Source organism: Kitasatospora sp. NPDC038210 (genome assembly GCF_055600605.1).
This window is the reverse complement of sequence record NZ_JBVJYK010000008.1, coordinates 282,632-330,857: the sequence shown is the minus strand read 5'-3', so window position 1 is coordinate 330,857 and position 48,226 is coordinate 282,632. Positions and strand designations below refer to the sequence as shown.

43 protein-coding genes and 1 tRNA gene (1 of these 44 only partly in view) are annotated in these 48,226 nt (G+C 74.2%); 18 read left to right on the top strand and 26 right to left on the bottom strand.

Annotated elements, in window-relative coordinates; genetic code table 11:
* From ACZ7KX_RS19460 to ACZ7KX_RS19450, 3 genes are all read right to left on the bottom strand, one after another.
* Positions 1 to 556 (bottom strand): transposase (locus tag ACZ7KX_RS19460; protein WP_470327472.1); only part of this gene is annotated, 556 nt, incomplete at its 3' end.
* Positions 557 to 743: 187 nt separating this feature from the next.
* A complete protein-coding gene (locus ACZ7KX_RS19455) occupies positions 744 to 3,023 on the bottom strand; it encodes a heavy metal translocating P-type ATPase (RefSeq protein ID WP_470327471.1) in 2,280 nt (759 codons plus the stop codon).
* A gap of 67 nt (positions 3,024 to 3,090) precedes the next feature.
* Positions 3,091 to 3,309: a heavy-metal-associated domain-containing protein gene (locus tag ACZ7KX_RS19450; RefSeq protein ID WP_470327470.1), complete on the bottom strand. Its 219-nt coding sequence runs from the start codon at positions 3,307 to 3,309 to the stop codon at positions 3,091 to 3,093.
* Positions 3,310 to 3,476: 167 nt separating this feature from the next.
* Here ACZ7KX_RS19450 and ACZ7KX_RS19445 point away from each other — a divergent pair, with 167 nt between their 5' ends.
* Positions 3,477 to 4,649: a PP2C family protein-serine/threonine phosphatase gene (locus ACZ7KX_RS19445; RefSeq protein ID WP_470327469.1), complete on the top strand. Its 1,173-nt coding sequence runs from the start codon at positions 3,477 to 3,479 to the stop codon at positions 4,647 to 4,649.
* Positions 4,650 to 4,783: 134 nt separating this feature from the next.
* Here ACZ7KX_RS19445 and dhaL read toward each other — a convergent pair whose 3' ends face one another.
* Positions 4,784 to 5,437 carry a dihydroxyacetone kinase subunit DhaL gene (gene dhaL, locus ACZ7KX_RS19440; RefSeq protein WP_470327468.1) on the bottom strand — a complete coding sequence of 218 codons (654 nt, stop codon included), beginning with the start codon at positions 5,435 to 5,437 and terminating at the stop codon, positions 4,784 to 4,786.
* A gap of 12 nt (positions 5,438 to 5,449) precedes the next feature.
* Positions 5,450 to 6,445, bottom strand: a complete 996-nt coding sequence (gene dhaK / locus ACZ7KX_RS19435; RefSeq protein ID WP_470327467.1) for a dihydroxyacetone kinase subunit DhaK — start codon at positions 6,443 to 6,445, stop codon at positions 5,450 to 5,452.
* Between the two features lie 148 nt (positions 6,446 to 6,593).
* Between dhaK and dhaM the strand changes: the two genes are divergently transcribed.
* The gene (gene dhaM / locus ACZ7KX_RS19430) at positions 6,594 to 6,986 is read left to right on the top strand and encodes a dihydroxyacetone kinase phosphoryl donor subunit DhaM (protein ID WP_470327466.1); all 393 of its coding nucleotides are present in this window, start codon (positions 6,594 to 6,596) and stop codon (positions 6,984 to 6,986) included.
* A gap of 64 nt (positions 6,987 to 7,050) precedes the next feature.
* Here the strand turns inward: dhaM and ACZ7KX_RS19425 are convergent, their stop codons facing one another.
* A complete protein-coding gene (locus ACZ7KX_RS19425; RefSeq protein WP_470327465.1) occupies positions 7,051 to 8,763 on the bottom strand; it encodes a bifunctional 3'-5' exonuclease/DNA polymerase in 1,713 nt (570 codons plus the stop codon).
* A 153-nt stretch (positions 8,764 to 8,916) separates the two neighbouring features.
* On the opposite strand from ACZ7KX_RS19425, the gene ACZ7KX_RS19420 reads away from it, so the two are divergent.
* Complete coding sequence (locus tag ACZ7KX_RS19420; RefSeq protein WP_470327464.1) at positions 8,917 to 10,941, top strand: M3 family metallopeptidase; 2,025 nt, start codon at positions 8,917 to 8,919, stop codon at positions 10,939 to 10,941.
* 19 nt (positions 10,942 to 10,960) lie between these two features.
* Here ACZ7KX_RS19420 and ACZ7KX_RS19415 read toward each other — a convergent pair whose 3' ends face one another.
* The gene (locus ACZ7KX_RS19415) at positions 10,961 to 12,415 is read right to left on the bottom strand and encodes a cellulase family glycosylhydrolase (RefSeq protein ID WP_470327463.1); all 1,455 of its coding nucleotides are present in this window, start codon (positions 12,413 to 12,415) and stop codon (positions 10,961 to 10,963) included.
* A gap of 118 nt (positions 12,416 to 12,533) precedes the next feature.
* The gene (locus tag ACZ7KX_RS19410; RefSeq protein WP_350521503.1) at positions 12,534 to 13,160 is read right to left on the bottom strand and encodes a TetR/AcrR family transcriptional regulator; all 627 of its coding nucleotides are present in this window, start codon (positions 13,158 to 13,160) and stop codon (positions 12,534 to 12,536) included.
* 147 nt (positions 13,161 to 13,307) lie between these two features.
* Between ACZ7KX_RS19410 and ACZ7KX_RS19405 the strand changes: the two genes are divergently transcribed.
* Positions 13,308 to 14,534 (top strand): acyl-CoA dehydrogenase family protein, encoded by a 1,227-nt coding sequence (locus ACZ7KX_RS19405; protein WP_350521502.1) that lies wholly within the window; start codon positions 13,308 to 13,310, stop codon positions 14,532 to 14,534.
* Between the two features lie 78 nt (positions 14,535 to 14,612).
* On the opposite strand, the gene ACZ7KX_RS19400 is transcribed toward ACZ7KX_RS19405, so the two are convergent.
* A complete protein-coding gene (locus tag ACZ7KX_RS19400) occupies positions 14,613 to 15,422 on the bottom strand; it encodes an enoyl-CoA hydratase/isomerase family protein (RefSeq protein WP_470327462.1) in 810 nt (269 codons plus the stop codon).
* Between the two features lie 35 nt (positions 15,423 to 15,457).
* Positions 15,458 to 16,153 (bottom strand): TetR family transcriptional regulator, encoded by a 696-nt coding sequence (locus ACZ7KX_RS19395; protein WP_470327461.1) that lies wholly within the window; start codon positions 16,151 to 16,153, stop codon positions 15,458 to 15,460.
* Between the two features lie 169 nt (positions 16,154 to 16,322).
* Between ACZ7KX_RS19395 and ACZ7KX_RS19390 the strand changes: the two genes are divergently transcribed.
* The gene (locus tag ACZ7KX_RS19390) at positions 16,323 to 17,837 is read left to right on the top strand and encodes an MFS transporter (protein WP_470327460.1); all 1,515 of its coding nucleotides are present in this window, start codon (positions 16,323 to 16,325) and stop codon (positions 17,835 to 17,837) included.
* Between the two features lie 163 nt (positions 17,838 to 18,000).
* On the opposite strand, the gene ACZ7KX_RS19385 is transcribed toward ACZ7KX_RS19390, so the two are convergent.
* Positions 18,001 to 18,549: a GNAT family N-acetyltransferase gene (locus ACZ7KX_RS19385; RefSeq protein ID WP_470327459.1), complete on the bottom strand. Its 549-nt coding sequence runs from the start codon at positions 18,547 to 18,549 to the stop codon at positions 18,001 to 18,003.
* 77 nt (positions 18,550 to 18,626) lie between these two features.
* On the opposite strand from ACZ7KX_RS19385, the gene ACZ7KX_RS19380 reads away from it, so the two are divergent.
* Entirely contained in the window at positions 18,627 to 19,238 is a 612-nt protein-coding gene (locus tag ACZ7KX_RS19380; RefSeq protein ID WP_470327458.1) for a TetR/AcrR family transcriptional regulator, read from the top strand.
* 256 nt (positions 19,239 to 19,494) lie between these two features.
* Here ACZ7KX_RS19380 and ACZ7KX_RS19375 read toward each other — a convergent pair.
* A tRNA-Arg gene (locus ACZ7KX_RS19375) sits at positions 19,495 to 19,570 on the bottom strand.
* Between the two features lie 634 nt (positions 19,571 to 20,204).
* On the opposite strand from ACZ7KX_RS19375, the gene ACZ7KX_RS19370 reads away from it, so the two are divergent.
* The 5 genes from ACZ7KX_RS19370 (at position 20,205) to ACZ7KX_RS19350 (ending at position 25,818) form a co-directional block, all read left to right on the top strand.
* On the top strand, positions 20,205 to 20,783 hold the full coding sequence (locus tag ACZ7KX_RS19370) for a single-stranded DNA-binding protein (RefSeq protein ID WP_470327457.1): 579 nt from the start codon (positions 20,205 to 20,207) through the stop codon (positions 20,781 to 20,783).
* 387 nt (positions 20,784 to 21,170) lie between these two features.
* Positions 21,171 to 22,610: a Cys-Gln thioester bond-forming surface protein gene (locus ACZ7KX_RS19365; protein WP_350521495.1), complete on the top strand. Its 1,440-nt coding sequence runs from the start codon at positions 21,171 to 21,173 to the stop codon at positions 22,608 to 22,610.
* A gap of 230 nt (positions 22,611 to 22,840) precedes the next feature.
* Positions 22,841 to 24,505, top strand: coding sequence for an energy-dependent translational throttle protein EttA (gene ettA, locus ACZ7KX_RS19360; RefSeq protein WP_396551525.1), 1,665 nt, complete (start codon positions 22,841 to 22,843; stop codon positions 24,503 to 24,505).
* A gap of 125 nt (positions 24,506 to 24,630) precedes the next feature.
* Entirely contained in the window at positions 24,631 to 25,095 is a 465-nt protein-coding gene (locus ACZ7KX_RS19355) for an acyl-CoA thioesterase (protein ID WP_470327456.1), read from the top strand.
* Positions 25,096 to 25,125: 30 nt separating this feature from the next.
* Positions 25,126 to 25,818, top strand: a complete 693-nt coding sequence (locus ACZ7KX_RS19350; RefSeq protein WP_470327455.1) for a DUF8185 domain-containing protein — start codon at positions 25,126 to 25,128, stop codon at positions 25,816 to 25,818.
* Between the two features lie 109 nt (positions 25,819 to 25,927).
* On the opposite strand, the gene ACZ7KX_RS19345 is transcribed toward ACZ7KX_RS19350, so the two are convergent.
* The 10 genes from ACZ7KX_RS19345 to ACZ7KX_RS19300 all read right to left on the bottom strand — a co-directional run bounded on the left by ACZ7KX_RS19345 (position 25,928) and on the right by ACZ7KX_RS19300 (position 39,286).
* Entirely contained in the window at positions 25,928 to 26,332 is a 405-nt protein-coding gene (locus tag ACZ7KX_RS19345; protein ID WP_350521491.1) for a globin, read from the bottom strand.
* Between the two features lie 119 nt (positions 26,333 to 26,451).
* On the bottom strand, positions 26,452 to 27,597 hold the full coding sequence (locus tag ACZ7KX_RS19340) for an ABC transporter permease (protein WP_470327454.1): 1,146 nt from the start codon (positions 27,595 to 27,597) through the stop codon (positions 26,452 to 26,454).
* Positions 27,594 to 28,511, bottom strand: a complete 918-nt coding sequence (locus tag ACZ7KX_RS19335; RefSeq protein ID WP_350521489.1) for an ABC transporter ATP-binding protein — start codon at positions 28,509 to 28,511, stop codon at positions 27,594 to 27,596. Before ACZ7KX_RS19335 ends, ACZ7KX_RS19340 begins: the two co-directional genes overlap by 4 nt.
* A gap of 156 nt (positions 28,512 to 28,667) precedes the next feature.
* Positions 28,668 to 29,957 (bottom strand): FHA domain-containing protein, encoded by a 1,290-nt coding sequence (locus tag ACZ7KX_RS19330; protein ID WP_470327453.1) that lies wholly within the window; start codon positions 29,955 to 29,957, stop codon positions 28,668 to 28,670.
* A 73-nt stretch (positions 29,958 to 30,030) separates the two neighbouring features.
* Entirely contained in the window at positions 30,031 to 31,386 is a 1,356-nt protein-coding gene (locus ACZ7KX_RS19325; protein WP_470327452.1) for a vWA domain-containing protein, read from the bottom strand.
* A gap of 116 nt (positions 31,387 to 31,502) precedes the next feature.
* A complete protein-coding gene (locus ACZ7KX_RS19320; protein ID WP_470327451.1) occupies positions 31,503 to 32,828 on the bottom strand; it encodes a protein phosphatase 2C domain-containing protein in 1,326 nt (441 codons plus the stop codon).
* Between the two features lie 3 nt (positions 32,829 to 32,831).
* Positions 32,832 to 35,372: a serine/threonine-protein kinase gene (locus ACZ7KX_RS19315; RefSeq protein ID WP_470327450.1), complete on the bottom strand. Its 2,541-nt coding sequence runs from the start codon at positions 35,370 to 35,372 to the stop codon at positions 32,832 to 32,834.
* Positions 35,373 to 35,377: 5 nt separating this feature from the next.
* Complete coding sequence (locus ACZ7KX_RS19310; protein ID WP_470327449.1) at positions 35,378 to 36,739, bottom strand: hypothetical protein; 1,362 nt, start codon at positions 36,737 to 36,739, stop codon at positions 35,378 to 35,380.
* A 201-nt stretch (positions 36,740 to 36,940) separates the two neighbouring features.
* Positions 36,941 to 37,861 (bottom strand): glutamate ABC transporter substrate-binding protein, encoded by a 921-nt coding sequence (locus ACZ7KX_RS19305; RefSeq protein WP_470327448.1) that lies wholly within the window; start codon positions 37,859 to 37,861, stop codon positions 36,941 to 36,943.
* A 96-nt stretch (positions 37,862 to 37,957) separates the two neighbouring features.
* Entirely contained in the window at positions 37,958 to 39,286 is a 1,329-nt protein-coding gene (locus ACZ7KX_RS19300; protein WP_470327447.1) for a hypothetical protein, read from the bottom strand.
* Between the two features lie 541 nt (positions 39,287 to 39,827).
* Here ACZ7KX_RS19300 and ACZ7KX_RS19295 point away from each other — a divergent pair.
* Positions 39,828 to 40,403, top strand: a complete 576-nt coding sequence (locus ACZ7KX_RS19295) for a nucleosidase (protein WP_470327446.1) — start codon at positions 39,828 to 39,830, stop codon at positions 40,401 to 40,403.
* Between the two features lie 52 nt (positions 40,404 to 40,455).
* Complete coding sequence (locus tag ACZ7KX_RS19290) at positions 40,456 to 41,085, top strand: DinB family protein (RefSeq protein WP_470327445.1); 630 nt, start codon at positions 40,456 to 40,458, stop codon at positions 41,083 to 41,085.
* 78 nt (positions 41,086 to 41,163) lie between these two features.
* On the opposite strand, the gene ACZ7KX_RS19285 is transcribed toward ACZ7KX_RS19290, so the two are convergent.
* Positions 41,164 to 42,138: a sigma-70 family RNA polymerase sigma factor gene (locus ACZ7KX_RS19285; RefSeq protein WP_470327444.1), complete on the bottom strand. Its 975-nt coding sequence runs from the start codon at positions 42,136 to 42,138 to the stop codon at positions 41,164 to 41,166.
* Between the two features lie 115 nt (positions 42,139 to 42,253).
* On the opposite strand from ACZ7KX_RS19285, the gene ACZ7KX_RS19280 reads away from it, so the two are divergent.
* Entirely contained in the window at positions 42,254 to 43,036 is a 783-nt protein-coding gene (locus ACZ7KX_RS19280; protein WP_470327443.1) for an SDR family oxidoreductase, read from the top strand.
* 149 nt (positions 43,037 to 43,185) lie between these two features.
* Positions 43,186 to 43,710 carry a hypothetical protein gene (locus ACZ7KX_RS19275; protein WP_470327442.1) on the top strand — a complete coding sequence of 175 codons (525 nt, stop codon included), beginning with the start codon at positions 43,186 to 43,188 and terminating at the stop codon, positions 43,708 to 43,710.
* A gap of 21 nt (positions 43,711 to 43,731) precedes the next feature.
* Here the strand turns inward: ACZ7KX_RS19275 and ACZ7KX_RS19270 are convergent, their stop codons facing one another.
* Positions 43,732 to 44,328 (bottom strand): cysteine hydrolase family protein, encoded by a 597-nt coding sequence (locus tag ACZ7KX_RS19270; protein ID WP_470327441.1) that lies wholly within the window; start codon positions 44,326 to 44,328, stop codon positions 43,732 to 43,734.
* 85 nt (positions 44,329 to 44,413) lie between these two features.
* Between ACZ7KX_RS19270 and ACZ7KX_RS19265 the strand changes: the two genes are divergently transcribed.
* Positions 44,414 to 45,373 carry a GlxA family transcriptional regulator gene (locus ACZ7KX_RS19265; RefSeq protein ID WP_470327440.1) on the top strand — a complete coding sequence of 320 codons (960 nt, stop codon included), beginning with the start codon at positions 44,414 to 44,416 and terminating at the stop codon, positions 45,371 to 45,373.
* On the opposite strand, the gene ACZ7KX_RS19260 is transcribed toward ACZ7KX_RS19265, so the two are convergent.
* Positions 45,370 to 45,552 carry a hypothetical protein gene (locus tag ACZ7KX_RS19260; RefSeq protein ID WP_470327439.1) on the bottom strand — a complete coding sequence of 61 codons (183 nt, stop codon included), beginning with the start codon at positions 45,550 to 45,552 and terminating at the stop codon, positions 45,370 to 45,372. The two genes, ACZ7KX_RS19265 and ACZ7KX_RS19260, sit on opposite strands and share 4 nt — an antisense overlap.
* Before the next feature lie 195 nt (positions 45,553 to 45,747).
* Entirely contained in the window at positions 45,748 to 47,187 is a 1,440-nt protein-coding gene (locus ACZ7KX_RS19255) for an aldehyde dehydrogenase family protein (protein ID WP_470327438.1), read from the bottom strand.
* Positions 47,188 to 47,245: 58 nt separating this feature from the next.
* Between ACZ7KX_RS19255 and ACZ7KX_RS19250 the strand changes: the two genes are divergently transcribed.
* Complete coding sequence (locus ACZ7KX_RS19250; protein WP_470327437.1) at positions 47,246 to 47,929, top strand: TetR/AcrR family transcriptional regulator; 684 nt, start codon at positions 47,246 to 47,248, stop codon at positions 47,927 to 47,929.
* 107 nt (positions 47,930 to 48,036) lie between these two features.
* Positions 48,037 to 48,226 carry the start of an SRPBCC family protein gene (locus ACZ7KX_RS19245; RefSeq protein WP_470327436.1) on the top strand. Its footprint extends 296 nt past the window's final position, so only the first 190 of its 486 coding nucleotides appear in the window; it begins with the start codon at positions 48,037 to 48,039; its stop codon lies off the right edge, out of view.

Sequence of the window (48,226 nt, the reverse complement as noted above, 5' to 3'; positions counted from 1 at the left end):
CGACATCCGCCAGCCAGTCGGGGACAGTCCGGGCGAGCGCGTTCAGTGCCGTGCGCAGGGTCTCCGAGACCATCTCCAGCCGGCACATCTCCCGGGCGGCGGACAGCACGTGGGTGGAGTCGGTGCGGGCCCGGCCCGCAGTCTTCAGCAGGCCCCTGGCCCGGGCCGCGTCGAGGACGCCGTCCAGCACCCGTCGTCCGGCGTCCGCCTCGACCAGGCGGTCCCTGAACTCCGGGAGCACCGAGAAGTCGAAGCCTGGATCACCGAGTTCCAGACCCAGGGCGTACTTGAAGTCGATCCTCGCCCGCACCGCCTCCGCGGCCTGTCGGTCGGTCAGCCCCTCGACGAACTGCAGCACCAGTACCAGTGCGAGCCGGCCCGGTGACCAGGCAGGCTTGCCCCGCGCCGGATACAGATCGGCGAACTGCCCGTCGCTGAACAGCGCCCCGAGCTCGTCCCGGATCCGGATCGCCAGGCTTCCCTTCGGGAACGCCGCCCGCGCCACCCGCACCGTCTCCGCCGGCACCTCGCCCGGCCCAGCCGCACGCATCGACACCACGCACCCCCCACAACGACGAACGCCGGTCTCCGAGACAAGTCTCGGAGACCGGCGTCACTCAGCGCAGCCGATCAGTCACATTCGCCAACAGCGTCCGGGGGACGGAGCGGGCCCCTCGTGCGTGCCCCGGGGAGCGCGGGAGCCGCCCGGCCCCCGGGGTCACGCGAGAGCTTCCCGGGCCCCCTCAGGCGGGCCGGAAGCGGCGCAGGCGCAGGCTGTTGGTGACCACGAAGACCGAGGAGAAGGCCATTGCCGCACCGGCGATCATCGGGTTGAGCAGCCCGGCCGCGGCCAGCGGCAGGGCGGCGACGTTGTAGCCGAACGCCCAGACCAGATTGCCCCTGATGGTGCCGAGGGTCCGGCGGGCGAGCCGGATGGCGTCGGCCGCCGCGCGCAGGTCGCCGCCGACCAGGGTGAGGTCGGCGGCCTCGATCGCGGCGTCGGTGCCGGTGCCCATCGCGAGGCCGAGGTCGGCCTGGGCGAGGGCCGCGGCGTCGTTGACACCGTCGCCGACCATCGCGACGACCCCGCCCTCGGCCTGCAGCCGCCTGACCGTCGCGACCTTGTCCTCGGGCAGCACTTCGGCGATCACGTCCTGCGCGGGGACGCCGACCTCGGCCGCGACCGCCTCGGCGACCGCCCGGTTGTCTCCGGTCAGCAGCACCGGGCGCAGGCCCAGCGCGCGGAGCCGGGCGACCGCCTCGGCGCTGGTCGGCTTGACCGCGTCGGCGACCTCCAGGACCGCCCGCGCCTCGCCGTCCCAGCCGACCGTGACCGCGGTGCGGCCGGCCGCCTCGGCGGCGGCCCTGGCGCGGGCGAGTGAGGGCGGCAGGTGCAGGGCCCGGTCGGCGAGCAGCGCCTCGTGCCCGGCGACCACCGCGCGACCCGCCACGACGCCCTCCACACCCCGGCCGGGGACGCTGCGGAAGCCCTCGACGGCGGGCAGTTCGCCGGCCTTGGCGGCGGCGTCGGCGATCGCCCCGGCGATCGGGTGCTCGGATGCGTGTTCGACGGCGCCGGCCAGGCGCAGCGCCTCGGTCCGGTCGACGCCCTCGGCGGTGTGCACGGCGACCACGGCCATCCGGCCGGTGGTGACGGTGCCGGTCTTGTCGAGCACGACGGTGTCCACCGCGCGGGTGGTCTCCAGGACCTCCGGGCCCTTGATCAGGATCCCGAGCTGGGCGCCGCGGCCGGTGCCCACCATGAGCGCGGTCGGGGTGGCCAGGCCGAGCGCGCAGGGGCAGGCGATGATCAGGACGGCCACGGCCGCGGTGAAGGCCTCGGTGGGGCTGTCGGTGACCAGCAGCCAGGTGACCAGGGTGGCCAGGGCGATCAGGATCACCACGGGGACGAAGACCGCGGAGATCCGGTCGGCCAGCCGCTGGGCGGCGGCCTTGCCGTTCTGGGCCTCCTCGACCAGCCCGGCCATCCGGGCCAGCCGGGTGTCGGCGCCGACCCGGGTGGCCTCGACCACCAGGCGCCCGCCGGCGTTGACGGTGGCACCGGTGACCGGGTCGCCGACGGTGACCTCGACCGGCGCGGACTCGCCGGTCAGCATCGAGGCGTCCACGGCGGAGCCGCCCTCGACCACCACGCCGTCGGTGGCGATCTTCTCGCCCGGACGGACCACGAAGCGCGTGCCGACGGCCAGCCGGTCCACGGGCAGGCGCACCTCGCGTCCGTCCCGCAGGACCGCGACGTCCTTGGCGCCGAGGTCGAGCAGCGCGTGCAGCGCGGCGCCCGCCCGGCGTTTGGAGCGGGCCTCCAGCAGGCGGCCGAGCAGGATCAGCACGGTGACGGCGGCAGCGGTCTCCAGGTAGAGCGTGGCGGAGGCGTCGGTGTCGCCGACGGAGAGCGAGAAGGCGTGGTGCATCCCGGGCAGGCCGGCGTGGCCCAGGAAGAGCGCCCAGACCGACCAGCCGAAGGCGGCCAGGGTGCCGAGCGAGACCAGGGTGTCCATGGTCGCGGCGCCGTGCTTGAGGTTGGTCCAGGCGGCGCGGTGGAACGGCAGGCCGCCGTACACCACGACCGGGCCGGTGAGCGCGAAGGCCAGCCACTGCCAGTTCGTGAACTGCAGGGCCGGGACCATCGACAGCACGACCACCGGGACGCCGAGGACGGTGCCGATCAGCAGCCGGTCGAGCAGTGGGTCGGTCCGTTCGGGACTGGCCGGCCCGGGCGCCGCGGTGGCGGGACGGGCCGGCTCGGGGACGGCGGGCGCCGGGGGTGGGGGGAGCTCGGCGGTGTAGCCGGTGCGCTCGACCGTGGCGATCAGCTCCGCCACCGTCACCCCGGGGCCGTAGTCGACCCGGGCCTTCTCGGTGGCGAAGTTGACGGTCGCCTCGACGCCGTCCATCCGGTTGAGCTTCTTCTCGATCCGGGCCGCGCAGGAGGCGCAGGTCATCCCGCCGATCGACAGCTCGACCCGGTCCCGGGCCTCGACGTCGGGGGCGGACGTGCTCATGCGGATCAGCTCCTTGCTGGGGGCGTACGGCGGGGCCGCCGGTCGGGCCCCGCCGTACCTCGGTGGTTCAGGCGCTGCGGCCGACCAGCTCGTAGCCGGCCTCGTCGACGGCGGCGCGGACCTGCTCGTCGTCCAACGGGGCGGCGGAGGAGACCGTCACGGTCCCGGCCTTGGCGTCGGCGGCGACCTCGGTGACACCGGTCAGGCTGGAGAGCTCCTCGCTGATCGCCTTCTCGCAGTGACCGCAGCTCATGCCGGACACGGTGTAGGTGATGGTGCTGGACATCGGGGCCTCCGGGAGGTCGGTGCGGGTTCCTGTGCTGACGACTGTCGATGACTGCTGATGACACCATACCCCTGAGGGGTATTGGTCGAGGGGGTGGGGGAGGTGGATCGAATCGTAGGCGACGGGATGGGCGCGTGGGTGCCGTGATCGTCCCTTATGTTCGGTATGTGTTTCCGATCCGCCGCGCCCAGTCACCCTCGGCACCCGGGGCAGCCGGACTGCCGCCGGACCGGCAGCGCGGCGCCCTGCTCGCCGCCGACCTCCAGGACGTGCCGCTGTGGCGGCGCGCCGCTCCGGCGCTGCTCGCCACCCTGCTGGTGGGGCTCGCGGACCTCCTCTCCGGCAAGGACCGCTACCTCGCCCCGCTGATGACCGTCGTGCCGACCATCGCGGCCCTCACCCTGCGGCCCCGCGAACTGCTCGCGGTCTGCACGCTCGGACTGCTCGCGGTGTTCGGGCTCAGCCACTACGACGAGGTCGACAACATCAACGACGCGCGGTTCCTCTACGGCGCGATGGTCAGCTACGTGGTGGTGACGCTGTTCTCGGCCTGGGTCGCCGGGCTCCGGATGCGGCGGGCGGCCGCCTTCGCGGCCGTCAGCTCCGTCGCCGAGGCCGCCCAGCGGGCCCTGCTGCGGCTGCCGGGGCCGGTGGTCGGCCCGCTGCGGCTGGCCGTGCGGTACGTGTCGGCGGCGGACGCCTCGCGGATCGGCGGGGACCTCTACTCCGTCCTGGAGACGCCGCACGGCACCCGGGTCGCGGTCGGGGACGTCCGGGGCAAGGGACTGGCGGCGGTGCAGACCGCGGCGGTGGTGCTGGGCGCGTTCCGCGAGGCCGCGTACGACGAGGCCGGGCTGCGGGGTGCTGCGGCGCGGGTCGAGGTCAGCGTCGAACGGCACGTCCCGGACGGCGAGTTCACCACGGCGCTGTTCGCGGAGTTCCGCGCGCCCGGGGCCGTGGAGCTGCTGCAGTATGGGCACGTGCCGCCCATCCGGGTCGACGGCGAGGGGCGGGCGCTCGTCCTGCACGCGCCGGACCCGTGGGTGCCGCTGGGCCTCGGCCGGCTGGCCGCGGGGGAACCGACCAGCTGGGAGCAGCCGTTCGGGCCGGAGGACGTGCTGGTGCTCTGCACGGACGGGGTGATCGAGGCGCGGCACCGGACGACCGGGGAGTTCTACCCGCTGGCGGAGCGGGTGGGGCCGCTGGTGCGGGGAGCCGCGCGCTCGGCGGGCGAGCTGGAGGCGGCGGTCGGGCGGGTGTACGGGGACCTGCTGGCGCACACCGGCGGGGAGCTGCGGGACGACGCGTTGCTGCTGCTGATCGCGCGGACGGACGGCTGATCGACGCCCGGGGTGCGGCGGGGGTGCGGGGTACGGATGAGCCGTTCCGCGCAGTACCCCGCGCCCCGGTCGGAGCACGGGGAGGAGGGGAGGGGCCGGGGGACTGCGCGGGCAGGGGGCGGGGCGGAGCGGGCTCAGGCGGTGGTGTCGGCGAGGGCGCGGAAGACGAGGGCGGTGGAGGTGGCGCCCGGGTCCTGGTGGCCGATGCTGCGTTCACCGAGGTACGAGGCGCGGCCCTTGCGGGCCCGGAGCGGGACGGTGTCGCGGGCGCCCCGGTCGGCGGCGTCGGCGGCCGCGGCGGCGGCCTCGGCGAGCGTGGCACCGCCGGCGGCCGCGGCGCGGAAGGCGGCGAGGGCCGGGGTCCAGGCGTCCACGATGGTCTTGTCCCCGGGCTCGGCCTTGCCGAGGAGACGCACGGCGTCCAGTCCGGCGGACAGGGCCTCGGCGACGTCGGCCGGGCTGGCCGGCTCGGGCAGGGCGGCGCCGATGGCGCGGAAGGCCTTGCCGTAGAGCGGGCCGGAGGCGCCGCCGACCTTGGAGACGAGCGTGGTGCCGGTCCTGGTGAGGACGGCGCCCGGGCCGGTCGGGTGGAGGCCGTCGAGGGCGGCGACGGCGGCCGTGAAGCCGCGGTGGAGGTTGCTGCCGTGGTCGCCGTCGCCGATCGCCGAGTCCAGCTCGGTGAGCCGGGACTGCTCCTCGTCGACGGCCGCGGCCACGGCGCGGATCCAGGCCTCGGCCCGTGCGGTGTCGAACAGCGGGGAGTCGAACGCCGGGGTGTCGGGGTCCATCGCGAATCCTCCTCAGGCCCGCTTGAGGGCGGGGGTGTCGACCGGGGCGTCCCACAGTTCCAGCAGCTGGGCGTCGGCCTTGGTGAGGGTGAGCGAGAAGCCCGCCATGTCCAGGCTGGTGACGTAGTTGCCGACCAGGCTGCGGGCCACCCCGATGCCGCGCTCGGCCAGCCGGGCGGCGACCTCGCCGTAGACCACGTACAGCTCCAGCAGCGGGGTGGCACCCAGGCCGTTGAGCAGGGCGATCACCTCGTCGCCCGCGGTCAGGTGGTGGTCGGTCAGGATGGTCTCGACGACCTCGGCGGCCAGCTCGCGGGCCGGGCGGAGCTTCTCGCGGCGGCGGCCGGGCTCGCCGTGGATGCCGACGCCGACCTCGATCTCGTCCTCGGGCAGGTCGAAGCCCGGCTTGCCGGCGGCCGGGACGGTGGCGGCGGTGAGCGCGATCGCGAAGGAGCGGGAGGCGGCGTTGACCCGCTCGCCCAGGGCGGCCACCTCGTCCAGCGGGGCGCCGCGCTCGGCCAGCGCGCCGGCCGTCTTCTCGACCAGGACGGTCGCGCCGGTGCCCCGGCGGCCCGCCGTCCAGGTGGAGTCCTCGACCGCGACGTCGTCGTTGACCAGGACGGTGCGGACCTCCAGTCCCTCCTCGGCGGCGAGTTCGGCGGCGAGTTCGAAGTTCATCACGTCGCCGGTGTAGTTCTTCACGACGAAGACGACACCGGCGCCGTTCTCCACGGCCTTGGCGGCTGCCAGCATCTGGTCCGGGACGGGCGAGGTGAACACCTCGCCGGGGCAGGCGGCGTCGAGCATGCCGGGGCCGACGAAGCCGCCGTGCAGCGGCTCGTGGCCGGAGCCGCCGCCGGAGATCAGCGCGACCTTGGGCCCGGCCGGGCGGGCGGCCCGGGTGATCACCCGGTTCGGGATGTCCACCGCCAGCTCCGGATGGGCGGCGGCGAATCCGGCCAGGGCGTCCTCCAGGACCCCCTCCGGGGTGTTGATCAGCTTCTTCAACGCTCTTCGCTCCCTTGGTGAGGACGCTACGGTCGTCAACGCCGTCGACCCGACGCTACGCCAGACGGGGGTGGTGGGCACGGGGTGCGACACGCGCGTTTCCGGTCACCCTCCCGGAGCAGCGGGCGTTGCCCGTAGGGTCGTCGGCATGAGCGGAAACGTGGGCATCGTCCTGGTCTCGCACAGCGCCCGGCTCGCGGAGGGGCTGCGCGAGCTGCTCGGTGAACTCGCCCCGGACGGCGTGCGGGTGGTGGTCGCCGGCGGGACGCAGGACGGCGGGCTCGGCACCAGCTACGACCTGATCGCCGGGGCGGTCGCGCAGGCGGACGGCGGGGCGGGCGTGGTCGTGCTGCCGGACCTCGGCAGCTCGGTGCTCACCGCCGTCACCGTCCTGGAGGACGAGCCGCGGCCGGGCGTGCGGCTGGTGGACGCGCCGTTCGTCGAGGGCGCGGTGGCCGCCGCCGTCACCGCCTCGACGGGCGCGGGGCTGGCCGAGGTGGTCGCGGCGGCCGAGGACGCGCGCTCCTTCCGGAAGCTGTAGGGGCGCCGGCCGGGCGCCTCACTCGGCGCCGGCCGAGGGCGTCACTCGGCGTCGGCCGGGGGCGTCACTTGGCGTCGGCGTAGCAGTCCACCACCGCCGTGGTCAGCGGGAAGCGCACCGGGGTGTCGCCGAAGACCAGCCGGCGGGCCTCCTCGGCGGCCTCGGCGACGGCGGCGGCCACGTCGTCGGCGAGGTTGGCCGGGGTGTGCACCATCACCTCGTCGTGCTGGAAGAACACCAGGTGCGGGCGGTCCGCCGGGCCGGTCGCGGGCAGCTCGCCCAGCCGCCGGCGCAGCGCCGCGAGCAGGGCGAGCGCCCAGTCGGCGGCGCTGGCCTGGATGACGAAGTTGCGGGTGAAGCGGCCCCGGGCGCGGGCCGTGCGGCCGCCGGCCTCGCCCGCGGCGTCGGCCTCGGTCAGGTCGAGGAAGTCGGCGGAGGCCGGCGGGCAGACCCGGCCGAGCCGGGAGGCGACCACGCCGCCGTCCTCGCCGGTGCGGGCGGCGGCCTCGACGTAGCCCATCGCGGCCGGGTAGCGGCGGCGCAGGGTGTTCAGCAGCGGGCCGATGTCGCCGCTGGTCTGCCCGTACATGGCGCCGAGCAGGCCGAGCTTCGCCTTCTCGCGGTCGCCCTGGAAGGCGGTGGCGGCGAGTGCCTCGTAGAGGTCGCCGCCGGCCGCCGTGCGGGCCAGCCCGGCGTCCTGGGAGAGCGCGGCCAGAACCCGGGGCTCCAGCTGGGCGGCGTCGGCGACCACCAGCAGCCAGCCCGGGTCGGCGACCACGGCCCGGCGCAGGATGCGCGGGATCTGCAGGGCGCCGCCGCCGCGGCTGGCCCAGCGGCCGGAGACCACGCCGCCGACCACGTACTCGGGCCGGAAACGGCCGCCGCGGGCCCAGGCGTCCTGCCAGGCCCAGCCGTGCGCGACGTGGATCCGGGCGAGCTCCTTGTAGCGGACGAGCAGCCGGGCGGCCGGGTGGTCGATGCCCTTGAGCTCCCAGGACCGGGTGGAGCCGAGCTGGATGCCCGCTTCGCCGAAGGCGCGAAGCACCTGGGTGTGCGAGTCGGGGTTGAACGGCTTGGCGCCGAGGGCCTCCTGGAGCTCGACGGCGAGGTCGGCGAGCCGCCGCGGCTGGGTGCCGGGTACGGCGGGGCGGGGGCCGAGCAGTTCGGTCAGCAGCCGGTCGTGGACGTCGGTGCGCCAGGGCAGGCCGTCGTAGGCGATCTCCGCGGCCACCAGGGCGCCGGCCGACTCGGCGGCGGCCAGCAGGCGGAACCGCTGCCGGGCGCCCGGCTCGGCGATCGCGGCGATCCGGCGCTGCTGCTCCGCGTGGACGGCGACCACGGCGGCCAGCGGGTCGGCGCCGGGGGGCAGCTGCAGCCGGTCGGGGGCGAACAGGGTGTCCTGGCCGCCGTCGGCGTCGGCCGGGCCGGGCTCGGCCAGGTCCGCCGGGACGGGCAGGCCGCGCAGCCGGCACCAGGCGGCGCCGAGCGAGCGCGGCGCGCCGAACCGGCCCTCGTGCGCCAGCAGCAGCGCCTCGACCAGCCGCAGGTCGTGGCAGCGGGCGAGCCGGTCGGGCAGCCGCGCCAGCAGCGGGGCGTACGCGGAGTCGGCGGCGGCCCAGACCCAGCGGGTCTGCCCGGCCGCCTCCCGGGCGGCGACCGCGGCGGCGAGGTCGCGGACGGTCTCGGGCGGGCCGAGCGGGGCGCCCGCGTCGTCCAGCGGCTGGAGGCGGCCGCCGGGGCCGTGCGGGTCGGGCGCGAGGGCCGTCCTGGGTGCCACGGGGGCTGCTCCTCTCCGGCGCGCGGTCGGGCGTGCGGGTACGGGCACGGATGTGCGGGCTTGCGGGTGTCCTCCGCTGACGTTAACGGGTGGGTGCGACAACGGGCTCGGGCCGCATAGGCAGGGCGGGTGACACCGCGTATGGTCGGCGAAATGACCGAGAACCCGTTCTTCCGGCCCAGCACGCTGGACTACGAGCTGCCCCCCTTCGCGGAGATCCGGGAGGAGCACTACCTGCCCGCCTACGAGCGCGGGATGGCCGAGCAGCTCGCCGAGATCGCGGCGATCACCGCCGACCGGAGCCTGCCGACCTTCGAGAACACCCTGGTGGCCCTGGAGCGTTCCGGGGAGCTGCTGCGCCGGGTGGACGCGGTGTTCCGCAACCAGTCCTCCTCGGACACCACCGACCTGCTGGACGAGGTGGAGGCCAAGGTCAGCCCGCTGCTCGCCGCCCACCACGACGCGATCCACCTGGACCGCGCGCTGTTCGCCCGGATCGAGGCGCTGTACCGGACCCGCACGGAGCTCGGCCTGGACCCGGAGTCGCTGCGCCTGCTGGAGCGCCGGTACACGGGCTTCGAGCGTTCCGGGGCCCGGCTGGGCGAGGCCGAGCAGGCTCGGCTGCGCGAGCTGAACGCCGAACTCGCCGCGCTGGGCACCACGTTCCAGCAGAACGTGAACGCCGCGACCCGGGCCAACGCGCTGGTCCTGGACTCCGCGGCGGAGCTGGCCGGGCTGTCCGACGGCGCGATCGCCGGCGCGGCGGAGAACGCCCGGGTGCTCGGCCACGAGGGCAAGTACGTGCTGAGCCTGAAGAACACCTCCGGTCAGCCCGAACTCGCCCAGCTGACCGACCGCTCGGTGCGCGAGCGGCTGCTCGCCGCCTCGCTCGGCCGGGGCATCGAGGCCAACGGCCCGATCGCGATCCGGATGGCCGGGCTGCGCGCCGAGCGGGCCGCGCTGCTGGGGCACCCGAGCCACGCCGCGTACGTGGTGGCGGACGAGACGGCGGGCACGGTCGAGGCGGTCTCCGCCCTGCTGGCCCGGCTGGTGGGGCCGGCCGTGGCCAACGCCCGCCGGGAGGCCGCCGAGCTGGCCGCGGCGGCCGCCGCGGACGGGATCGGGGAGATCGCCGCGCACGACTGGGCGTACTACTCGGAGAAGGTCCGGCAGAGCTCCTTCCAGGTCGACGCGGCGGAGCTGCGCCCGTACTTCGAGCTGGAGCGGGTGCTGCGCGACGGCGTGTTCTTCGCGGCGAACCTGGCGTACGGCCTGAGCTTCACCGAGCGGCCGGACCTGACGGCCCACCACCCGGACGCGCGGGTCTTCGAGGTGTTCGAGGAGGACGGCACCGCGCTGGGCCTGTTCGTCGGCGACTTCCACGCCCGGGCGTCCAAGCGCGGCGGTGCCTGGATGGACTCGCTGGTCGAGCAGTCCGCGCTGACCGGGCGGCGGCCGGTGGTGCTGAACAACCTCAACATCCCGCTCCCGGCACCCGGCGAGCCGGTGCTGATGTCCTGGGACGAGGTGCGCACGCTCTTCCACGAGTTCGGGCACGCGCTGCACGGGCTGTTCTCGGACGTGCGGTACCCGCTGCTCTCGGGCACCTCGGTGCCCCGGGACTTCGTGGAGTTCCCGTCGCAGGTCAACGAGATGTGGATGGTCCGGCCGGAGGTGCTGGCCAACTACGCCCGGCACCAGGAGACCGGGGAGCCGCTGCCGGCCGGGCTGGTCGAGCGGATGACGGCGGCCGAGGGCTTCGGGCAGGGCTTCCGGACGGTGGAGTACCTGGCGGCCACGCTGCTGGACTGGGCCTGGCACACCGTGCCGCAGGGCGAGGAGATCGCGGACGCCGAGGAGTTCGAGTCCCGGGCGCTCGCGGCCGCCGGGGTCGGGGTGGACGCGATCCCGCCGCGCTACCGGACGACGTACTTCCAGCACGTCTTCGCCAGCGGCTACAGCGCGGCGTACTACGCCTACATCTGGTCGGAGGTGCTGGACGCCGACACCGTGCAGTGGTTCGAGGGCAACGGGCGGCCGGTGCGGGAGAGCGGCGAGGTGTTCCGGCGCGAGCTGCTGGCGCGCGGGTTCAGCCGGGACCCGCTGGAGTCCTTCCGCGCGGTGGTCGGCCGGGCGCCGGAGACCGAGCCGCTGCTGGCCCGCCGGGGGCTGCTGTAGCGCGGGGCCCGGCGGGGCCTCACCGGGCCGTGAGGGTGACCGTCACGGCGGTGCCCGGTCGGGCGCGCGGGAGCCGGATCCGTACGGTTCCCGCGTGTCCGTCGGCGGGCTGCTCGACCTCGACGCGGGCGTCGGCGGGGGAGACCGCAACGCCCGCGCCGTGCGGGAACGCGGCGGGCGGCAGGACGAGTTCGCTGCCGTGCCCGGTGCCGTCGGCGCTCCAGCGGACGGTGCCGCCGTCCGTGCGGACCCCGGTGCCGGCCACGGCGGCCGGGTACGGACCGAAGGCGGGCTCGTCGCCGGGGGCGGGGTGCCCGGCCGGGTCGAGCGCGCAGTAGCCGCCGGTGCCCCGGCACCAGTACCACATCGTCCAGCCCTCGGCGAAGCCGTCCATCGCGGCGACCTGCCGGCGGACCAGCAGGCGGTTGCCCGGCCGGCGGGCGTCCGGCGGCCCCCACTCGCCGACCAGGACCGGCAGGCGGTGGGCGGCGGGGTAGGCGGTGATCGCGGCGGCGTACTGCTCGACGAAGCCGTCGGACGGGTCCCAGTCGGCGCCGTTCTCGACGGCGGTGGAGTAGAAGTGCGGTGCGTAGCCGAGCCGCGGGGCGCCGGGGCGGGGATCGGTGAAGCCGGGAAGTTGCGTCGGCACGCCCTGGCCGACCAGGACGGTCGGTTCCACGAACAGCCAGGCTCGGGTGTCGGCCCGGCGCACGGCGGCGATCAGGCGGCGGTACATGTCGGCGAGCCGGCCCTGTTCCAGGGCGGCGGAGGCGGCGGCCAGCACCGCCGGGTCGCTCGGGTCGCCGTCCACCGGGCCGAACGGCTCGTTGAACAGGTCGTAGCCCAACAGCGAGCGGTGGCCGCGCAGTTCGCGGGCGAGCCGGGTGTAGAAATCGGCCTGCCAGGTGCGCAGGTCGGGGTCGTCGTAGAGGTGGCGGAAGGCGGCCTGGACGGCGGGCTGGAAGTAGCCGGCGAACCAGTCGTCCGGGTCCGGGGTGAAGGGCAGGCCGTCGTCCCGGGTGGCCCAGACCGGGATGCCGTTGGTGCCGCCGCCGAACTTCGGGCCGTAGACGTCCTGGTGGAAGTCGACCAGGACGAGCAGGTTCAGGCGGTCGGCCCAGCCGAGGAGTTGCTGCAGGCGCCGCAGCTCGGCGTCGTCGAGGTGGCCGCGCCGGGGCTCCAGCCTGGTCCAGGAGACCGGCAGCCGGACGAGCGTGAACCCCTGGGCGGCGATGGACCGGAGGTCGGCCTCGGTGGCCTCGGCGTACTTGTCGAGGTTGAAGCCGCGCAGCCCGAGCCGGCGGCCCCGGGCGTCGGTGAGGGCGGTGCGGCCGTCGGGGGAGGTGGCCGTGCCGGTGGGGAAGTGCGCGGTCGCGGCGCCCCCGGCCGGGTTCGGCGCGCCCTGCGCCGGGGCGGCGGTCAGCGCGGCGGTGGCGGCGAGCAGCAGGGCAACGGCGGTGCGGCGCAGGCGCATCGGGGACCTCGCACGGCGGGGGGTGGGGGCCCCGATGATGCCCGTGCTGCCGCCCCCTGCACAAGGGTCGTGCGCGAAAGGGGAGTTCGGCCGCGGGAGGTCGGTGCGGGCGGGGCGGTCAGTCCGCCGCGGGCTCGGCCGGGGCGGTCGGCAGGACGGCGGTCGGCAGGTCCGCGGCGGCGGCCAGGCGGCCCCAGAGCAGGTCGGCCAGCGCCTGCACCATCCGGGTGCGCGAGCAGGGCTTGGTCTCCAGCCACCAGTCCCCGGCGGCCAGCACCATGCCGGTGATGCCCCGGCCCCAGGCCTCGGCGAGCAGGTCGCGGTCGGCTCCGAGGTCGACCTGGCTCTGCACGGCCCGGGTGATCTCCTCGGCGATCTGCCGGAGCGCGGGGGCGAGTGCGTTGCCGGCGCCGCTCGGGTCGCCCGGCTCGGGGTGGGTGAGCAGCCGGTAGACCTGGGGCCGGGCCTCGATCCCGGCGAGGTAGGTGTCCAGCACGTGCTCGACCCGGTCGCGGCGCTCCAGCGGCTCGGCGAGGGCGGCGCGGACGGCGGCCAGCAGGCCGCCGGTGTGCCGTTCGGTGAGGGCTCTGATCAGGCCGTTCCGGTCTCCGAAGTGCCGGTAGAGGATCGGCTTGGTGATGCCGGCCTCGGCGGCGATGGCGTTCATGCTGGCGCTCGGTCCCTCGCGCTGGATGACCCGGTCGGCGGCGTTGAGCAGCTGCTCGCGGCGGGGCTCTCGGGACATGCGCTGCTCCTCGGAAGTGGGGGGCCGACTCGGTGTTGACACCGGTCGCGGGCGTTGACACCGGTTACCAATCAGTAGCAGACTCCGACGATGTTACCCGAGGTAACACCCCGGTCGGCCGCAACACGTCTTCGGAGGCAAGCACCCATGAGCAGCACGTTCTCGCTGGACCCGGGCGCGGACCAGCTCGCCGTACGCGACTGGCTGCACGGCTTCGCCGCCGACGTGATGCGCCCGGCCGCCGCCGAGTGGGACGAGCGCGAGGAGACCCCCTGGCCGGTCATCCAGGAGGCCGCCAAGCTGGGCATCTACTCCCTGGACTTCTACGCCCAGCAGTACTTCGACCCCTCCGGCGTCGGCATCCCGATCGCGATGGAGGAGCTGTTCTGGGGCGACGCGGGCATCGGGCTGTCCATCGTCGGCACCACCCTGGCCGCCGTCGCGGTGCTGGCCAACGGCACCGACGAGCAGATCGGCACCTGGACCCCGCAGATGTTCGGCACCCCCGAGGACGTCAAGGTGGCCGCCTTCTGCTCCTCCGAGCCGGACGCCGGCTCCGACGTCTCCGCGCTCCGCACCCGTGCGGTGTACGACGAGGCCAAGGACGAGTGGGTGCTCCACGGCACCAAGACCTGGGCCACCAACGGCGGGATCGCCGCCGTCCACGTGGTGGTCGCCACCGTCGACCCCGCGCTCGGCGCCAAGGGACAGGCCTCCTTCGTCGTCCCGCCGGGCACGCCCGGACTGAGCCAGGGCCAGAAGTTCAAGAAGCACGGCATCCGGGCCTCGCACACCGCCGAGGTGGTGCTGGACGGCGTCCGGGTGCCCGGCAGCTGCCTGCTCGGCGGCAAGGAGAAGCTGGACGAGCGGCTGGCCCGGGCCCGCGAGGGCGTCAAGCGCCCGGGTGCCAAGGGCAACGCGGCGATGGCCACCTTCGAGGCCTCCCGCCCGGCCGTCGGCGCGCAGGCGATCGGCATCGCCCGGGCCGCGTACGAGGTGGCGCTGGACTACGCGAAGACGCGCGAGCAGTTCGGCCGCCCGATCATCGACAACCAGGGCGTGGCCTTCCAGCTCGCCGACATGAAGACCCGGATCGACGCGGCCCGGCTGCTGGTGTGGAGGGCCTCCTGGATGGCGGTCAACAACCAGCCGTTCACCGCGGCCGAGGGCTCGATGTCCAAGCTGTACGCGGGCGAGACGGCCAAGTACGTCACCGCGCAGGCGATGCAGATCCTCGGCGGCAACGGCTTCACCCGGGAGTACCCGGTGGAGCGGATGCACCGGGACAGCGCGATCTACTCGATCTTCGAGGGCACCAGCGAGATCCAGCGACTGGTGATCGCCCGGGCGATCTCGGGGATGCCGATCCGCTGAGCGGTCCGCAGGCCGTCCCGCGCCGAACCCGTGGGGGGTCCGGTGCGGGACGGCCTGTTTCCGGCGCTCCCCGGAGGCTCAGAACCGGGGCTGGCGGCCCTCCAGGAACGCGGCGAGGCCCTCGTGGACGTCCGAGGCCTCGCGGGAGCGGCGCTCCCACGGCTCCAGTGCCTGCGCCGCCTGCTCCGGCGGGACGGACAGCGCGGCCTTGACGGCGCCGATGGTCTGCGGCGAGCGCCGGGTCAGCAGCCGGGCGAACTCCAGCGCGTTCCCGTCCAGTTCGCCGGCGGGGACGACCCGGTCGGCCAGGCCGATCACAGTGGTGCGCAGGCCCTGCACCAACTCGCCGGAGAACAGCAGGTACTTGGCCTGGGACGGGCCCACCAGCCGGGCCAGCCGCAGGGTCGGCACCGCCGGGTAGACCACGCCGAGCTTGGCCGGGGTGATGCCCATCCGCACGTCGTTCGCGACGAACCGCAGGTCGCAGGCGACCGCCAACTGGCAGCCGCCGCCGACGCAGGCGCCGTGCACCACCGCGATCGTCGGGTGCGGGAAGGCCGCCAGGGCCTCCTCGGCGGCCACGTTGACGGCGTGGTAGTCGTCGGCGCGGTCCGGGTCGCCGTAGACCTCGGCGAGTTCGTCGATGTCCGCGCCCGCGCTGAAGGTGCCGTCGGCGCCGGTGACCAGCAGGACCCGCACGCCCGGTTGCTCGGCGATCCGGAACAGCAGCTTGGGCAGGGCCTGCCACATGGCCAGCGTGATGGCGTTGCGGCGCAGCGGGCGCGAGAACGTCAGCACCGCGACGCCGTCCTCACCGATGTGGGCGAGCAGGCCGTCGACGTCGGTGGACAGCGGGGTGCGACCCCGGGCGAGCAAGGGCTGGTCCATGCGTACCTCCGGATGATCGTGGTGCGCACACCTTCTCAGGGCGTGTCGGCGCAGTAGTCCCCGAGTCCCCGTTCGACCAGCGCGAAGGCGCGGTGGGTCGCGTCGAGCGCGGCGGGCAGCGCGTCCTCGGCGCGTTCGCCGGTCAGCATCCGGCGCTGGTTCTCGCCGGTCAGGGTCAGCCGGGCGGCCAGCAGTTGGGCGGCGGCGACCCTGGCGGTGAGCTCGTCGTGGGCCGGGTCCTGGGCGAGCAGTTCGGCGGCCAGCAGGGTCTGCGCCTTCTGGTCGAAGCCGGCGGTGGCGCGCATCAGCAGGGCCGGGGTCCGGTGGATCACCCGGACCACGTCGAGCACGACCGGGTCGTCGCTCAGTCCGGTGGCCGGGTCGAACTCCCCCAGCGCGGTGAGGAACTGCTCGCGCAGCGCGGCCACCGCCGAGGTGCCCGGGGCGCGCTCGCGCACCACCCGGGCCGGCTCGTCGAGGTGTTGCTCCATCGGGCCCATGACCAGGTCTTCCTTGGTGGGGAAGTAGTTGAAGACGGTCATCTTGGAGACGTCGGCGGCGGCCGCGATCTCGGCCACCGAGACCTGGTCGAAGCCCCGTTCGGCGAACAGTGCGACGGCGGTGCGCCAGAGCCGGATGCCGGTCTGGATCTTCTTGCGCTCACGCAGCGGGAGCGCGTCGAGGTCGAAGCCGTGGTCGAGGCCGCGTTCGAAACCGGAAGGGGACGCCATGGCCGAACTGTACCAGGAACAACGATTGATCAGGCCCATTGATTGTCCCGGATGAAATATGGCCCCGGATCAAGGATTGACCGAGTCCAAGAATCCTGTCATGGTGGTGCCGTTCCCGCCGGACCGCACCGGTCCGGGCGGACTCCGACGACCCCGGGGGGATTCGACGATGGCGCCCACCGCCCTGATGACACCGGCCCAGCGCAAGCTGGGCATGCTGATCTGCCTGGTCACGATCGTGCTGGCCGTGCTCGACATGAACATCGTGTCGGCGGTGAGCGTGCCGATCGTCCGCGAGCTCGACCCCGTCCACGGCGTCGACCGGCTGCCCTGGCTGGTCAGCGCGTTCGCCCTGGCCGCCACCGCGCTGCTGCCGCTCTACGGCAAGCTCTGCGACCTCTACGGCGCCAAGCGCGTGCTGCTCGGCGCGGTCGGCGCCTTCCTGCTCGGCTCGGCGCTCTGCGGGGCCGCCCAGACGATGGGACAACTGATCGCCTTCCGGGCCGTCCAGGGCATCGGCGGCGGCGGACTGATGAGCGTCACCATGGTGGTGATCGCCCACCTCAAGGACCCGGAGGACGCGGGCGGCGGCAAGGGCGGGGCGGTGGGCGGGGTCGTCGCCGGCCTCGGCATGGCGATCGGCCCGCTGGTCGGCGCGCTGTTCACCGACCACCTCAGCTGGCGCTGGATCTTCTACGTCAACCTGCCGCTCGGCCTGCTGGTCGTGGTCGGCGCCGCCCTGGTGCTCAAGCTGCCCGCCTCGGCCGGGCGCCGCAGCCTGGACTTCCTCGGCGCGGCCCTCGCCGCCGCCTTCGCCACCGGGCTGCTGCTGGTCACCGAATGGGGCGGCAAGGACTACGCCTGGACCTCCCCGGTGATCCTCGGGCTGGCCGCCGCGACCCTGGCCGCGTTCGTGCTCTTCCTGTGGCGCCAGGCCACCGCGGCCGAGCCGGTGCTGCCGCTGTCGCTGTTCCGGATCCGCGCGGTGCGCCTCGGCTTCGCGATCCAGGGCCTGGTCGGGATGGCCATGACCGGCTCGATCGTCTACGTGATGATCTACCTGCAGCTCGCCCGCGGCGTGGCCCCGACCTCGGCGAGCCTCTACCTCGTACCGATGGCGGCCGGGATGACCGCGGTCGGCCTGCTGGTGGGCAGGCTGACCGCCCGCGGCCACCTGCCGCAGACCTTCCTGGTGGCCGGCGCGGGCCTCGCGGCGCTCGCCCTGCTCCTGCTCGGCCTCAGCGGACCGACCACCCCGCTGTGGGTGGTGCTGGCCGAACTCGCCCTGCTGGGCTGCGGGCTGGGGCAGTTGATCGGCCAGCTGGTGATGCTGGTGCAGGCCGCCGCGCCCGCCCACCAGCTCGGCGTCGCGACCACCGGGGTGCGCTTCTTCCAGACCCTCGGCAGCGCGCTCGGCGCGGCGCTGTTCGGCACCGTGCTGACCCGGGTCTACGAGGCCGGCGAGCCCGGCGGGTCGTTCGGCGCGCTCCGCACCCTCGCCGGGGCCGCCCGTGAGCACGCGCTGGGCAGCTTCACGGACGCCGTGGATGTGGTGTTCGTGTCGGCGGGCGGGCTGCTGACGCTGGCGCTGCTGTTGGCGCTGCGGCTGCGGGCGGCCGGGGGCACGGGGACCGGGGCGGAGGAGGAGCACTCCGAGGAGCAGCGGCCGGTGCTCGCGGCCTGAACGGCCTGAACGGCCTGGACGGCCGGGGCGGGCAGGGGGTGGAACGCCCGGGGCGGGCAGGGGCCCGGTGGACCGCAGGGGAGTCCACCGGGCCCCTGCCGTGTCCGCTCCCGCCGCCCGGCTCAGGGCCCGTTCCTGCCGGGGCCCCGGTCCTGCCGGGGCCTCAGGCCCGGGCGGACCACTCGTGGGCCAGGATCGCCCAGATCTCCTTGTCGTGGCGGACCCCGTTGTGCAGGTACCACTCGCGCAGCACGCCGTCCCGCTTCATGCCGACCCGCTCGGCGACGGCGCGGCTGCGGGCGTTGACGGAGGTGCACCACCACTCGGCCCGGTGCAGGCCGCGGGTGACGAAGGCGTAGTCGAGCAGGTGCCGCACGGCGGCGGTGATCAGCCCGCCGCCCTGGCCGGCCGGCTCGGTCCAGGCGCCGATCTCGCAGACGCCGGACTTGGTGTCGAAGCCGACGAACATGACGCCGCCGACCAGCGTGCCGTCCTTCCAGATGCCGAAGATCCGCTTCTGGTCGGCGGCCTGGCCGTCGGCGTAGCGCTGCAGGGTGGCGCGGGCGGAGTCCAGGTCGGTGGAGAAGGTGGCCCAGGGGATCCACGGGTCGGTGTGGGCGCGGGCCCGGTCGATGTGGGCCAGGAACTCCGGGGCCTGCCACGGCTCCAGCGGGCGCAGTTCGGCGTGGTCGGTGAGCTGTACGGCAAACACGGGCGGGCCTTTCGGAGGCGGTGCACGGGCTGGTCGGAATCATTCATAACAAACGTTTGGTATGTACGATAGCCCCCATGACACCGGCCCGTGGAGACCATGACGCCCGCCGCTCGGAAGTGTCCGAGGGGGTGTGGCGGGTGCTCTCCACCCGGGGCTTCGAGGGGCTGACCCTGCGCGCGGTCGCCGCCGAACTGGGCGCCTCCACGGGACTGTTGACGCACTACTTCCCGAACAAGCGGGCGCTGCTGAGCCACGCCCTGGAGGAACTGGACCGGCGCTCGGGCGAACGGCCCCGGCGCACCGCGCCCGCCGACGGCAGCCCGCCGCCGCCCGCCGGGCTGCCCCGGCTGCGGGCGGCGCTGCTCGACGTCCTGCCGCTGGACGCGGACGCCGCGGCCGGCAACCGGATCTGGGTCGGCTCCTGGGACCACGCCCTGGCCGATCCGCAGCTGGCGGACGCGCACGCGGGCCGCTACGCCCGCTCGCGCGTGGCGCTCAAGGAGATCGTCGTGGACGCCCAGCGGCTCGGGGAGCTCCCGGCGCAAGCCGACCCGGCCGAAGTCGCCGCCGGTGCGCAGGCCTTCGTGCTCGGGCTGGTGGTGCAGGCGCTGTTCGCCCCGGAGGAGTTCCCGCCGGAGCGGCAGATCGCCCTGCTGGACGCCCATCTGGCCGGGCTGGCGGGCTGACCCGCCCTCCGGCGGGCCGCCGGAATGCTCCCGGGTGGGGGATTCGCCCGGTATTCGCCCGGGATTCCGCCGTTCGCGGAGCCCGGCGGGACCGTCCGACGTTCGATTCCGGAACCGGCGGCATTGGCCGCGGTTTTCGAAGCGGTCATGACACGGATTGTCACGGGTTATGCGCGGTGGGTGTTTGGCATTACCGGGAGGACCGGCGCGACTACACATGGTCGCGATCGGCGCGATGGCCTGCGGGAATTGCGGGTGGTGCCCCCAGCAGGATTCGAACCTGCGACCTACCGCTTAGAAGGCGGGTGCTCTATCCGCTGAGCTATGGGGGCGGGGCGGGCGACGCCCGGGGGTGGGCGTGACCGTGGCCGGGATCGGGCGACGAGCGCCGGGGCGCGCGTTGTCCGGCCCGTACCTGAGGGTGGGGGTGGGGGTGGTGGCCCCTCGCCCTGTCGGGGACAGGATAAGGGTGTCCAGTTCCTCGGCCGGGTGTGACGACACCGTCGTCGGTGTGTCGGTTCGGTGGAGCGGTCCGATAATCGCAGGTGAAGGCCGTGCGTGCAGCGGTCTGGGAGTGTTCCGCGCCGGACGTTGTGCAGTCGTTACGGGGCTGCCTCCTCACCCGTTATGGATTCGACACGGAGAATGTGCCGCCGACGGTGCGGGTGGGGGGCGGTAATGGCGGTTGCACCGGTCGGATGACGTGCGCGGACGGCCCTCGGCGGGTGTTCCGGCGCGCGCCGGTCGGGGCGGCGATCAGCGGGTTCGTTGTCATGGCCGCGAAGAGATGGGGGCGAAGCGACCCCCCGAAGGCCGAAATTCACCCCTGCGAGTGACAACTGTTCCGCGGTGGCCGAGTTATCCACAGGATTTAGGAAGTCACTGGCCCGGATTTCTCCTGAAGTGCACGCTCAAGGCGCACCGGTCGATTCCGTACGGTGCATCGGCGAGAACGGAGAGTGTGCCGTGAACGAGGCCCATGTGACGGTGGTCGGCAATGTCGCGACGGAGGTGAGCTACGCGGAAACCGCCGGCGGGGTGCCGATGGCCAACTTCCGGCTCGGCTGCACCGAGCGCCGGTACGACCGGCAGCGCGAGTGCTGGGTGGACGGCGAGACGCAGTGGGTGACGGTGACGGCCTGGCGGGCGCTGGCGGTGAACCTGATCGGCTCGCTGGCCAAGGGCGATCCGGTGCTGGTGAGCGGTCGGCTGCGGGTGCGGGAGTGGGCGGAGGGGGAGGTGAAACGCAGCCGGGCCGAGATCGACGCCCGATCGGTCGGACACGACCTCACCCGCGGTACCTCGGCGTTCCGTTGGGCGGCCGGGGTGCGCGGGCAGCCCCCGGGCGGCGCGGGGCGGACCGGGCCGGAGGGTGGGGGTGAGTCGGTGCCGGAGTGGATCGTGAGCGCACTGGAGGCGCGCAGGGCCGCCGCGGTCGCCCCGGCGCCCGGTCCGCGGGCCCTGCCGGCGGGCGCACGGCCGCCGACGGGCGGGCAGGGCGAGGCGTCCGAGGGGGAGTCGGGGGTGGCGGATCAGAGTGACTGATCGGGGTGGCTGATCGGGTGCTGAACTGACCGGTCGGTGACCCTTCTCTGTCGACAAATATGTTGATCGAGAAGGTTGTTGCGCCCGCACGCGCAATCCGACCGGATAACGAAAAGTGGGGTGAAAATTTTCTGGCCAACCGTCAGCTTGTGTGGATCCTGGGAGGGTTGATAACGATACAGATACGGAATCGTCCTGATTTCGCATGGGGGTTTCGGGGCCTCTGGGGGTCAATAGGATTCGTCAGGTTCATACCCGCAGCAGTGCCACACCGGGCACGCGCGGCACGGCAAGTCGGCAGGCTGTCCCCATCGGGTGCGGCCTGTCCCGGAGGGATCCCAGATGTTCCAGAGGCAGGGGCGGAGTCTGTCCCGGATAACCACTGTCATGCTCACGACCAGCTTGGCGCTGGGCGGAGGCCTGTTCGCGGCCGGTGCGGCGGTCGCGGCCGACACCCCGGGTGCGGGTGTGACCGCCGTGGTGCAGAACACCATGCTCGGCGAGAAGATCAACGTCGAGGGCGAGGGCACCGTCGACGGCGGTCTCTTCACCCTCAAGACCGCCGACGGTGAGCTGCAGACGTACTGCATCGACTTCGGCTTCCCGGTGGACATCCGGAAGAAGATCCAGTACCAGGAGTCCGACTGGGCCTCCAGCTCCCTCGGCGACAAGAACAAGGTCGAGGCCGCCGCCAAGATCCGCTGGATCCTGGAGAACTCCTACCCGCAGGTCAAGGACCTCACGGCGCTCGCCAAGGCCGCCGGTGCGGCCGCCCTGAGCCCCGAGGCCGCCGCCGCGGGCACCCAGGCCGCGATCTGGAAGTACTCGGACAACAAGAACGCCGTCCCGCAGGACGAGAACGCCAAGAAGCTGCGCGACTACCTGACCGGCGCCGCCAACAAGGGCATCGCCGCCGAGCCCAAGCCGTCGCTGACCCTCAGCCCGGACTCGGTCTCCGGCAAGTCCGGCGCCAAGCTCGGCCCGTTCACGCTGAACTCCAGCGCCTCCGAGGTGAAGCTGGCCGTCAGCGGCGACGCCGCCGACAAGGTCAAGCTGCTGGACAAGGACAACAAGCCGGTCGGCGCCTCGCTGGCCGGTCCGATCGCCAAGGACACCCAGCTGTTCCTGGACGTGCCGGCCGGCACCCCGGACGGCTCGGTCACGGTGAACGCCAGCGCCTCCACCGTGGTGCCCAGCGGCCGTGTCTTCCTCAGCAAGGGCTACACCCGTGAGGAGCACAGCCAGACCATGATCCTGGCCGGCTCCAGCAAGCTCAACGTCGCCGACGCCGCCAAGGCCACCTGGAAGCAGGGCAAGGGCGCGCTGATCGACAGCACCGCCAAGGTCGAGTGCGCCAACGGCGGCGTGCGCGTCTCCGTCACCAACGGTGGCGACGAGGCCGGCACCGTCACGGTCGGCAAGCAGCAGCTGACCGTCCAGCCGGGCAAGACCGAGAGCGTGCTCGTCCAGGTCGCCGAGAAGACCGGTTACGACATCACCGTCACCGGCCCGAACGGCTACAGCCGCGAGTTCAAGGGCGTCCTGGACTGCAAGACCGGCACCGGCACCACGCCGACCCCCGGTCCGTCCACCCCGGCTCCGTCGGGCACCCCGACCGGCACCCCGTCGGGCACCCCGAGCACCGGCGCCGGCCACCCGACCCCGGCCCCGACCAGCACCGCCCCGGGCACCGGTGGCCTGGCCCAGACCGGTGCCAATGACTCGACCCCGATCCTCGCCGCCGTCGCCGGTGGCCTGGTCGTGGCCGGTGGCGCCGCCGTCTTCGTCCTGCGCCGCCGCGGCCGCCACGGTCGCACCACCGCCTGACCCGCTCCACGGGCCCGAGGCGATGACCGCCTGAGGCCCTGAGACAGAGAGGCCCGGCCCCCCGCTCGCTGCGGGGGGCCGGGCCTTTGTGCCGACATGTGCCGACAGGGGCCGAAGACCGCCCGGGGATACCCCCGAGGGGCACCCCGGCGGTTCGGGGCCCGCGGCCGGGTGCGGCACAATGGAACGCTGCAAGCCGAATACTCCCGACGACGCCGGAGCGATCTCACGTGGCGGAATACATCTACACGATGCGCAAGGTGCGCAAGGCTCACGGAGACAAGGTCATCCTTGACGACGTGACGCTCAGCTTCCTCCCCGGAGCGAAGATCGGCGTCGTGGGCCCCAACGGTGCCGGTAAGTCCACCGTGCTGAAGATGATGGCCGGCCTGGAGCAGCCCTCCAACGGCGACGCCTTCCTGTCGCCCGGCTTCACCGTCGGCATGCTCCTCCAGGAGCCGCCGCTGGACGAGTCCAAGACCGTCCTGGAGAACGTCGAGGACGGCGTCAAGGAGATCAAGGGGAAGCTCAACCGCTTCAACGAGATCGCCGAGCTGATGGCGACCGACTACTCGGACGCGCTGCTGGACGAGATGGGCAAGCTCCAGGAGGACCTGGACCACGCCGAGGCCTGGGACCTGGACGCCCAGCTGGAGCAGGCCATGGACGCCCTGGGCTGCCCGCCCGGCGACTGGCCGGTCACCAAGCTCTCCGGTGGTGAGAAGCGCCGCGTCGCGCTCTGCAAGCTGCTGCTGGAGGCCCCCGACCTGCTGCTGCTCGACGAGCCCACCAACCACCTGGACGCCGAGTCGGTGAACTGGCTGGAGCAGCACCTGGAGAAGTACAAGGGCACCGTCGTGGCCGTCACCCACGACCGGTACTTCCTCGACAACGTCGCCGAGTGGATCCTGGAGCTCGACCGCGGCCGCGCCTACCCGTACGAGGGCAACTACTCCACGTACCTGGAGACCAAGCAGTCGCGTCTGAAGGTCGAGGGCCAGAAGGACGCGAAGCGCGCCAAGCGCCTCAAGGAGGAGCTTGAGTGGGTCCGCTCCAACGCCAAGGGCCGCCAGGCGAAGTCCAAGGCCCGTCTGGCCCGCTACGAGGAGATGGCGGCCGAGGCCGACAAGATGCGGAAGCTGGACTTCGAGGAGATCCAGATCCCGCCGGGCCCGCGTCTGGGCAGCGTCGTCATCGAGGTCGAGAAGCTCAACAAGGCCTTCGGTGAGAAGGTCCTGATCGACGACCTGAGCTTCACCCTGCCGCGCAACGGCATCGTCGGCATCATCGGCCCGAACGGCGCCGGCAAGACCACCCTGTTCAAGATGCTCCAGGACCTGGAGACCCCGGACAGCGGCACGGTCAAGGTCGGCGAGACCGTCAAGATCAGCTACGTCGACCAGAGCCGCGCCAACATCGACCCGAAGAAGACCCTCTGGGAGGTCGTCTCCGACGGTCTGGACTGGATCAACGTCGGCCAGGTCGAGATGCCGTCCCGCGCCTACGTGTCGGCCTTCGGCTTCAAGGGCCCGGACCAGCAGAAGCCGGCCGGCGTGCTCTCCGGCGGTGAGCGCAACCGCCTGAACCTGGCGCTCACCCTCAAGCAGGGCGGCAACCTGCTGCTCCTCGACGAGCCCACCAACGACCTCGACGTCGAGACGCTCTCCTCGCTGGAGAACGCCTTGCTGGAGTTCCCCGGCTGCGCCGTGGTCATCTCCCACGACCGCTGGTTCCTGGACCGAGTGGCCACCCACATCCTCGCCTACGAGGGCGAGAGCAAGTGGTTCTGGTTCGAGGGCAACTTCGAGTCCTACGAGAAGAACAAGATCGAGCGGCTCGGCGCCGACGCCGCCCGTCCGCACCGGGCCACGTACAAGAAGCTGACCCGAGGCTGACACCCAGTCGACACAACGGCCCGGCAGACTGCCCTCCGGGGCGGCCTGCCGGGCCGCGGCCCGTCGCCACCACCCGTCGCCTTCGAGGGGACGGCGGCGGGCGACCGGAACCGAGGAGAACACCCGTGGCCCGCCACATCTACGCCTGCCCACTGCGCTGGTCCGACATGGACGCCTTCGGACACGTCAACAACGTGGTCTTCCTGCGCTACCTGGAGGAGGCCCGGATCGACTTCATGTTCACCCAGGCCGCCGCGGCCGGCGCCGGGGAGTTCGCGGGCGGCTCGGTGGTGGCGCGCCACGAGATCGACTACAAGCGCCCGCTGGTGCACCGGCCGCACCCGGTCACCATCGAGACCTGGGTGACGAAGATCGGCGGCGCCTCGCTGACCGTCTCGTACGAGATCAAGGACGTCGCCGAGGACGGCACCGACGTCGTGTACGTCCGGGCGTCCACCGTGGTGGTCCCCTACGACCTGGCCGAGGGCCGGCCGCGCCGGATCTCGCCCGTGGAGCGGGAGTTCCTCGGCCGCTTCATGGACGGGGCCGCCTCCGACGAAAAGGCCGCGGCCGTTCCCGCCGCCGTCTGACCGCCACGTGATGATTCGAGCTGAGCTGCGTTGACCGTCACCGCCCGCCTCGCCCTGACCGACGCCGGGGAGGCCGCCGACCTCTCCGCCTTCCTGCTGCGCCTGCTGCGCTTCGACAAGGCGGCGGCCGTCCGCCTGCAGGCGGTGGGGCCCGGCGCCGACGACGGCGTGCTGGCGGTCTTCGGACGGCTGCCGCTGGGCGGTTCGGGCGCGCTGGCGATCCGCACCGCGCGGCTGGGCGGCCTCGACGAGGCGGTGGACCTGACCGTCTCGGCGGGGCAGCTGCTGGACGGCGTGGACGCCGAGGAGGGCACCGTCGCGCTGCCCGCGCCGGTGACCGGCCCGGCCTGGGCCGGGCTGCTGCCGCCGCGCACCGGCTGGCGGCCGGTCGGAGCCCCGCCGGTGGCCGAGGTCTACCCCGAACTCATGGCCGGGGTGGGGGAGTTCCGCGAGCGCAGCGAGGCCGTGCCGGCGCACCACCGCACCCGTGCGGTGCTGGACGCGCTGGCCGACGAGATCTGGTCCCGCCCGGTGTCCGCGCTGCCGGAGCTGCCGCTGCGGGCGGTGCACGCCGCGTACGTGATGGGCTTCCTGAAGCCCGGTGCCCCGCTGTCCGTGCACCGGGCGGGCGGCTGGCTGCGGTTGAGCGCCCCGGCGGGCTCGGTGGCGGTGCGCACCGTGGCCGCGCCGGGTGCGGGTCTCGGGCTCAGCCCGATCGGCTAGCGCGGGCCGCAGGGCTACAAGCCCGGCGGGCCATCGGGCCATCGGGCCAACGGGCCAAGCAGGCCGACAGGCCGGCGGGGCCACCAGCCCGCCGGCCCGTCGGGGTGGCTCAGCCCTCGGTGTTGATCATCGAGGCCGCGGCGTAGGCCAGGTACTCCAGCAACTGCCGCTCGTGGTCGGCCGGCAGCTCCAGGCTCGCGACGGCCGCCCGCATGTGCTTCAGCCAGGCGTCGTGAGCCGCGCGGTCGACCTTGAACGGCGCGTGCCGCATCCGCAACCGCGGGTGCCCGCGCCGGTCGCTGTAGGTGCGCGGGCCGCCCCAGTACTGCATCAGGAACAGCGCCATGCGCTCCTCGGCCGGGCCGAGGTCGTCCTCGGGGTACATCGGCCGCAACAGCTCGTCCTCGGCGATGCCCTCGTAGAACCGGTGGGCCAGACGTCGGAAGGTCGGCTCACCGCCGACCTGGTCGTAGAAGGTCTCCTCGCTCAACGTGCCTCGCCGGATCTCTCTCACCCGACCATGGTCGCAGACGCCGACGGGGTCGTACACCAGGACCAAAGGCGTGGGTCCCGGGGCGTACGACCCCGTCGGGCCCGACCGTCAGCGGTGGACGGCCGGAACGGTCGGACGCATCAGGCGTCTTCCCACTTGAAGAGCTTCCAGGCGACGCCGGTCAGCACCGCCGCGAAGAGCAGCAGTCCGCCCATGGTCGGCAGGGCGTCCATGACGCCGCCGCCGCGGGTCAGCACCGACTGGGCGGATTCGACCAGGTAGTGCAGCGGCATGACCTTGGAGACGGCCTGCAGCCAGCCCGGAGCGCCGTCCAGCGGGAAGAACGAGCCGGACAGGAACGACATCGGCAGCACGATGACCTGCGAGATGCCGTTGGCCGCCTCCTCGGTCTTGGCGACCGACCCGGCCAGCAGGCCGATCGACATGAAGGCGAGCGTCGCGCAGGCCACCAGCGGGATGATCAGCCACCAGTTCCCGGTGAGCTTGAGTCCGAAGAAGCTCGTGGCGACCACCAGGAAGACCGCGCTCTGCAGGAGCGCGGTCAGCAGCGAGACCACGACCCGCGAGCTGACGACCGTGCCCGCGCTGATCGGGGCCAGCCGCAGCCGGCGCAGCACCTTGGTCTTGCGCCAGTTGACCAGCGTCAGCGCGGCGCCGAACACCGCGCCGGTGGCGACGGCCCAGCCGAGCAGGCCGGGGGTGAGGAACTGGATCGGCTTGAGCGACTTGTCCTCGACCTGCTGGGCGTCCAGCACGTAGGCCGGGGGCTGGCCGGTGGCCGCCTGGTTGGCGCTCTGGACCACCGAGTTGAGGATGCCCTGGAGCGCGCCGGCCCGGACGGTGTCGGCGGCGCTGTAGCGCAGCTGGACCTTGCCGTCGGGGCCCTGCTCGATCATCGCGTCGAAGTCGCCCTTGCGGACCTTCTCCAGCGTGGCCGACTCGTCGTCGGTCCGGGTGATCGTGAGGACCTCGTTCAGCCCGGCCCGGGCGTCGCCCTGCATCGAGTCGAACAGCTTCACCGCGCCGACCTGCGCCACCTTGGCGTGCGGGCTGCCGGAGCCCTTGGTCACGGTGCCGAAGAAGACCAGGAACACCAGCGGGAAGAGCAGGATGAAGAAGGTCGCGGTGCGGTCGCGCTTCATGCCGAGCAGCATCGCGCGGGACAGGCTCCAGAACGCGCTGACCCGCTCCCGCTCGCCGGCGGCGGAGACCGGACCGCCCCGCTGCGCGGGGACCTTCGGTTCGGTCGGGGTGGTGGCGGTCATGCGCGGAACTCCCGTCCGGTCAGCTGGAGGAAGACGTCCTCCAGGGTGGCGCCGCGCACTTCGAGGCCGCGCAGCGCGTTCTGCTCGGCCAGGACGCTGAGCACCGGGGCCGGAAGGCGGGTGGAGACGGAGAGCGAGACGGTGTCGTCCTCCAGGTTGGCGATGTCGGCGCCGGCCGCGGTCAGCAGCTCGCGGGCGCGGTCGACCGGCAGCTGGCCGGAGGCCACGCTGATCCGGACGGTGTCGTCGATCTCGCGGATCAGCGCCGCCGGGGCACCGGTGTGCAGGATCTTCCCGTGGTCCATGATCGAGACCCGGTCGCAGAGCACCTCGGCCTCGTCCAGGTAGTGCGTGGTGAGCACGACCGTGCGGCCCTCGGCGTTGATGTCGCGCAGGAGGTCCCAGAGGTTGCGCCGGGCCTGCGGGTCCAGACCGGTGGTGGGCTCGTCCAGGAAGACGAGCTCCGGGTCGTGGGCCAGTGCGCAGGCGATGGACAGGCGCTGGGCCTGGCCGCCGGACATCTGGTCGGTCAGGGTCTCGGCCTTGTCGGCCAGACCGACCCGCTCCAGCATCGCATCGGCCCGCTTGGGGCCGACCCCGTAGAACGACGCGAAGGTGCGGATGGTCTCCCGGGCCGTCAGTTTGCGGAAGAAGGCGGAGGCCTGGAACTGCACGCCGATGCGCGGCAGCAGTTTCGGATTGCGCGGCCAGGGAGCCATCCCCAGCAGCTCGACCCGGCCCTCGTCCGGTTCCCGGACGCCTTCCAGGATCTCCATGGTGGTGGTCTTCCCGGCGCCGTTGGGGCCCAGGATCCCGTAGAACTCGCCGGCCTCGACGGTGAAGGAAACCCCGTCGACGGCCTGCACATCCCCGTACCGCTGACGGATGCCGTCGGCGGATATAGCTGCAGTCATGTGCCCTGAGAATAGGGGTTCCGGAGAGCCCTGTGCACACCGGGGAGCGGGATTTGCGGATCCTTTGAGGAACGGGGAACGACGGCCGGGCCGGGCGGAAAGTCGAATTCCGCCCGGCCCGGCCGGAGTTGTCGCTGACGGTCCCTCAGGGAGGCGTCAGGCGCGGTGAACCGTGATGGTCGTCCAGGCGCCGACGTGGATCCGGTCGCCGTCGTTCAGCGGCACCGCGGTGTGCGGGGCGATCGGTTCCGCGCCGCCGTTCACCGTGGTGCCGTTGGTCGAGTCCTGGTCCACCAGGACCCAGCTGCCGTCCGCCTGTTCGGCGAGCAGCGCGTGCTGGTGCGAGGCGCCCGGGTCCTCCGGCGGCACGGACAGGTCGATCTCCGGCACGGTGCCCCGGTGCTGGCTGCGCCGGCCGATCCGCAGCTGGCCGCGGCCGGTCAGCGGGATCCGGCGCTCGGGGCAGTACGGCGGGAAGAACAGGCCGGCCGCCTCGGGGCCGCTGCGGGCCATCATGTCGGTGAAGTAGTCCCGGTCGGCCGAGACCACGGCGATCCAGGTGGTCCGCACCGGCTCGGCGGGGGCGGCCTCCTGCTGGGCCTGCTGCGGCGGGGCCAGGTGGAACGAGGTGCCGAAGTCGCCGCCGCGGTTGTTCGGGCCGGGGCCGGCCGGCTGGGCGTACACCGGGCCGGAGTCCTCGCGCACCGGGGCCTCGGGGAACGCGCCCTCCGGTGCGGGCACCTCGTGCCCGACGGCGGGCGGGTAGCCGTAGGTGTGCGGCTGCGCCGGGGCCTGCGGCTGCTGCGGGACGGGCGGGGCGACGGCGGCCTGCGGGGCGGCCGGGGGCTGCTCGTGCGGCGCCCGGCCGTACGGGTCCTGTGGCTGCTGGGGGGCGCCACCGTACGCCGCCGGGATGTTCAGCGGCGGCGGCTGGGCCGGCCCGGGCGCGGGTGCGCCGACGGCCGGGGGCTGGCGGCGCGAGGGGGTGGAGAGGTCGTAGTCGTAGCCGCACTCCTCGCAGAACCGGCCGGTCTGGGGGCTGCGGCAGATCGGGCAGACCACCAGGCCCTCGGTGAGGCCCTGCGGCGCCGCGGGCGGCGGGACCGCCCCGGGCGGGGGGTAGGCGCCGGGAGCCGCGGGCCCGGGCGGGGGGTAGGCGCCGGGAGCCGCGGGCCCGGGCGGCGGGTAGGCACCCGGAGGCGGGTACGCCCCGGGCGGCGGGGGCACGGCCCCCGGCGGCATCGGTGGCGGGAGCGGCGGCGCACCGAAGGACGCGCCGCCGTGCTGCGGGTGCCCGGCGGGTGCGCCGGGCGCGGGGTCGGCGCCGGGCGCCCCCGGGTAGGCCCCGTGGGCGCCCGGGGTCGGGGCCGGCGGGGTCATGGGGAAGCCGCAGAAGTCGCACCAGTCCTCGGCCTGCGACTCGTGGCCCCTCGGGCAGATCGGCATCAGGTCCCCCTCGTTTCGGGCCGGCTGGGTGCGGCGTCGCGCCGGGGTGCCGGCCCGGTCACGTCTTCAGCGGTCACTTCTTCACACGTACCGTCTTGGTCGACCGGGTCTCAAGGGTCATCGAGTCGGCCTCGCTCACGTTCTTACGGAACCGAACGGTACCCTCCTTCGGGTCCACCACGTCCACCACCTTCTGCAGCAGCTTGTAGGTGCCCTCGTTCCCGGCCGCGTGTGCGATCCGGACGGCGGCGCCCAGCTTGGCGGTCGCGGTGTCGACGTCGCCCGCGCGGTGGGCCTCCAGGCCCTCCTGGATGGAGGAGGCGAGCTCTGCCTGCCCGGTGTAGTGGGCGACCTGCGGGCTGATCCGGGTGGAGGAGGCCAGGTCGTCCGTCCACACCGCCTTGACCAGGCCCTGGCTGAGCACCTCGGGGGTGCCGCCGCCGACCTGCGGGGGCAGCACCAGGCTGATCCGGGCGGCGAGCATCTCGTTGCCGATGGAGGCGGCCGGGACCTCGACGCAGACGTGGTAGTCGCGGCTCTCGTCGCCCCAGGAGCCGGTGGGGTAGTCGCCGGCCCGGGGCCCGGCCTCGGCGCGGCGGGCGGTCAGGTCCTCGACCGCGGGGGCGACCTGCTTGACGAACTTCACCGCGGCGTTGGCCGGGGTCCAGATCCGCAGCGAGACGTCGGCGACCTGCTTGCCCATCGCGCCGGTCATCATCGAGCGGAAGTCCTCGGCCAGGCCCGAGGGCTCGGCGACGATGTCGACGGTGCCGAGCAGCGCCGAGGAGATCTTGCGCAGCTCGTCGATCCGCCAGTCGGTGCCCACGCCGCGGCAGTCGGCGGTGAAGTGTCCGGTGACCCGCTCGATGTTGCGGGCCAGGTCCTCGGCCGACTCGTGCTCGTTGTTGCCGTCGGTGAGCAGGATGGCGTGCCGGATGGCGATGTCGGTGCGGGTGAGGAAGAGCTTGTCGGCCTTGGCGAGCCAGGTGCCCATGGCGGTGCCGCCGGCGGCGGTGAGGCGGCGCAGCGCCTCCTTGGCCTGCCCGCGGGTGCCGGGCGAGGCGGTGGCCAGGGTGCCGTCGCCGGGGTAGATGTCCTTGGCCTCGTGGGTGCCGGCGACCACGGCGAAGGCGGTGCCGTCGCGCAGCGCGTCGATGGCGGCGGCGGTGGCCTCCCGGGCGCCGTTGATCTTGGTCTTGGGGTAGTCCATCGAGCCCGAGCAGTCCACCAGGATCACCACGGCGGCGCCGGCCCCGGCCCCGGCCGGCCCGGCGTCGGTGATCCCGAGCGGGCGGCCGCCGGAGGTGCCGCCACCGGTCGCGGTGACGGTGACGATGGCGTTGACCTCGCGGGCGCCGTCGGCCAGGTACTCGTTCTGGAAGATCTCCACGTCGAACCTGGGCAGGTTCGGCTTAGCCAGTGTTGCCATGGGGCGGTCGGCTCCCGTCGGGTGAGGGGTGGATGCGATCAGGACGGTGGGGCGGTCCGGCGGCCGGGCCGGCGGACCGTGGCGCCGTCCTGACCGGGCGTCCGGCGGACGCCCGGTCAGGCCGTCGGCGGGTGCGGCGGTTGCGGCGGGACGGGCGGTGCCACCGGCGGCGCGACCGGCGCGGCGGGCGGTGCCGGCGGAGCGGCCGGGGGAACCGCCGGGGGTGCGGGCGGGGCCGGCGGTGCCGGGGGCAGCGGGGCGGCGGGCGAGCCGATCACCGGGATGTCCGGCAGGGTCGGCTCGTGGTCCTCGTCCTCCTCCGGTGCCGGTCGCGGCGTGATCACGGGCAGGTCCAGCGCCGTGGGGGTCTCCTCGACCTCCTCGACCCGGACGGCCGGCGGGTCGATCGGCAGCACGGCGACGGTGATGTTGTCGTGGCCGCCGGCGGCGACCGCGAACTTCACCAGGGTCTGCGCCGTCGCGAGCGGCTCGGTGCGGGCGTCCGGCCGGACGTAGTACGCCAGGTCGGTGGCCGCCTCGGCGTAGTTCCACAGGCCGTCGGTGCAGATCAGCACCACCCCGGGGACGTGCGGGGTGAAGTCGAGGGTGTGCGGCACGACCTCCTCGGCGTCGGCGCCGAGCCAGCCGGTGATGGCGTGCGCGCGCGGGTCGGCGTACGCCTCGGCCTCGCCCATCAGTCCGGCCTCGACCATCCGGGCCGCCCAGGAGTCGTCCTGGGTGAGCCGGAACGGCTCGGCTGCGGCGCGGTCGTCCGGGATCCAGTACGCCCGGGTGTCGCCGACCCAGCCGATGGTGACCCGGCCGCCCGCCGCTATCGCGCTGACGTAGGTGCAGGCGGGTGCGTTGAGGTCGGGGCGGACCGGGCCGGCGCCGTCGGTCGCCAGGTCGGCGACGGCCTTGGCGGCGTCGGCGATGGCCGTGCGCATCGCCTCGTTCGGGTCCCGGCCGGCCTCCAGCGAGGTCAGCAGCGACTCGGAGGCGGCGTCGACGGCGGTCGCCGAGGCCTCGTCCGGCCGGTCGGAGGAGGAGACGCCGTCGCACACCACGGCGACCACGACCGGCTCGCCGCCGGGCAGCGAACTCGCGGCGACGGTGAAGCTGTCCTCGTTGCGGTGGTGGCGCAGGCCGCGGTCGCTGACCCCGGCGACGCCGCCGAGGGCCTTCTCCATGTGGTCGCGCGGGCGCGGCTGGGCGCCGCCGCAGCCCTCGCAGTAGCCGTCCGCGATGACCTGCGGCTGCCCGCAGTGCACGCAGACCGGCCCGCGCTGCTGCGGTACGGCCTCACCCCGGGCGGCGGCCCAGCCCGCGGGCATCGCGCCCGGGGCCGTCCGGCCGTCCCGGTCGGCCCCGCAGGAGCCGCAGTAGGCGTCCTCCGGGTCCATCGGCTCGGAACAGCTCGGGCACTCGGTCTGCTGCGGCATCGGCTACACCCACGTCCTGGGACGGGCACGGTTGGCCCGCTCCACCATCTCGATCCTGGTCTCGGCCCGGTCGGCCAACCGGGCGAGTACCCGGTAGGACTGTTCCAGGGCGAATCGCAGTTCCCGTTCCTGTACGGGACGTCCCAGTACCTCCAGGCCGGCGGCCGGCGGGGCCCCCGCCGACCCGGCGCCGACCCAGTCGAGGGCAGCGCCGAGCACCTCGACGGAGAGCTCCTCGCGGCGGCGGTCGTCCAGCCGCAGCGCGGTCAGCTGCGCCGAGCTCGCGCCGAGGTCGGCCGCCAGCTCGTCGGTGGCGGGCCGCTCGCGCAGCCGGGCGCGGACGGCAGCGATCCGGGCGGCGGTGTACTGGCTGGAGGTGGCCGGCACCGACTCCAGGACGTGGACCGCGCCGGTCCGGTCGTCCCCGCCCAGCCGGACCCGGGCCAGCCCGAAGGCGGCGCTCAGGTAGGCGTGGTCGGTGGCCCACACCAGCCGGTAGAACTCGGCCGCGTCGCCGCCGTCGCCGAGCAGTTCGGCGCAGATGGCGAGGGCCAGCTTGGGCGCGGCCTCGCCGGGGAAGGCGTCGTAGACCGCGTCGAAGGCCTCGGCGGCGGCCCGCAGGGAGGGCTCGCCACCGTCGTCGGCGGCCCCCACCAGGGCGGTGAGGCCGCGGTACCAGACCACCCGCCAGTCGTCCGGGTGGTCCTGCTCCAGCGCGTCGAGTCGGGTCACGGCGTCGTCGTGGCGGCCGAGTTCGAGCAGGGCGCGCAGCTCGCGCAGCCGGCTCTCGACCGAGACGGCGGGGGCGCCGGCCAGGGCGACGAGCGCCTCCTCGGGGTCGGGGGAGAGCAGGGTGGCGAGGAAGCCGGCGTTGGGGTCCCCGGGGTCGACCCGGGGGATGGGCAGCGCGAGGGCGGCGGCGGCCGGGTCCAGCGAGGCCACCCGGAGCTGCCCGGCCTGCTCGGTGGGCTGCACCAGTTCGGTGTCCACGACGCGCAGTTCGGGGCCGAACAGGGTGGACAGCGCGGGGTAGGGCCGGTCGTTCTGGAGGGCCAGGATCTCCCGGAGCACGCCGGTCAGCTGGTCGGCCATCTCCTCGGCGGAGGCGAAGCGGCGGGCCGGGTCCGGGTCGGTGGCGCGGACCAGCAGGCGGTAGTACGACTCGTACCGGGCGAAGGCCTCGACGTCCTCCGGGCCGGGCAGCGAGTCGCGGAAGGTGGTGCTGTAGCCCTGGAAGTCGAAGGTGAGCACCGCGAGGGTGCGGGCCACGGTGTACAGGTCCGAGGCGGGGGAGGGGCCGTGGGTGGCGATCTCCGGCGCCTGGTAGCCGACGGTGCCGTAGATCGGGCCGTCGTGGTCGAGCCGGCAGACCGCGCCCATGTCGATGATCTTGAGCGCGTCGCCGCTCTGGATCACGTTGTCGATCTTGAAGTCGCAGTAGATCAGGCCCCGGCTGTGCAGGTACCCGAGCGCCGGCAGCGCCTCCAGCGCGTACGCGATCGCCACCTCCACCGGCAGCGGCTCGCGCCGGTTGTCCGGGGTGCGGCGCTCGTTGGCGATGTCCTTGAGCGACTTGCCGCCGACGTACTCCATGACGATGTAGCCGTCGGTGGAACCGGACCTCGGATCCGGGTGCTCGGCGAAGTTGATGATCCGGACGATGTTCGGGTGGTCCACCTCGGCCAGGAAGCGGCGCTCGGCGACGGCCGCGGCCAGCGCGTCCTCGTCGCCGGTGTTCAGCAGGCCCTTGAGGACGACCCACTTGTCGTTGACCCGGCGGTCTATCGCCAGGTAGATCCAGCCCAGGCCGCCGTGCGCCAGGCAGCCGACCACCTCGTACTGCCCGCCGACCAGGTCGCCCCGGCGCAGCTTGGGCGTGAAGGAGTACGGCGTGCCGCACTTGGTGCAGAAGCCCTCCGGGCGGCCGGGGCGGCCGTTCTTCTCCCGGCCCACCGGGGCCTCGCACTTGGCGCAGTAGCGCTTGCGCTCGGGCACCTCGGGATCGACCAGCACCGCCAGCGACGGGTCGGCCGTCGCAACCGTCGGCACGGTGACCAGACCGGCGCCCAGCCGGTTGCGGGTGCCCGCGCTGACGCTGCCGCGGGTGGAGCGCACCGAGACCGAGCGGCTGGAGCCGGTGCGGGTCGAGCGGTGCGAGCGGGAGCGGCCCGACATCGAGCGGGCCGAGCCGGTGCGGGCCGACAGCGAGCGGACCGAGCCGCTGCGGGCGGAGTCCGCGCCGACCCGCGCGGACGGGACGTAGGGCTGGGTGACGCCGGTGTCGCCGGCGGGCGGCGTGAGGCCGCACTCGTCGCAGTAGCCGTCCGCGTCGATGGTGCCCGAGCAGTCGCGCGGGCAGGGCGAGCCGGGGCCGGCGGCGTCCGGCGGCGAGGCCGCCCCCTCACCCGCCGGGACGGGCGCGGACGTTCCCGCCGGGGCGACCGTCGAGGTCCCCGCCGGGGCCAGCCCGCACTCGTCGCAGTAACCGTCGGCGTCGATGCTGCCGCTGCCGGAGCACTCCGGCCGTACGCACGTCTCGCCCATCACCCTCAGCCCCCCTGAACCTGTCCGTCGACCGGCGCCTGGCCGGTCGCTTCCTGACCCTGTGCCGCCTCGGCCTGGGCGGGCCGCAGTGACTGCTGGAACCGGGCCACCGCGGCCGCGGCCGCCCGCAGGTCGCACGGCGCGCTCCACAGCAGCCAGCGCGCCTTCTCGTACCGCTCGATCACTTCCGGGTCCTCGGAGACCCTCAGCCGGGCCGCCATCGCCTTGTAGGCGTCCAGTCGGCCGCGCAGCTCGGCCCGGACGGCCAGCGGCTGGGTCACCTCGGTGAGCGACTGCCGGGCCCGGGTCAACTCCTTGGCGGCGGAGTCCTCCAGCGTGTCCAGCAGCGGCGCCAGCCGGCCCCACTGCCCGGCCTGGCGCAGCTCCAGCGCCGCGACGATCCGCTCGCGCAGCGCCGAGGCCGGGCCGGGCACCGCCGGGACGTCGCTGGCCGCTATCTTCGCCAGCACCTCGCCGCGCGCCCGGCGGGCCTCGGCCAGGGTGGCGTCGGCCCGCTGGAGCAGGTCGCCGACGCCCTGCAGCCGCTCCTCGGCCTCGTCGCGCAGCCGCAGCAGGTCCTCCAGCTCCAGCCGGACGCCGTCCAACGCCCGCCCGGCCCGGTCGAACCGCTCGGTGTCCACCACCCCGACCGGGCCGGCGAAGGCCGACTCCTCCGGCACCGTGCCGCGCTGGGCCGGCACCCGGGCCGGGCGCCACAGCGCCAGCGGGTCCCCGTGCACCTCGGTGCGCAGCTCGACGAGGTCCTTCTCGATCGCGGCCAGGTCGTCGCCCAGCGGGTGGCTGCCGGCCCGCACGCCGAGCGAGCCGGCCAGCGTCCGCACCCGGTGGAGCTCGGCCAGCAGCAGGTCGATCCGGGCCGGCAGCGCCGACCAGACCGCGTCGGCGGCGCTGACCACCTCCAGCACGGTGGCGTACCAGGAGTTCATCCGGGCCATCAGCGCGTCCAGGCTGATCCGCTCGACCAGCTTGGCGGGCGCGCCGAGCAACTGCGGCCCGTCCGGCACCGCGCCGCCCGGGACGGTCACCGCGTCGCCGGTCAACAGCTCGCTCAGCTCGGCGAGTTCGGGTGCTCCGGGCTTGGCCTTGCGGGCCCGTACGGCGCGCGCCGAGGCCAGCGCCTCCGAGTAGCGGTCGAACAGCGCCCAGAGCAGCGGCAGGCCCTTCCCGGCGACCGACCAGCGTTCCAGGGTGCGCCCGGTCAGCTCGGCGCCGTCCAGCAGCCGCAGGCCCGGGTGGTCCTGCAGGGCGAGCAGGGCCGACTCGACCGCGTCCCGCTCCGCGCCGAGGCGCGCCAGCGCGCGGTCCACCTCCTCCCGGCTCAGTACCGGGCCAGCCGATGCCGCCACCGCGGTGTCCTTCCTTCCTCGCGCGCGATCCCGCCACGTGTGACGTGCGGTCCCGCGACAACCCCCGTGTCCACCACCGGTCTCCCCGCGGTGATCGTCCCGAACCCTAGCCGGTGACCGTTCGGGCCGGACGGGCGCGGGGCGTCAAGACGGCGTCAACGCCCCGGCCCGCCGGTCCGGCCGGTTCCCCGGTGCGGTGCCTCAGTGCGTGCCCGGCCAGTAGTGGTCGGCCTCGTTGAGCATGTACGGCTTGAGCCAGTGTTCGTACGAACGGGCCCAGTCGCCGCGCGCGTAGTAGTCGGCCAGCACCTGGTTGACCCGGGCGGTCAGGTCCGGGCTCTCCTTCAGCACGGCGACGCCGATCACCTCCGGCTGCGCCTCGCCGTCCACGATCCGCACGGTCTGGTCCTGGGCGGCCTGACCCGCCGCCAGGCCGTTGTCGGTCATGGTGGCGTCGACCTTGCCGAGCTGCATCAGTACCAGGCAGTCCAGCTGGTTCTCCACGGTGACGATCCGCCCGGCGGTCTTCTTGTCCTTGACCACGTTCAGGGCGGTGGAGCCGTCGGCGGCGCAGACCGTCCTGCCGTCGATCGCGTCGTCGATGTTCTTCGCCGGGGAGGCCTTCGGCACCAGGACGCGCTGGCTGATGTTGAAGTACGGCTTGGAGAAGGCGACGTCCTCCATCCGCTTGCAGTTGATCGTCATGGTGCGGACGATCAGGTCGACCCGGCCCTTCTTGATGGCGTCGATCCGGTCGGCGGTCGCCACCGGCTTGAGCACCACCTTGTCCGGGTCGCCCATGATGGCGGTGCCGATCGCCCGGGCGAGGTCGATGTCGAAGCCCTCGATCTGGCCGGTGTTCGGATTGCGGGCGCCCCAGCGGTAGCTGTTCTGGTCGACGCCTATGACCAGGCTGCGCTTGGCCTTGACGGCCTTCACGGCGGGGCCGTCCTCGGTGCTCGGCGGCACGCTCTTGTAGACGTCGCAGTCGGCCTGGTCCTGCTGCGCCTGTTGCCCTTGCCGGGTGGCGGTCCCGGCGGCGGTGCCGGCCGCGGCGGTCGGTGCGGCGTCGACCGGGCCGCCCCCGGCGAGCACGGCGGCCCCGGCCGCCAGCAGCGCCACGGCGGCGGCCGACCTGGTCCGTGACCACGAGCGTGACCCGGTGCGTGACCCGGTGCGTGCGGTTGTCCTGCGCATCTGTCCGTTCCCCCTTGCCGGTTACCGGTACTCGGCCAGTCGTCGGCCCAGGCCCCGCAGCGCGGCGGCCGCGGCCACCAGGCCGAGCAGCGCGGCCGCGACGGCGGCGGTGCGGAGGTCCCCGCCGGTGCCCTTCGCGGACTGCTCGAACCGGTCCTGCTCGATGTCGGCGGCCCGGGCGAGCGCCCGGTCGGTGGCGCTGAAGTAGGCGTCGGCGGTGGGCGCGCCGGCGGTGGCCGTCACGGTCGCGTCCAGGGCGCCCTGGTAGTCGGCGTCGTCGACCTCCAGCTTCCGTGCCTTGTCGTGCTGTTGGTGCCACTGGTCGAACTGCGTCACCGCGTCCCGGACGCTCTGCGCGGCGGCCGCGGGCGCGAGCCGGGCGGCCTCCGGGAGCGAGCCGACGCGCCGCTCCAGCGGGGTGTCCCCGTCCGCGACGCCGTCCAGGTGCTCGGTGGCCTTGTTCCACTGGTCGGCGTACTTGGTGGTGGAGCCGCGGGCGACGAGGTGCAGGTTCTCCGCCAGCCGGGCGGTCAGCACGTCGACCCGGGCGTAGTTGAGTGCCCGCAGCGGGGTGGCGCCCTCGCTGTCGCTGCGCTTCAGGGCCGCATCGGTGGTCAGCCCGGTGACGGTCAGCCAGAGCGCGCCGGCCAGCACGGCGGCGGTGGCGCCCAGCAGCCCGATGTTGAACACCCGGTTGGTGCGGCGGAACAGCGTCAGCTGCACCTGGACCAGCGCCGCCAGGGTCACCAGCGCCAGGCCGTACGCCCCCCACGGCACCGACTTGGCGGCGGCGTAGTCCTTCGCCAGCTCCTCGTTCTCGGCGGCGGCCAGCTCGGCGGCGGCCGGCAGCAGCACGGTCTGCATCTGTTCGGAGGCGTACCGCAGGTAGGCGCCACCGAGCGGGATGCCCTGCCGGTTGTCGGCCCGGGCGGTCTCCACCAGACCCGCGTACGACGGGAGTTGCTGGTTCAGCCGGGCGAGCGAGCCCTGCGCGGGGGAGGTCGAGGTGGTCCGGGCGGCGGCCTCGGCGACCAGCTTGGCGGCCGTGGCGAGGTCCTGCTCGTAGCGGTCCCGGACGTCCTTCGGCTCGGCGCCGGCCAGCAGGAAGCCGCTCGCCGCGGTGGTCGCGGCATCGGCCAGGTTGCGGTGGATCTCGGCGGCGTCCCGGCTGAGCGGCTGGCTGTACGAGACCACCCGGTCGGCGGCCTGCGCCCTGGTCTCCAACTGCCAGGCGGTGAGCCCGCCGAACGCCACGGTGAGCGTCGCCAGCACCACACCGGCCAGCCGGAGCCGGCCGGGCGCCGTCCGGCCGGCCTGCGCGAGGCGGGCGCGGACGCCGGTGGCGACCACCGTCCGGGGGCGCCGGGCGGGTGCTCCGCCGGGTGCCCGGCCGGGTGCCCGGCCGGGTGCACTGCCGGGGCCGGTCGCTGGGGGGCCGCCGGGACCCACGAGCACCGACGTGCCCGTCGCGGCCGGTGCCCCCGGTGGCCGGGCCGGGATCGCGGCCCCCGGTGCGCCGTTGCCTTCTGGTGTCGCCACCCGCCTCATCCTCCCCTGGAGCCGGGCCCGTTCGCCGGGGCCCGGCCGATGGCAGCAGTATGGCCGTGACTCCCCCCGGCCACACCCGACTTGCGCCGATCTTGAGCATGTCGTGCACGGTTCCCGCACGCCTCCGTAAGGCTCGGGCCCGCGGCGGCGGGCGGCCGTCGCCCGCGGTGCCGCTCGCGGTGTCGTCCGGTCGGCATTCGTGCCGTCGTCCGTACGGAGAGGTGGCGAACCCTCCGACGCCACCCGCACCCCGAGCGGTTCCCCCGACCGGGCGGAGCGCGGGGGTCCGTTCGTGGGCGCGCGCTCCCCGGTGCGGCACCCCCTCGCTCCGTACGATGGGCACATGCGCCTGCTTGGAACGATCTCGCCCGACCGCCCGCTGCTCGTCGTCGCCGTGCGCGAGGAGGCCGCCCACCTGGACGGCCGACTGCCCGTGCTGCTCACCGGGATCGGGAAGGTCAACGCCACCGCCGCCCTGGCCACCGTCCTCGCCGGGGGCGAGAAGCCCTCCGAGGTGATCAACCTCGGCACGGCCGGTGCGCTGCGTCCCGGCTGGGAAGGCACCCACCACGTGGTCCAGGTGATCCAGCACGACCTCGACACCGCAGCCCTGCAGGCGCTCACCGGGCGTCAGTACGGCGCCCCGCTGGTGATCGGCAAGGGCGACGGCCCGGTGCTCGCCACCGGCGACCTGTTCGTCTCCGACCCGGCCGCCCGTGACCGGCTCGCCGAGCACGCCGACCTGGTCGACATGGAGGGTTACGCGATCGCCACCGTCGCCCACCGGGCCGGCGTCCCGGTGCGGCTGGTCAAGCACGTCAGCGACGAGGCCGGGGCCGGAGCCGTGCACACCTGGCAGGAGTCGGTCGACGACTGTGCCCGGCACCTCGCCGACTGGTTGGCCGCGCAGGGCTGGTGACGGGAGCTCATATTCCGTTCCCCGGCGGTCGGGCGGTGGCTAGGGTGGCGCGGTGACCGACAACACCGACAACACCGCGCAGGCCGAGCCCGTCGAGCCCGCCGCGCACGCTGACCGCACCGGCGGCACCGCCGGCACCGCCGACACCGCAGGCACCGGGAACGCCGCCCCGGGCGCCGCGCCGAGCAAACTCTCCGACACCCGGCCGCCGAGCGCGAACGCGGACGAGCCGACCACGCTGCTCGCCTTCCTCGACTACCTGCGCGCGGCGGTGCTCGCCAAGGTCGACGGGCTCTCCGACGAGGACGCCCGCCGCCCCGGCGTGCCCTCCGGCACCAGCCTGCTGTGGCTGGTGCGGCACCTGACCGTGGTCGAGCACAACTGGTTCGCGTGGGCCTACCAGGGCGTCGGCGAGAAGCCCCGGGACTCCGAAGAGAACCTGCTGGACGACGTGACCGTCGCCGCCGCGGTCGCCGCGTACCGCGACGCGATCGCGCGCTCCAACGCGGTGGCGGCCGCCGCCCCGGACCTCGACCGGCCGGGCGTGCGCTCGTTGCGGCCGGACGCGGCCGAGGGGCCGTCGCTGCGGTGGGTGCTGGTCCACATGATCGAGGAGACCGGTCGGCACGCCGGGCACGCGGACATCATCCGCGAGCAGCTGGACGGCGCGGTCGGGCGCTGAGGACGCTCCGGGGGTGAACCGGGGGTGGGAGGCGGTGGCCCTCCCACCCCTTCGCCGTCCTGCTGTCTGCTCGCCGTCCTACCGCTGCTCGCCGTCCTGGCGCGCCCCGCCGTCCCGGCGGTCCTCGCCGTCCAGGCGGTCCCGGAACTGCGAGAGGTCCAGCGCGGCCAGCCGCTCGGGGTCGGTGAGCACGTCGATCGCGACGATCGCGCCGTCCGCCACGGTGAACGCCATGATCGACAGCGCCCGGCCGTTGTCGCCGATCACCACGGCGCCCGCGGTGCCGTTGACCAGCGCCGGGCGGGCGAACGGCGACAGCGTGCCCCACAGGACGGCCTGGCCTGCCACCGTGGCGGCGCCCGAGAGCACCACCGTGTGCCGGGCCATCGCCGCCCCGCCGTCCGAACGCAGCACCACGTCCGGGTCGAGCACGGCGACCAGGGCGTCGAGGTCCCCGTTGCGGGCGGCGGCGAAGAAGGCGTCCACGGCCAGCCGCTGGCGGCCGAGGTCAGGGTCGGGCACGGGCGCCTGCCCCTGCACCTTGCGGCGGGCCCGGCTGGCCAGCTGCCGGGTCGCGGCCGCCGACTTCTCGATCAGCGGGGCGATCTCGTCGAACGGCACGGAGAACAGGTCGTGCAGCACGAAGGCGACCCGCTCGGCCGGCGACAGCGACTCCATCACCACCATCATCGCCAGGCCGACCGAGTCCGCGAGCATCACCTCCTGCTCGGGGTCCACCACGCCCTCGCGCCGCAGCAGCGGGTCCGGGATGCGCGGCGGGCCCGGCTCACCGCCCGGGCCGTCGGGCTCCAGCGGCTCCTCACGGCGCTGGGCGCGGGCGCGCAGCAGGTTCAGGCACACCCGTGACACCACCGTCGTCAGCCAGCCGCCGAGATTCTCCACGCCGGCGGTGTCGGTGCGGTCGTACCGCAGCCAGGCCTCCTGCAGGGCGTCCTCGGCCTCGCTGATCGAGCCGAGCATCCGGTAGGCGACCGCGCGCAGGTGCGGGCGCTGCTCCTCGAAGAGCGCGGTCCGGGCAGATGTCTCGTCCACCGCGTCGTCCACGTGTCACATTCCTTCGTCGCCGGGGGTCAGGGCAGCAGGAGCCACCCAACAACGGCTGCGGCGGGGAGATCAACTCCCCGCCCCGGACGAATCGGAGACGATCGTGACGAACAACCCCGTCCTGGTCACCGGAGGCACCGGCACCCTCGGCCGGCACGTCGTGCCGCTGCTGTGCGCGGCCGGTCGGCCGGTGCGCGTGCTCAGCCGCCGCCAGCGTGCCGCCGCCGACGGCGTGACCTACGCGCGCGGCGACCTCCTCGGAGACCCGGCCGAGGCGGCCGTCCGGCTGGACGAGGCGCTGACCGGCGTGGACACCGTGCTGCACCTCGCGGGCGGTCCGAAGGGCGACGACACCGCCACCGCGCTGCTGGTCGCGGCCGCCCGGCGGGCGGGCGTGCGGCACCTGGCGTACATCTCGGTGATCGGCGCGGACCGGATCCCGCTCGGCTACTTCCGGGCCAAGCTCGCCGCCGAGGAGGCGGTCGCCGACTCGGGCCTGCCGTACACCGTGCTGCGGGCCGCGCAGTTCCACGACCTGGCGTTCACCGTGGTCGAGAAGATGGCGAAGCTGCCGGTCGTCCCGGCCCCCGGCGGTGTCCGCTGGCAGCCCGTGGACGTGCGCGAGGTCGCCGCCCGGATGGTCGAGCTGGCGCTGGACGAGCCCGCCGGGGCGGTGCCCGACCTTGCCGGTCCCACGGTGTACGAGATGCGCGAGCTGACCCGGCGGTACCTGGAGGCCCGCGGCCGCGGCCGGCGGCAGCTGCCGGTGCGGGTGCCGGGGAAGGTCGGGCGCGCCTACCGGGCCGGGGAGAACCTGGCCCGGCCGGGGGCGGAGCACGGGCGGCGGACCTGGGAGGAGTACCTGGCGCAGCGGCTGGCGGCCTGAGCCCCGACGGACCGGGGCCGGTGGGGCCGGCTCCGGTCGGCCCGGGTCCGGCCCGGTCCCGTGCTCCCGGCCGTTCCGGGGCCCGGCACCCGCCACCCGGCTCCGGTCGGCCTGAGTTCCTGTCAGCGGTACGCCGTAGGGTGGCCGCCATGTCCCTCCTCGACGCGATCCGCGCCAACCCCGCCGCCGCCGACTACCTGGCCTGGCCGGGCGAGTTCGACCCCTCCCGTTGGTACGAGCACGTCGAGGCGGTGGTGCTCGCCTCCGGTGAGGCCCTGGAGCCGGTGGCCAAGGACGGCGCGGGCGGCACCTACTTCCTCTGCGGCGAGGGCGGCGAGGAGCGGCCCGTGCTCTTCGCCGACTCCGAGGGCGGCGCCGCCCTGCTGGCCGTCGGGGTGCCGGAGCTGGTCCGGCTGCTGCTCGCCGTGCCGTGGTGGCGGGACTGCCGGCGGCTGACGGTGGAGGAGAGCGCGGAAGCGGCCGAGGAGTACCTGGAGGACGAGCCCGGCCACTACGCCGACCGGGACGCGGCCGCCACCGCACTCGGCCTGGAAGTCCCGTCCGAGGCCGAGGCGTTGGCCCGGCTGCGGGAGGTCGCGCTCGGCCTCGGGGCGTCGTACGTGCTGCTCAACGCCGAGGAGGGGAACGCGTACCGGCTGCTGATCAGGGACTAGCCGCCCGGGCCCCGCCGCCGGTCAGGCCTTGGCCGCGCCGAGCACCTGCTCCGTCGTCACCACCTTGGCGAACCGCATCGCGTGCAGCACCGTGGCCGTGGCGCGGGCGAGTTCGGCGGCGGGGAGGGTGGTGCCGTCGGGGCCGGTCATGTCGAAGGCGTGCATGGCGTCGGTCGGGAAGATCGCGTCGTAGCCGAGGTTGCCGGCCATCCGGGCGGTGGTCTCGTTGCACACGTTGGTGATGATCCCGGTGACCACCAGCTGCCGGGCGCCGCGTTCCCGGAGCCAGGCGTGCAGGTCGGGGGTGCCGTAGAAGGCGCTGTTGACGGTCTTGGTGATGTGCAGCGCGGGAGTGACGTCGGCGACGAAGTCCTTCAGCTCGTACCCGGGCGTGCCCTCGACCAGCGGCCCGGCCGTGGAGGCGTGCTGCACGGTGACGATCGGGCGGCCGGTGGCCTGCCAGGCGGCGATCAGCTCGGCCATCCGCTGCTCGGCCTGCGGGTTGTCGCGGGGGCCCCAGAACTCGTGGTCCTCGAAGCCCTTCTGGACGTCGACGAGCAGCAGGACCGCGTCGGGGTCGAGGGTGAGCGGGGCGTCGAATGCGTCGGTGTTCGTCATGCGTCCATCGTGCTCGCCGGCGTGCCGGCGGCGTGATGGGCGGAGATGCCACCCATCGATGGATTCCTGCCATAGGTTCTCTGCCATGCGAACGGTGGGTTGTCTGATCTTCGACGGTGTCCGGGCCTTCGACTACGCGGTGATCGGCGAGGTGTGGGCCAACCGCGTCGCCCGGCCCGGACTGCCCGCCTTCGACCTGCGGGTCTGCGGCCCGGACGGCACCCGGGTCCGGCTGGGCGGCGGGCTGGAACGCGTCCCCGACCACGGGACGGCCGGGCTCGCCGACTGCGACCTGGTCGTCGTCCCGGGCGTCGAGGACCCGGCGGCGGAGCGCGATCCCGCCGTCCTCGACGCCCTGCGGGCCGTCCACGCCGACGGCGTCCCGATCGCCTCGCTCTGCGCGGGCGCCTTCGTCCTCGCGGAGGCCGGCCTGCTGGACGGCCGCGAGGCCACCACCCACTGGGCCCTCGCCCCCGAACTCGCCCGCCGCTTCCCGGCGGTGACGGTCCGCCCCGAGGTGCTCTTCACCGGCGGCGAGGGCCTGTGGACCTCGGCCGGAGTCGCGGCGGGCATCGACCTCTGCCTCCACCTCGTCCGCACCGCCCACGGCCAGCAGGCCGCCGCCACCGTCGCCCGCGCCATGGTCACCGCCCCCTTCCGGGCGGGCGGCCAGGCCCAGTTCATCCCCACCCCGGTCCCGGCCCCCACCGCGGACGACCCGCTCGACCGCGTCCGCGCCGAGATCCTCGCCTCCCTCGACACCCCGTGGACCGTCCCGCGGATGTCGGCCGCCGCCCTGATGTCCGAACGGACCTTCGCCCGCCGCTTCGCCGCCGCCACCGGCACCACCCCGACCCGCTGGCTCCTCGACCAGCGGGTCCTCACCGCCCAGCGCCTCCTGGAGGAGACCGACCTCCCCGTCGACACCGTCGCCACGCGCTGCGGCTTCTCCTCGGCGGTCTCCCTGCGGCCGGTCTTCACCGCGCGCGTCGGCGTGGCCCCGAGGGAGTACCGCCGCGCGTTCCGCGGCCGGCAGGACGACTAGGTCGTACCGGTCGGCGCCGCCGGGGCCGACTCGGGCGGCGGCAGCAGGCAGGGAGTGCGCACCGCGAGGGACATCCGGTTGTGACCCCCTGTGCTGTCGACGTCGACGTACTGGCTGTCGGGGTGCCGGGCGGAGAAGGCGGCGGCGGGCTGGGCCGGGGGATCGCCGGCCCCGCCCATGTGGGTTCCCCTCCCCGGAAGCGGATGCGTGTGCCGCACCCGCCCGTAGGACGGTAGGCGGGGACTGCGTGCTCCGCATCCGTACAGATGCTCGGATCGTGCGGGCGCGGCCGGCGGGACGTCGCCGAATCGGAGTGAGCCGCCGGTTGCCGCCGGTAGGGGGACGGGGAGGGCGGCGACCGGCGGCGCGGGGGTTCAGAGGAAGCGGCGGAGGATGCGGGACTTGAGGGGGGTGAAGGGCGGGTAGGCGAGGCGGAGGGTGTCGGCGGGGAGGGGCTTGTCGAGGACGGCCTTGGTGTGGCTGAAGGTGTCGATGGTGTGGGCGCCGTGGTAGGAGCCGATGCCGCTCTCGCCGACGCCGCCGAAGGGGAGGCCGGGGACGGCGAGGTGGGCGTTGGGGACGCCGAAGGACAGGGCGCCGGAGGAGGTCTCGGTGGTCAGGCGGTGCTTGGTGCGGGCCGAGGCGGTGAAGGCGTACAGGGCGAGGGGCTTGTCCCGGGCGGTGATGAAGGCGATGGCGGCGTCGAGGTCGGGGACGCTGACGATCGGCAGGACCGGGCCGAAGATCTCCTCGTGCATCACCGGTGCCTCCGGGTCGACGTCGGCGAGGACGGTCGGGGCGAGGTAGCGTTCGGCGCGGTCGTGGTCCCCGCCGGTGACGATCCGTCCGTCGCCGAGCAGGGCCGTCAGCCTGTCGAAGTGGCGGTCGTTGACGATGCGGCCGTAGTCGGGGCTCTTCTTCGGGTCGGTGCCGTACATCTCGCGGACCGCGGTGGTCAGGTGCGCCTCGATCGCGGTCGCGCTCCCGCCGATGGCGAGGACGTAGTCGGGGGCGACGCAGGTCTGGCCGGCGTTCATGAACTTGCCCCAGGCGATGCGGCGGGCGGCGGTGGCGAGGTCGGTGCCCGGCTCGACGACGGCGGGGCTCTTGCCGCCCAACTCCAGGGTGACCGGGGTGAGGTGGCGGGCCGCGGCGGTCATGACGATGCGGGCGACCGTGCCGTTGCCGGTGTAGAAGACGTGGTCGAAGCGCTGCTCCAGCAGGGCGGTGGTCTCCGGGACGCCGCCCTCGACGACGGCCACGGCCTGCGGGTCGAGCGTGCGGGGCAGCCAGTGGGCGAGCGCTGCCGAGGTGGCCGGGGCGAGTTCGCTGGGCTTGACCACCACGCAGTTGCCCGCCGCGATCGCGCCGACCAGCGGGGCCAGGGCCAGCTGCAACGGGTAGTTCCAGGGGCTGATGACCAGCACGGTGCCCAGCGGCTCGCGCACGGTGCGGGCCCGGGCGGGCTGCAGCGCCAGCGGCACCGGGACGCGGCTCGGGCGCAGCCAGCGGTCGAGGTGGCGCAGGGTGTGGTCGATCTCGCTGACGGTGAACCCGATCTCGGTGGTGTACGCCTCGGCGGCGTGCTTGCCGAGGTCGGCGTGGAGGGCGGCGGCGAAGACGTCCTCCTGTTCGACCAGCAGGCGGCGCAGGGTGCGCAGTTGGGCCTTGCGCCAGGCGACGGGCTTGGTGCGGCCGGCGGTGAAGGCGGCGCCGAGGCGGGCGACGGTGGCCGCGGTGGAGGTGGCGTCGGCGCCGGGCGCCGACTCGGCGGGGGCGGTCGTGCCGGGCGTGGTCTCGGTGGAAGCGCTCATGCCGCCGAGCATAAACGAAACGAAATGATTTCGTTTCTATTGGCGGTAAACTGGCGGCATGACCCGCACCACCCCCACCCCGCCCGCGTCCCCGGCATCGCCCGCGTCGCCCGCCCCGTCCGGGAGCGCACCCCGCCGGGGCCGCCCCCGGGACGCTGCCCGGGACCGGGCGCTGCTGGAGGCCACGCTGGCCGTACTGGCCGAGAGCGGCTACGGCGGACTGACCACCGCCGCGGTGGCCGCCCGGGCGGGCGTCTCCACCGCGACCCTCTACCGGCGCTGGTCATCCAAGGAGGACCTGGTGGTCGCCGCCGCCGCGAGCTTCGCCGAGGAGGACCCGTACGGCCTGCCCGGCACCGGCAGCCTGGAGGGCGACCTGCGCGTGGTGCTCCGGGACAAGGCCGCCGCCATGACCGGAGAGAGCGGCCGGGTGATGCGGGCCCTGATCGGCGAGGCGGCGCACAACACCGCCCTGGCCGAGGCGCTCACCGTGACCCTCCTGGCGCCCGTGTACCGGCGGGTGACCGAGGTCGTGCGCAGTGCCGTCGAGCGGGGGGAGATCCCGCCGGTCGAGGACGCCGAGCTGCTCGGCGAGGTGGTGGTCGGGCCGGTGATGGGCCGGTTCCTGCTCACCCCCCGGTTGCCGGAGCAGGTGGACGAGGCCACCGCGCGGGAGGCGGCGGACCGCTTCCTGCCCTTCGCCCTGCGGGCGGTGGGCGGCGGGGAGCACGCCGGCGGGTGACCGGCCCCGCGTCCACCGCGGACCGGCCCCTGCGTCCGGCACGGACTGATGCATCCGCGCGGACAGACGTAGACACACCGACAGGACGTAGCCACAGGAGGGGAACCATGCCCTGGTCCACGCTCGAACGCTTCGACGTGTCCTTCTTCGACACCGCCCCGCACCGCCACTCATTCACCATGGACCTCCCCGTGGCGCCCGAGACCGTCTGGCAGGGCCTCGCCGGCGACACGCCGCTGTCCTGGTGCCGCGGTCTGAGCGGCGGCCGCTACACCTCGCCCGCCCCGCACGGTGTCG

Coding starts and splice junctions, on each gene's coding strand:
- ACZ7KX_RS19455 (WP_470327471.1), bottom strand. CDS start 3,023: ATGAGCACGTCCGCCCCCGACGTCGAGGCCCGGGACCGGGTCGAGCTG.
- ACZ7KX_RS19450 (WP_470327470.1), bottom strand. CDS start 3,309: ATGTCCAGCACCATCACCTACACCGTGTCCGGCATGAGCTGCGGTCAC.
- dhaL (WP_470327468.1), bottom strand. CDS start 5,437: ATGGACCCCGACACCCCGGCGTTCGACTCCCCGCTGTTCGACACCGCA.
- dhaM (WP_470327466.1), top strand. CDS start 6,594: ATGAGCGGAAACGTGGGCATCGTCCTGGTCTCGCACAGCGCCCGGCTC.
- ACZ7KX_RS19420 (WP_470327464.1), top strand. CDS start 8,917: ATGACCGAGAACCCGTTCTTCCGGCCCAGCACGCTGGACTACGAGCTG.
- ACZ7KX_RS19415 (WP_470327463.1), bottom strand. CDS start 12,415: ATGCGCCTGCGCCGCACCGCCGTTGCCCTGCTGCTCGCCGCCACCGCC.
- ACZ7KX_RS19410 (WP_350521503.1), bottom strand. CDS start 13,160: ATGTCCCGAGAGCCCCGCCGCGAGCAGCTGCTCAACGCCGCCGACCGG.
- ACZ7KX_RS19405 (WP_350521502.1), top strand. CDS start 13,308: ATGAGCAGCACGTTCTCGCTGGACCCGGGCGCGGACCAGCTCGCCGTA.
- ACZ7KX_RS19400 (WP_470327462.1), bottom strand. CDS start 15,422: ATGGACCAGCCCTTGCTCGCCCGGGGTCGCACCCCGCTGTCCACCGAC.
- ACZ7KX_RS19395 (WP_470327461.1), bottom strand. CDS start 16,153: ATGGCGTCCCCTTCCGGTTTCGAACGCGGCCTCGACCACGGCTTCGAC.
- ACZ7KX_RS19390 (WP_470327460.1), top strand. CDS start 16,323: ATGGCGCCCACCGCCCTGATGACACCGGCCCAGCGCAAGCTGGGCATG.
- ACZ7KX_RS19380 (WP_470327458.1), top strand. CDS start 18,627: ATGACACCGGCCCGTGGAGACCATGACGCCCGCCGCTCGGAAGTGTCC.
- ACZ7KX_RS19365 (WP_350521495.1), top strand. CDS start 21,171: ATGCTCACGACCAGCTTGGCGCTGGGCGGAGGCCTGTTCGCGGCCGGT.
- ACZ7KX_RS19340 (WP_470327454.1), bottom strand. CDS start 27,597: ATGACCGCCACCACCCCGACCGAACCGAAGGTCCCCGCGCAGCGGGGC.
- ACZ7KX_RS19335 (WP_350521489.1), bottom strand. CDS start 28,511: ATGACTGCAGCTATATCCGCCGACGGCATCCGTCAGCGGTACGGGGAT.
- ACZ7KX_RS19330 (WP_470327453.1), bottom strand. CDS start 29,957: ATGCCGATCTGCCCGAGGGGCCACGAGTCGCAGGCCGAGGACTGGTGC.
- ACZ7KX_RS19325 (WP_470327452.1), bottom strand. CDS start 31,386: ATGGCAACACTGGCTAAGCCGAACCTGCCCAGGTTCGACGTGGAGATC.
- ACZ7KX_RS19320 (WP_470327451.1), bottom strand. CDS start 32,828: ATGCCGCAGCAGACCGAGTGCCCGAGCTGTTCCGAGCCGATGGACCCG.
- ACZ7KX_RS19315 (WP_470327450.1), bottom strand. CDS start 35,372: ATGGGCGAGACGTGCGTACGGCCGGAGTGCTCCGGCAGCGGCAGCATC.
- ACZ7KX_RS19295 (WP_470327446.1), top strand. CDS start 39,828: ATGCGCCTGCTTGGAACGATCTCGCCCGACCGCCCGCTGCTCGTCGTC.
- ACZ7KX_RS19275 (WP_470327442.1), top strand. CDS start 43,186: ATGTCCCTCCTCGACGCGATCCGCGCCAACCCCGCCGCCGCCGACTAC.
- ACZ7KX_RS19270 (WP_470327441.1), bottom strand. CDS start 44,328: ATGACGAACACCGACGCATTCGACGCCCCGCTCACCCTCGACCCCGAC.
- ACZ7KX_RS19265 (WP_470327440.1), top strand. CDS start 44,414: ATGCGAACGGTGGGTTGTCTGATCTTCGACGGTGTCCGGGCCTTCGAC.
- ACZ7KX_RS19260 (WP_470327439.1), bottom strand. CDS start 45,552: ATGGGCGGGGCCGGCGATCCCCCGGCCCAGCCCGCCGCCGCCTTCTCC.
- ACZ7KX_RS19255 (WP_470327438.1), bottom strand. CDS start 47,187: ATGAGCGCTTCCACCGAGACCACGCCCGGCACGACCGCCCCCGCCGAG.
- ACZ7KX_RS19250 (WP_470327437.1), top strand. CDS start 47,246: ATGACCCGCACCACCCCCACCCCGCCCGCGTCCCCGGCATCGCCCGCG.